The sequence below is a fragment of the Lyngbya sp. CCAP 1446/10 genome, assembly GCF_026130175.1.
Lineage (GTDB): Bacteria > Cyanobacteriota > Cyanobacteriia > Cyanobacteriales > Microcoleaceae > Microcoleus.
On sequence record NZ_JAIGNI010000149.1, the window covers coordinates 1 to 57,671 of the forward strand.

General features: G+C 45.4%; 48 protein-coding genes and 1 pseudogene (1 of these 49 running past the window's edge). 20 read left to right on the top strand and 29 right to left on the bottom strand.

Annotated elements, in window-relative coordinates:
- Positions 1 to 916 (bottom strand): serine/threonine-protein kinase (locus tag K4039_RS27150; protein ID WP_265239609.1); only part of this gene is annotated, 916 nt, incomplete at its 3' end.
- Positions 917 to 945: 29 nt separating this feature from the next.
- Positions 946 to 3,723 carry an ankyrin repeat domain-containing protein gene (locus K4039_RS27155; protein ID WP_265239610.1) on the bottom strand — a complete coding sequence of 926 codons (2,778 nt, stop codon included), beginning with the start codon at positions 3,721 to 3,723 and terminating at the stop codon, positions 946 to 948.
- Positions 3,724 to 4,353: 630 nt separating this feature from the next.
- Between K4039_RS27155 and K4039_RS27160 the strand changes: the two are divergent.
- Positions 4,354 to 4,827, top strand: a pseudogene (locus K4039_RS27160) (class 1 fructose-bisphosphatase); the annotation flags it as partial.
- Between the two features lie 209 nt (positions 4,828 to 5,036).
- Here the strand turns inward: K4039_RS27160 and K4039_RS27165 are convergent.
- Positions 5,037 to 5,513, bottom strand: coding sequence for a TM2 domain-containing protein (locus tag K4039_RS27165; protein WP_265239611.1), 477 nt, complete (start codon positions 5,511 to 5,513; stop codon positions 5,037 to 5,039).
- 504 nt (positions 5,514 to 6,017) lie between these two features.
- On the opposite strand from K4039_RS27165, the gene acsF reads away from it, so the two are divergent.
- Entirely contained in the window at positions 6,018 to 7,091 is a 1,074-nt protein-coding gene (gene acsF / locus K4039_RS27170; RefSeq protein ID WP_265239667.1) for a magnesium-protoporphyrin IX monomethyl ester (oxidative) cyclase, read from the top strand.
- A gap of 330 nt (positions 7,092 to 7,421) precedes the next feature.
- Positions 7,422 to 8,936: a dolichyl-phosphate-mannose--protein mannosyltransferase gene (locus K4039_RS27175; protein ID WP_265239612.1), complete on the top strand. Its 1,515-nt coding sequence runs from the start codon at positions 7,422 to 7,424 to the stop codon at positions 8,934 to 8,936.
- A gap of 94 nt (positions 8,937 to 9,030) precedes the next feature.
- On the opposite strand, the gene trmB is transcribed toward K4039_RS27175, so the two are convergent.
- The 3 genes from trmB to csaB form a co-directional block, all read right to left on the bottom strand.
- Entirely contained in the window at positions 9,031 to 9,663 is a 633-nt protein-coding gene (gene trmB, locus K4039_RS27180; protein WP_265239613.1) for a tRNA (guanosine(46)-N7)-methyltransferase TrmB, read from the bottom strand.
- Between the two features lie 121 nt (positions 9,664 to 9,784).
- Positions 9,785 to 10,579 (bottom strand): Uma2 family endonuclease, encoded by a 795-nt coding sequence (locus K4039_RS27185; protein ID WP_265239614.1) that lies wholly within the window; start codon positions 10,577 to 10,579, stop codon positions 9,785 to 9,787.
- A gap of 16 nt (positions 10,580 to 10,595) precedes the next feature.
- Positions 10,596 to 11,639 carry a polysaccharide pyruvyl transferase CsaB gene (csaB, locus tag K4039_RS27190; protein WP_265239615.1) on the bottom strand — a complete coding sequence of 348 codons (1,044 nt, stop codon included), beginning with the start codon at positions 11,637 to 11,639 and terminating at the stop codon, positions 10,596 to 10,598.
- A 169-nt stretch (positions 11,640 to 11,808) separates the two neighbouring features.
- On the opposite strand from csaB, the gene K4039_RS27195 reads away from it, so the two are divergent.
- The 5 genes from K4039_RS27195 (at position 11,809) to K4039_RS27215 (ending at position 17,888) form a co-directional block, all read left to right on the top strand.
- On the top strand, positions 11,809 to 12,123 hold the full coding sequence (locus tag K4039_RS27195; RefSeq protein ID WP_265239616.1) for a DUF2499 domain-containing protein: 315 nt from the start codon (positions 11,809 to 11,811) through the stop codon (positions 12,121 to 12,123).
- Between the two features lie 16 nt (positions 12,124 to 12,139).
- Complete coding sequence (locus tag K4039_RS27200; protein ID WP_265239617.1) at positions 12,140 to 12,559, top strand: lysozyme inhibitor LprI family protein; 420 nt, start codon at positions 12,140 to 12,142, stop codon at positions 12,557 to 12,559.
- A 233-nt stretch (positions 12,560 to 12,792) separates the two neighbouring features.
- Complete coding sequence (locus K4039_RS27205) at positions 12,793 to 15,456, top strand: DNA polymerase III subunit alpha (RefSeq protein ID WP_265239618.1); 2,664 nt, start codon at positions 12,793 to 12,795, stop codon at positions 15,454 to 15,456.
- A gap of 1 nt (position 15,457) precedes the next feature.
- Positions 15,458 to 16,237 carry an LAGLIDADG family homing endonuclease gene (locus K4039_RS27210; protein WP_265239619.1) on the top strand — a complete coding sequence of 260 codons (780 nt, stop codon included), beginning with the start codon at positions 15,458 to 15,460 and terminating at the stop codon, positions 16,235 to 16,237.
- Positions 16,230 to 17,888, top strand: a complete 1,659-nt coding sequence (locus K4039_RS27215) for an OB-fold nucleic acid binding domain-containing protein (protein ID WP_265239620.1) — start codon at positions 16,230 to 16,232, stop codon at positions 17,886 to 17,888. The genes K4039_RS27210 and K4039_RS27215 overlap by 8 nt, the downstream gene beginning before the upstream one ends.
- Before the next feature lie 109 nt (positions 17,889 to 17,997).
- On the opposite strand, the gene K4039_RS27220 is transcribed toward K4039_RS27215, so the two are convergent.
- Positions 17,998 to 18,336: a DUF3593 domain-containing protein gene (locus K4039_RS27220; protein ID WP_265239621.1), complete on the bottom strand. Its 339-nt coding sequence runs from the start codon at positions 18,334 to 18,336 to the stop codon at positions 17,998 to 18,000.
- A 287-nt stretch (positions 18,337 to 18,623) separates the two neighbouring features.
- The gene (locus K4039_RS27225; RefSeq protein ID WP_265239622.1) at positions 18,624 to 19,280 is read right to left on the bottom strand and encodes an ATP-binding protein; all 657 of its coding nucleotides are present in this window, start codon (positions 19,278 to 19,280) and stop codon (positions 18,624 to 18,626) included.
- Between the two features lie 169 nt (positions 19,281 to 19,449).
- Here K4039_RS27225 and K4039_RS27230 point away from each other — a divergent pair, with 169 nt between their 5' ends.
- Together K4039_RS27230 and K4039_RS27235 are read left to right on the top strand one after the other, a co-directional pair.
- Positions 19,450 to 19,665, top strand: a complete 216-nt coding sequence (locus tag K4039_RS27230) for a hypothetical protein (RefSeq protein ID WP_265239623.1) — start codon at positions 19,450 to 19,452, stop codon at positions 19,663 to 19,665.
- Between the two features lie 273 nt (positions 19,666 to 19,938).
- Positions 19,939 to 20,682 carry a pentapeptide repeat-containing protein gene (locus K4039_RS27235; RefSeq protein ID WP_265239624.1) on the top strand — a complete coding sequence of 248 codons (744 nt, stop codon included), beginning with the start codon at positions 19,939 to 19,941 and terminating at the stop codon, positions 20,680 to 20,682.
- Positions 20,683 to 20,872: 190 nt separating this feature from the next.
- On the opposite strand, the gene K4039_RS27240 is transcribed toward K4039_RS27235, so the two are convergent.
- Positions 20,873 to 21,847: an alpha/beta hydrolase gene (locus tag K4039_RS27240; protein ID WP_265239625.1), complete on the bottom strand. Its 975-nt coding sequence runs from the start codon at positions 21,845 to 21,847 to the stop codon at positions 20,873 to 20,875.
- Positions 21,848 to 21,971: 124 nt separating this feature from the next.
- The gene (gene gatA, locus K4039_RS27245; RefSeq protein ID WP_265239668.1) at positions 21,972 to 23,432 is read right to left on the bottom strand and encodes an Asp-tRNA(Asn)/Glu-tRNA(Gln) amidotransferase subunit GatA; all 1,461 of its coding nucleotides are present in this window, start codon (positions 23,430 to 23,432) and stop codon (positions 21,972 to 21,974) included.
- A gap of 218 nt (positions 23,433 to 23,650) precedes the next feature.
- Here gatA and K4039_RS27250 point away from each other — a divergent pair, with 218 nt between their 5' ends.
- Positions 23,651 to 24,106, top strand: a complete 456-nt coding sequence (locus K4039_RS27250; protein ID WP_265239626.1) for a helix-turn-helix domain-containing protein — start codon at positions 23,651 to 23,653, stop codon at positions 24,104 to 24,106.
- A 391-nt stretch (positions 24,107 to 24,497) separates the two neighbouring features.
- Positions 24,498 to 25,799, top strand: coding sequence for a serine hydrolase (locus K4039_RS27255; protein WP_265239628.1), 1,302 nt, complete (start codon positions 24,498 to 24,500; stop codon positions 25,797 to 25,799).
- Between the two features lie 147 nt (positions 25,800 to 25,946).
- Here K4039_RS27255 and K4039_RS27260 read toward each other — a convergent pair whose 3' ends face one another.
- Entirely contained in the window at positions 25,947 to 26,180 is a 234-nt protein-coding gene (locus K4039_RS27260) for a hypothetical protein (protein ID WP_265239671.1), read from the bottom strand.
- Between K4039_RS27260 and K4039_RS27265 the strand changes: the two genes are divergently transcribed.
- Positions 26,118 to 26,945: an alpha/beta fold hydrolase gene (locus K4039_RS27265; protein ID WP_265239629.1), complete on the top strand. Its 828-nt coding sequence runs from the start codon at positions 26,118 to 26,120 to the stop codon at positions 26,943 to 26,945. The two genes, K4039_RS27260 and K4039_RS27265, sit on opposite strands and share 63 nt — an antisense overlap.
- Before the next feature lie 107 nt (positions 26,946 to 27,052).
- Here K4039_RS27265 and K4039_RS27270 read toward each other — a convergent pair whose 3' ends face one another.
- The 5 genes from K4039_RS27270 to carA all read right to left on the bottom strand — a co-directional run bounded on the left by K4039_RS27270 (position 27,053) and on the right by carA (position 31,724).
- Entirely contained in the window at positions 27,053 to 27,319 is a 267-nt protein-coding gene (locus K4039_RS27270; protein ID WP_265239630.1) for a DUF1816 domain-containing protein, read from the bottom strand.
- A 167-nt stretch (positions 27,320 to 27,486) separates the two neighbouring features.
- On the bottom strand, positions 27,487 to 28,866 hold the full coding sequence (rlmB, locus tag K4039_RS27275) for a 23S rRNA (guanosine(2251)-2'-O)-methyltransferase RlmB (protein ID WP_265239631.1): 1,380 nt from the start codon (positions 28,864 to 28,866) through the stop codon (positions 27,487 to 27,489).
- A 257-nt stretch (positions 28,867 to 29,123) separates the two neighbouring features.
- On the bottom strand, positions 29,124 to 29,579 hold the full coding sequence (locus K4039_RS27280) for a Mini-ribonuclease 3 (RefSeq protein ID WP_265239632.1): 456 nt from the start codon (positions 29,577 to 29,579) through the stop codon (positions 29,124 to 29,126).
- Between the two features lie 378 nt (positions 29,580 to 29,957).
- Positions 29,958 to 30,314, bottom strand: coding sequence for an STAS domain-containing protein (locus K4039_RS27285; protein ID WP_265239633.1), 357 nt, complete (start codon positions 30,312 to 30,314; stop codon positions 29,958 to 29,960).
- A gap of 258 nt (positions 30,315 to 30,572) precedes the next feature.
- Positions 30,573 to 31,724 (bottom strand): glutamine-hydrolyzing carbamoyl-phosphate synthase small subunit, encoded by a 1,152-nt coding sequence (gene carA / locus K4039_RS27290; protein WP_265239634.1) that lies wholly within the window; start codon positions 31,722 to 31,724, stop codon positions 30,573 to 30,575.
- A gap of 191 nt (positions 31,725 to 31,915) precedes the next feature.
- On the opposite strand from carA, the gene K4039_RS27295 reads away from it, so the two are divergent.
- Positions 31,916 to 32,560, top strand: coding sequence for a TIGR02281 family clan AA aspartic protease (locus K4039_RS27295; protein WP_265239635.1), 645 nt, complete (start codon positions 31,916 to 31,918; stop codon positions 32,558 to 32,560).
- Positions 32,561 to 32,657: 97 nt separating this feature from the next.
- On the opposite strand, the gene trpD is transcribed toward K4039_RS27295, so the two are convergent.
- Positions 32,658 to 33,770: an anthranilate phosphoribosyltransferase gene (gene trpD, locus K4039_RS27300; RefSeq protein ID WP_265239636.1), complete on the bottom strand. Its 1,113-nt coding sequence runs from the start codon at positions 33,768 to 33,770 to the stop codon at positions 32,658 to 32,660.
- A 37-nt stretch (positions 33,771 to 33,807) separates the two neighbouring features.
- Between trpD and K4039_RS27305 the strand changes: the two genes are divergently transcribed.
- Positions 33,808 to 33,984 (top strand): hypothetical protein, encoded by a 177-nt coding sequence (locus K4039_RS27305; RefSeq protein ID WP_265239637.1) that lies wholly within the window; start codon positions 33,808 to 33,810, stop codon positions 33,982 to 33,984.
- A 258-nt stretch (positions 33,985 to 34,242) separates the two neighbouring features.
- Positions 34,243 to 37,164: a PAS domain S-box protein gene (locus K4039_RS27310; RefSeq protein WP_265239638.1), complete on the top strand. Its 2,922-nt coding sequence runs from the start codon at positions 34,243 to 34,245 to the stop codon at positions 37,162 to 37,164.
- Between the two features lie 156 nt (positions 37,165 to 37,320).
- Here K4039_RS27310 and K4039_RS27315 read toward each other — a convergent pair whose 3' ends face one another.
- From K4039_RS27315 to K4039_RS27365, 11 genes are all read right to left on the bottom strand, one after another.
- Positions 37,321 to 39,105, bottom strand: coding sequence for an adenylate/guanylate cyclase domain-containing protein (locus tag K4039_RS27315; protein ID WP_265239639.1), 1,785 nt, complete (start codon positions 39,103 to 39,105; stop codon positions 37,321 to 37,323).
- Entirely contained in the window at positions 39,102 to 39,500 is a 399-nt protein-coding gene (locus K4039_RS27320) for a response regulator (protein WP_265239640.1), read from the bottom strand. Before K4039_RS27320 ends, K4039_RS27315 begins: the two co-directional genes overlap by 4 nt.
- A 467-nt stretch (positions 39,501 to 39,967) precedes the next feature.
- A complete protein-coding gene (locus K4039_RS27325; RefSeq protein ID WP_265239641.1) occupies positions 39,968 to 45,967 on the bottom strand; it encodes an AAA family ATPase in 6,000 nt (1,999 codons plus the stop codon).
- Between the two features lie 162 nt (positions 45,968 to 46,129).
- On the bottom strand, positions 46,130 to 46,852 hold the full coding sequence (locus tag K4039_RS27330) for a ribonuclease HII (protein ID WP_265239669.1): 723 nt from the start codon (positions 46,850 to 46,852) through the stop codon (positions 46,130 to 46,132).
- Position 46,853: 1 nt separating this feature from the next.
- A complete protein-coding gene (locus tag K4039_RS27335; RefSeq protein WP_265239642.1) occupies positions 46,854 to 49,190 on the bottom strand; it encodes an Rne/Rng family ribonuclease in 2,337 nt (778 codons plus the stop codon).
- Between the two features lie 904 nt (positions 49,191 to 50,094).
- A complete protein-coding gene (locus tag K4039_RS27340) occupies positions 50,095 to 51,042 on the bottom strand; it encodes a TIGR03936 family radical SAM-associated protein (protein ID WP_321161668.1) in 948 nt (315 codons plus the stop codon).
- 103 nt (positions 51,043 to 51,145) lie between these two features.
- Positions 51,146 to 52,099 (bottom strand): asparaginase, encoded by a 954-nt coding sequence (locus K4039_RS27345; RefSeq protein ID WP_265239643.1) that lies wholly within the window; start codon positions 52,097 to 52,099, stop codon positions 51,146 to 51,148.
- A gap of 158 nt (positions 52,100 to 52,257) precedes the next feature.
- Positions 52,258 to 52,758 carry a CGLD27 family protein gene (locus tag K4039_RS27350; protein WP_265239644.1) on the bottom strand — a complete coding sequence of 167 codons (501 nt, stop codon included), beginning with the start codon at positions 52,756 to 52,758 and terminating at the stop codon, positions 52,258 to 52,260.
- A 1-nt stretch (position 52,759) separates the two neighbouring features.
- Positions 52,760 to 53,188: a ribosome silencing factor gene (gene rsfS, locus K4039_RS27355; protein ID WP_265239645.1), complete on the bottom strand. Its 429-nt coding sequence runs from the start codon at positions 53,186 to 53,188 to the stop codon at positions 52,760 to 52,762.
- A 120-nt stretch (positions 53,189 to 53,308) separates the two neighbouring features.
- The gene (yqeK, locus tag K4039_RS27360) at positions 53,309 to 53,944 is read right to left on the bottom strand and encodes a bis(5'-nucleosyl)-tetraphosphatase (symmetrical) YqeK (protein ID WP_265239646.1); all 636 of its coding nucleotides are present in this window, start codon (positions 53,942 to 53,944) and stop codon (positions 53,309 to 53,311) included.
- A gap of 45 nt (positions 53,945 to 53,989) precedes the next feature.
- The gene (locus K4039_RS27365; RefSeq protein ID WP_265239647.1) at positions 53,990 to 54,160 is read right to left on the bottom strand and encodes a hypothetical protein; all 171 of its coding nucleotides are present in this window, start codon (positions 54,158 to 54,160) and stop codon (positions 53,990 to 53,992) included.
- Positions 54,161 to 54,163: 3 nt separating this feature from the next.
- Here K4039_RS27365 and K4039_RS27370 point away from each other — a divergent pair, with 3 nt between their 5' ends.
- The 4 genes from K4039_RS27370 to K4039_RS27385 all read left to right on the top strand — a co-directional run bounded on the left by K4039_RS27370 (position 54,164) and on the right by K4039_RS27385 (position 56,898).
- On the top strand, positions 54,164 to 54,439 hold the full coding sequence (locus K4039_RS27370) for a BrnT family toxin (RefSeq protein WP_265239648.1): 276 nt from the start codon (positions 54,164 to 54,166) through the stop codon (positions 54,437 to 54,439).
- Positions 54,402 to 54,677, top strand: a complete 276-nt coding sequence (locus tag K4039_RS27375; RefSeq protein ID WP_194009377.1) for a BrnA antitoxin family protein — start codon at positions 54,402 to 54,404, stop codon at positions 54,675 to 54,677. Before K4039_RS27370 ends, K4039_RS27375 begins: the two co-directional genes overlap by 38 nt.
- Before the next feature lie 92 nt (positions 54,678 to 54,769).
- On the top strand, positions 54,770 to 56,011 hold the full coding sequence (locus K4039_RS27380) for a Na+/H+ antiporter NhaC family protein (RefSeq protein ID WP_375339843.1): 1,242 nt from the start codon (positions 54,770 to 54,772) through the stop codon (positions 56,009 to 56,011).
- Positions 56,008 to 56,898 carry a DMT family transporter gene (locus K4039_RS27385; RefSeq protein ID WP_265239650.1) on the top strand — a complete coding sequence of 297 codons (891 nt, stop codon included), beginning with the start codon at positions 56,008 to 56,010 and terminating at the stop codon, positions 56,896 to 56,898. The genes K4039_RS27380 and K4039_RS27385 overlap by 4 nt, the downstream gene beginning before the upstream one ends.
- 53 nt (positions 56,899 to 56,951) lie before the next feature.
- Here K4039_RS27385 and K4039_RS27390 read toward each other — a convergent pair whose 3' ends face one another.
- On the bottom strand, positions 56,952 to 57,671 hold the 3' portion of the coding sequence (locus K4039_RS27390) for a Uma2 family endonuclease (RefSeq protein ID WP_265239651.1). It continues 30 nt past the right edge of the window; 720 of the gene's 750 nt are visible here — the last part of the coding sequence; the start codon falls outside the window, past its right edge — the gene reads right to left on this strand; its stop codon occupies positions 56,952 to 56,954.

Below are 57,671 nucleotides of genomic sequence, written 5' to 3' on the forward strand. Positions count from 1 at the left end.
AACGAGCGGGGTATATATTGATGAATAACCACCGTTTAGCGTCAATTAAAGTAATTCGGGATTGGGGTGATCGCTTAAACATTTTGTCGGGATTAATCCCGCTTGGCTGTTCACCCCGCAGCGCGGATAAAGCATCTTTTGCTGAATGAAATCTATCTTCAATTGCGGGTTCAATTATCTTCTCTAACCAGTCGGCAAACTCTGTAGAAATAGAAACGCTATTGCGGAATTTTACCTTCAGCTTGTGTCTGGGTAAATCCGATGGAAATTTCTGGGTTAACAAGAAAAGCAGCGTTGTTCCTAATCCATACAAATCTGTTGATAATACAGCTTTTCCTCTGAATTGTTCTGGTGCCATGTAACCGTAGGTTCCGACAACGGTACTGCCTCCAGTAATAGTATGATGGTAAGTGTTTTGAACTGCACCAAAATCAACTAGAAAGACTCGCCCATTTTTTTGGATAATAATATTTTGAGGTTTAATATCTCGGTGGATCGCAGCAGGTAACAGCGATTGCAGATAAGCTAGAATTTCTAGCAATTGATAGGCGATATGACGAACTTGCGATTCATTTGGTTTCCAGCCATTTTCTATCAACTGTGCGAGAGATTTTCCCGGTGCGAGTTGTTGGGCGATATAAAAACAACGATCTTGGGAAGTATCAACTTGAAAGTAGTCAATGTAGCGAGGAATTCCCGGATGATTCAATCCAGATAAAGTTTTTGCTTCTCGTTCAAATAACTCGATTTTCTTCCATTCAGTTGTCAGGCGCAGGGATAAAGCTTTGAGTGCAACTTTTTGATTGCTGTTTAAATCTACAGCAGCATAGGTGATTCCAACTCCACCCTGTCCTAATTTGCCGATAATGCGATATCTTTCAGCAATGATTTTTTCCGATTGTTCTAGTGTTTCCATATTTTTATGCGTGGGGTTATTTTGGATAATTAGTAGGTTGCGCCGCGAGATTTGAGTATTTTGGCTGCTACTTCTCGGTCGGGGTTAGAGTTTGTTTCTGCTATCTTTAGCGGCGTCTCGCCATGGCAGTTGGTAGTGTTAATTTTTGCACCTTTAGCAAGTAGCAATTTTAAGATTTCTACCGTGCCATAATGTGCGGCTTTATGCAGTGGAGTTGTGTCACATATATCTCTGTTATTGACATCTGCACCGTTTTTAATGAGCAGTGCAGCAATATCATTGTGTCCGATCGCGATCGCTCGATCCAATGGAGTTTGACCAGCGTCATTTCTAGCGTTAACCCTTGCACCTTTAGCAATTAGCAGTTCAGCGATATCTTGAGATCCTCGATCGACAGCAAGATGCAGGGGGGTTGTTCTGTGATTATCCTGGATATTAATTTCTGCACCTTTAGCAATCAGCAATTTTAAGATTTCTACCGTGCCATAATGTGCGGCTTTGTGCAGTGGAGTTGTGTCAGATCCATCTATGTTATTGACATCTGCACCGTTGTTAATTAGCAGTGCAGCAATATCATTGTGTCCGATCGCGATCGCTCGATACAATGGAGTTTGACCATTCTTATTTCTAGCGTTAACCCTTGCGCCATTAGCAATTAGCAGTTCAGCGATATCTTGAGTTCCTTGAGCAACAGCAAGATGCAGTGGAGTTTCAATCAAGATATCTTTGGCATTAACGAATGCACCTTTCGCAATGAGTTGTTTGGCTACATCCTTAAGTTTGAAACTCACAGCGATATGTAGTAAAGTGCTGCCATATTTGTCTTCACTATTAACATCTGGGTTTTTACTAATCAGCAGCGCCACTGTATCGCGGAGGCTCATTTCTACCGCGATATTCCGTGGAGTTTTTCTGTGATTATCCTGGATATTAATTTCTGCACCAGGCTCTAACGTCGGCAGTTGATTGATATTCTGCATATTCTTGAAGACAGCAATATCTAGAGGAGTCCATCCAGAATTATTTTTAATATTGACTTGCGCCCCATTAGCAATTAAAAAAGATACCATTTTTGGGCGATTATCTTGAACAGCTAGGTATAACGGAGTATTTCCAGATTGGTCCCTAGCATCGATATTCAGCATTAGCAAAGCAGCAACTTCTTTTGTGGTTGCATAGTGCAGTGGAGTTCTTTTTTGACTATCCCGAATCGCAACATTTGCACCGTCTTTAATTAGCTGTTGTACCAACTCCTTAAAACCTATTTTTGCTGCGTTATGTAATAAGGCTATACTCTTGCCATTTCGGGCATTTTCTTCTTTGATGTTAATTTTTGTGCCCGCAGCGAGTAGTATCTTTGCGATTGCCTTTGATTGCGTCGTATGCAGAGGAGTCATACCTTTATTGTTTTTAGCATTGACGTTTGCGCCTTTAGCAATCAGGAACTTAGCCATTTCAGGCGATTCCGCAAAGAACAGAGGAGTTGCAGCCCTACTATTGCCACGTAAAAACATTTTGATATATAGACCCCAACCCCATGTAGGAGTCCACCTATCTAAATGATGTTCTCTCTGGGCGTTAATATCTGCACCTTGAGCAATTAGCATTTGTGCCACTTCTATGCGATCGAATGCAGCAGCAAAGTGTAACGGTGTAAAGCCATATCTATCCTTAGCGTTGACATCTGCACCCTTGGCAATTAACAATTCTGCCACCTCTTTTGAGGCAGCCAAGTGTAGTAAATTCTGGTTATTTACCCTGGTATTAGCACTAATACCAAGATCCAGATAATGCCTAACAGTGTTACTATCTCCCTGTTGAACAGCCTGGAAAACTGCATCGGGGGTAAATCCAATCCGGCTGAGGATGGGATATTTAAAGTGATTGAAAACAGCAACAGTAACAACAGCAGCAATTCCTATTGTGAGGCGTTTTTTCCATTGCGTCGATCGATTAGACTTAACGCTAACTATTCGAGGATTGCGAAGCAATTCAAGCGCTTTTTTTGCCGATTCAAAGCGGTTTTCTAAATCTGGCGCTATCATTTTTTTTAACCAATCGGCAAATGCTGAAGAAATATTAATTTGAGAGCAAACATCTATATCTAGTATATTTGTTGGTAATTCGGTGGGGGAACGGTGGGTTAGTAAATACAACAACGTCGCTCCTAAACCATATAAATCTGTTGCAGGTACGGCTTGTCCGAGAAATTGTTCTGGAGCCATATAACCATAGGTTCCAACTACGGTACTTCCTCGCATTAAAGTATTGTAATAAGTGTTTTGCACTGCTCCAAAATCTACTAAACAGACTGTCAAATGTTTTTGTTTCTGGGAATTAATGGGCGATTTTAAAACAATATTTGCTGGTTTAATATCCCGGTGGATCACAGGTGGTGTCTGTGAATGGAGATAAACTAAAATCTCCAAAATTTGTGTTGCAATGCGTCGAATTTCCGCTTCACGAGCGTGCCAGCCATTTTCGACTAAACTTGCTATAGATTGCCCTTGTGCCAGTTCTTGTACTATATAAAAACAACGGTTATCGGGAGTATCGACATAAAAATAATCCAAATAACGCGGAATTCCCGGATGATTCAATTTTGATAAAACATTGGCTTCTCGTTCAAATAGTTCCAGGACTTTCCAGTCATTCATCTTTTGTAAAGACAAAGCTTTGAGTGCGACTCGCTGGTTTGTTTTGAGGTCAATGGCTTCATAAGTTGTGCTACTACCGCCTTCTCCGAGGAGATTTTTAATCTGATAGTGTTTGACTAAGTTATGGGGAATTTGTTGAACAATATCCATAGCATTATCCTGAGTTGATGAGTACCAACAAACATTTTTTATTTGGGTTTTTACAACCCAAGTTTTGAGAAAATATTCAATAAAAATTGAGCGTTTGAGTAAAATTCAAACAATTCAATAGAAAAGTCAATGAATGACTATGTATATGTGCTTAAATTTCAATGACCGTATTCCTACGGATAGCTTACCCAGAATTTTAGAGTGTCATATCACCTTTAGCAAAAATTTGCGGTTGACAGATTTTGCCGTAGTCAATTCCAATAAGCACTTGTAACAGAGCGGGTTAGATCGTAATTTCAGGCTTTGAGTTGTCAATTATTAATCTTATTTGACTATCTCGAATCGCAAACAGGACGATCGCTTTTGTGCAAGCGCCCTCTCGGCCCTCTGCGCCCTCTGCGTTAAATAAAAAATTAGGCATCGGGAATACACGCAGCAGACCAAACAATCGATCGCACTCCTCAATTTTCGATGGGATCTAAAATTCACATAAAGTTCCATCCCCTTTAGCAAAACCCTTCCTAAGATAGAAGATAGGGACGATCGACCTAAAAGCCGATCGAGGGGCAAACGCCAAGCACCTGAAAATCCCCAACTAGCGAGCCGCAAGACAGGGAGAACATCAAAATCATGGTAAACGCGCCAACAGGGGAAACCCGTCTGGGCCCGACCGAGCAGGTGCAAGCCTTAGACCGCGATTGCACAACCCTATCCCGTCACGTACTCCAGCAACTCCACAGCTTTTCAGCAGATGCTCAGGATCTCAGCACTCTGATGAATCGCATCGGGTTGGCTGCTAAGCTGATCGCGCGCCGACTTAGAGCCGGGTTAATGGCAGATGCTTTAGGGTTTACAGGGGCTGTGAACGTGCAGGGAGAATCCGTCAAAAAGATTGATATCTATGCTAATGAAGTGTTTATCTCGGTATTCCAGCAAAGCGGACTTGTCTGCCGCTTGGCTTCCGAGGAAATGGAAAAACCCTACTACATTCCCGAAAATTGTCCGATCGGACGCTACAGTCTGCTCTACGACCCCATAGATGGTTCTTCCAATCTTGACATCAATCTCGATGTCGGCTCAATATTCAGCATCCGCAAGCAAGAGCTACGGTGTGCACACAAGTCTAGTTGGAAATCAAATGACGGAAAAAAACGGAAGTTTATTTTTTTAATCCTTGATTTTCCGTTAATTATTATCAATAAGGTAAAACTATTGATAAATAAATCGATCGTCTAAAAACTTTGCCTACTCAGGATTGTGTCAGACAGAGCCAAGTTTTTAGGACTTGTGTGTACACCGTAGATCTCTACTGGTTAAAGTTCGTGAAAGTAATACATCACAACGCCAGTTACTGGATCGTTCTCGATACTGAGATAACCCGTTTTGAGCATTGCTGTGAAAGCCTCTTCCACTTCGGCAAAAGTAGCGCCCGTTGCCATCACCCCTTGGGTTACAGATAATCTGGCATTTTTTGTATAAGCTGCCTTCAGGAGTTTAATCCCTAACTGTTCGGGGGTTTGCTTGGGGTATGTCGAGGCGATCGCCCCGCCGATCGGAGATAGCGGTATACCTTGGGGAGATACGCCGAGTTTGCCCCTGAGACTAGCATTGTGTTCGTCCACCATGTTCGGTAGCAGCAGCAAGTCAAACAATTGCCCGAACCCAAACAAGCCAAAGGTACACAGCCACAGCAAACCCGTGCCAATCTTGCCGTTGTAGAGACGGTGGAGTCCGAAGGGGCCGAAAAAACAAGCAGCCCATAACAGGTAACTAACACCTAAATTGCTCATTTTATGACCGTCCTGTCTGGTTATTCTAAGAATTGGAGTCCCTTTATACATTTTGTACTTTCTATCTGGTGTTTGAACAGTTTGACACCAGCAGATCTTTGTGCATTGTCCGAAGTTATTGGTTATTTAAGCTGTTGTGCATTTAAATTGTATATTTCGACGATCGATCAAAAATCTTCTCCCCTCTCCCCCTCTCCCTCTCTCCCCCTCAATCACCATACACAATTGGGATGCAAAACAGCTTACTACCAATGCCCCATGCCCCATGCCCCATGCCCCATGCCCGTAAGTAATTGTGCGTAGCAATTCTTAACGCCAGCAAAATATTTTCAGGGTCGAAAACTTGGTACACTGGAGGGCGTGGAATATTTCAGCAGCTTTTACCTGAATGCCACACAAAGCGCAAAAGTGCGCCGCACAGCGCTGGTAGGAGATAAAAGGGCGATCGCCCCTTCCGATACCTCAAACGAGCGAGCAATTATAAGCAAAAAATCCAATAAAAATATGGTAGATTCCCTCAAAAAACCAGCTTTTGCAGAACAGCAAGAAGCGAAAACCCCAGCCAAAGAAACTATTCTCACGCCGAGATTTTACACAACAGACTTTGACGAGATGGCCAAAATGGACATCTCCATCAACGAAGCCGAACTCGAAGCAATCATCAAAGAGTTCCGCGTTGACTACAACAAAACCCACTTCGTGCGCGATGCCGAGTTCGATCAATCTTGGGAACACATCGACGGCGAAAAGCGCAAGTTATTCATTGAATTCCTCGAACGCTCTTGCACCGCTGAGTTTTCTGGCTTCTTGCTCTACAAAGAATTAGCACGCAAGCTCAAAGACAAAAATCCGGTACTCGCCGAAGGTTTCTTGCTGATGTCCCGCGATGAAGCGCGACACGCCGGATTCCTCAACAAAGCGCTGTCGGACTTTGGTTTGTCCCTGGATTTGGGTTTCTTGACAAAGAGCCGCAGTTACACATTCTTTAAGCCGAAGTTTATTTTCTACGCCACTTACTTATCCGAAAAAATCGGTTATTGGCGCTACATCACGATTTATCAGCACTTGAAAGCGCATCCTGAAGACCAGATTTATCCGATTTTCCGATTCTTTGAAAATTGGTGCCAGGATGAAAACCGCCACGGAGATTTCTTTGATGCGGTGATGAGAGCTCAGCCTCAAATGCTGAACGATTGGCGCGCTAAGCTTTGGTGCCGTTTCTTCTTGCTGTCGGTATTCGCGACAATGTATCTCAATGATATCCAGCGCGGTGGTTTTTATCGATCGCTCGGACTCGATGCTCGCGAATACGACATTGAAGTGATCAAAAAAACCAACGAAACCGCAGGTCGCGTCTTCCCCGTGATGCTAGACGTGAACAATCCAGAATTTTATGAACGGCTGGATATTTGCCTCAAAAACAATCAGCAATTGACCGCAATTGTCGCTTCTGAAACTCCGAAATTCTTGCAATTGTTCCAAAAATTGCCTCTGTATTTGTCCAACGGCTGGCAGTTGGTGAAACTGTACTTCATGAAGACGATCGAATCGCCTTCTGTTGAAGGTGCAGTCCGTTAAGTTTTGATTTTTCATCCTCTGTTACGGCGGTTCTGCGGAAGTAGAGCCGCTTTTTTTTGGTATGATGTTAGGTTGGTTTTCGTGAAAGGGCGATCGGGTTTCAAATTCAATTGAGGAACTTTATGAAGAAGTTAACTGTGAGATGAAAAGTGAGTAATACGAGTACCGGAAGACGCAACTCTTTTGAACTAGAAGATATTCAAAGGCAATGGAGAGAATGGCAGTAGAAAAGTAAAAAAATATTTTTAGCAAGTTGGTAATTTTTACGCTATTCTCAACTCAGTATTTTAAAATTCAGGCTCTCAAATCTACGATATTCCGGTGCACTTTATGCAAGCGAACAAAAAACAATCCCACAAATCAATTGTGATTTTTTATCTAGGAATGCTCGGCATTTTCCTTGTGTCCTTAACTCTGCGCTTTTGGGAACTGGAGCGATTTAACACTTTCGTATTTGACGAGGTTTATTACGCCAAATTTGCCAACGATTATCTCACCAGAACTCCTTTTTTCAACGCTCACCCGCCGCTTAGTCAATACATAATTGCGATCGGGATTGCGATCGGCACTCATCTGCCTTTCGGGAAAACCGCCGTCAACAGCCTAGCAGGCTCAATTCTTTCACCTTGGGACTACCGCTGGATTAATGCTCTCACAGGTTCCTTTATCCCGCTAGTTGTCGGAGCCTTCGCCTATCAGCTCCTTCGCCGCCGCACCTTTGCTTTTCTTGCTGCTTTATTTATCGCCTGCGACGGTTTATTTTTAGTTGAATCTCGCTACGCACTCAATAACATTTATCTAGTTTTATTCGGAATACTTGGTCAATTATTTATTCTTAAAACCGTAGAAGCTGAAGGCAAAAAGCGCTTGCTTTGGCTAGTATTAGCTGGGATAGGATTCGGTGCATCTGCTGCTATCAAATGGAACGGATTGTGGTTTTTGTTGGGGGCTTATCTCATTTTAATCTGCGCTTGGGCCGTGCGTTTAATTCAGGCAAAGAGAGGAAATGAAGAACCAATCCGCGAGGTGAATTCTGCTCTCCTTCCGCCCGAAAGTCCAGTACAAAAATTGACTGAGCTAACTTTTGTTGAAGTATGCTGGAGTCTAGCTGTAATTCCTCTTTTAGTTTACAGCATCTGCTGGATTCCTCACCTGCATCTCAATCCAACTCCCAATTTCTGGCAGATGCAAACGGAAATTTTGACTTATCACGAACGCATTAAAAGTGGCCCTAGTGTGCATCCTTACTGTTCCGCGTGGTACAGTTGGCCTTTGATGCTCCGCCCCATAGTTTACTTCTACAAAACTGCTAGCAACAATGCACAACCAGATCCGGTTTTGCCACCTTTACCCAGCGGTGCAACTGAGACAATTTTTGACGTTCACGCGATGGGAAATCCTTTCCTTTGGTGGTTTTCCACTTTAGCTTTAATCTTAGTAGCAGGAGTTTTAATTCACCGAATTGTCGTGTGGTTCCAAACGCGCAAAGTGGCCTCTGTTGACAGCCTCGAACAGCAGCAGCCGATTTTGTTTCCACCAACGGCCCAAATGTGGATGTTGTTATATTTGATAGTTAATTGGGCTGCTAATTTGCTGCCTTGGGTGAAGGTGAGTCGCTGCGTATTTTTGTATCATTATATGGGCTGTTCTGTGTTTGGAGCCTTAGCACTTGCTTGGTGGGTTGATAGGTGGCTGCACAGCCCTCAAACTCGCCTTCGAGGTATGGGAGTAACAATAATCTTTCTGGTTTTGGGTGCTTTTATTTTCTGGATGCCTATCTATTTGGGACTGCCTTTGTCGCAAATGGAATGGAAAATTAGAATGTGGCTGCCGTCTTGGGTTTAATAGGATTTACCCACAGATTCTACTTTGTAGGGTGCGCAGTGCGCACCTTACGATTTTCATAGAGTAGATTACTTAGCGATGAGATAAGATAGCATTATTTGTGATACAGTGCTCGATAAACTGGTTCGCCTCGTTTGAGAGTAGCAATTTCTCTTTCAGTAGCAACAGTCAGGGGATTTTCTGCTAGCCATTCCCCGCTATTTTGACGCTGAAAACTGGGATGAGATGAAAAGCGATCGCACATTTCGACTTCTACTTCCTCAATATCCGATTGAATAAACACTTCACCGCCAACAGCCAGATAAGTAGCCAACTCGCTGACTAATTCCTGCTGTACTACCCGCCGCTTGTGGTGCTTTTTCTTGAACCACGGATCGGGAAATTGAATGCTGACTCGCTGCAAAATACCAGCGGGCAAAGTTTCTAAAATTGGTTTCAGGGAACTATTAGCATTGCAAAACAAATAGTGGAGATTTGTCAACCCTTTTTCGTCCCGCCAAACATTCGCCTCATCTACCAGAGGTTCTCGAATTTCTAATCCGAGAAAATTCCAATCTGTTTGGATTTGCGCCATGTGCCACAAAAACCTTCCTCTGCCGCAGCCGATATCTAAATGTAGTGGTAAATTTAAATTAGCATAGATTTTAGTCCAATCCGGCGCAGTGGCGGATGTTCTATATCTCATGGATAGGGGATTTACGTGTTCCCGAACTCTAACTCTTCCCAATTTTGATGTCTCCTGAATATAATTTTTAATCGCTGATGTCGGCGGATTAACGCGGATTAACGCAGATGAATTGAGAAATAAAAAATCGCAGTGTTATGATTTTTTATTTCTAATTATTGTATCAAGCTTCTGGTTCAATCCCTGCTGCTCTTAATTGTGCGGCTAATCTTTGCGATCGTCCTCTTTCTTGTTCAGCTTCTTGTTGAACAAGGGCTATTTCTTGTTGAACAAGGGCCATTTCTTGTTGAACAAGGGCTATTTCTTGCCTTTCCCTTTCCACCATCTCTGCTCCCCACAATAACATCTGTCCGCTCTCATCCCACCAGCGCAACCAATATCCGGTTCTTTCGGCTTTTGTTCCCAGCCAAACACCCAGAAATAACCCAACTTCAGCGATCCAATAACGGCCATTTGCATCGGGTTGTTGTGCCTGATACCTTTCTCCTGAATCCAACTGATATATTTCTAAAAATCCTGTCCCAGGTTCAAAAATTGCATAGATTGGGACTCGCAATACTTGTTCGTAAAAAAACCATTTTCCCGGTGGATAAGTTCTTTTATTAGAATATTCATCATTGGCAGTAGCCGACACAAATTCCATCACTATATCTGGAATTTCTCCTTCTAAATTAGGAGTATAACTACGGCGAATTTCTTGATTAGGAAATGGCTGTACGTTGCGGGCATAAAACCAGTCTGGAGCTTTGACAACTAGCTGGTTGTTTAATGTCGCGCAGATCGCCATATTGGGGGCAATTAGTATTCCTGCTACTATGAAGCCTGCAATTTCTAATATTTCTCGCAAGGCCACAGCTAGGAGAGGTTGGTCAATATTTTCCACAGGTTCCTCGTCTAAAATGAAGTCGGCGGGCAATTTTTGCCAGGTAATTTTTAAGTCGGTTGTACTGACTGTCATGGTATTTTACCTCTTACTAGGATTGTTGGAGTGCGGTTTGCAATACTTCCCGATGGAAGAGCGATCGCCCTACTATAAATTTTATCCTTTCCTGCGATAATGCGTCGCCGTTGGCGTAGTGTTCGATCCAGGTTTTGCTGATTAAATAAGGATCTTCGGGCAATTCTGATAATAAGTACCCCGGCATTTCTAACTCGTCCATCAATTGACTAACTTTGGGATCGTAGCTGAGAGCAAAGCAGCGGCATTCTTCCGAAGCTGCCATAATTAAACTATGGTAGCGCATCCCGATCGCCATTTCGACTCCCCGGAATAGTCCTTTCAATTTTCTCGGATCGTCTAAACTAAGTATCTCACTTCGTTTCGGCAGGGCTTCGTACAAATGCTTCGCAATTTCTAAGTCGCGAGATGCTTGAAAAGGTATCAGTAAAATTAAGGCTCTGGTTGCTTTTTGAAAGTCAACTAAAGCTTGAGTTAAAATTGACAATCTGGCCGGAGTTAACGTAGGATGGGAACGCAAACAAACTGCAACTCTGGGCGCTGGTAAATCCCATAAACCGGATACAGGGGAATTTTCTAAAGCCCACACGGGATCTGGTGCTAAAGTGAACGGAATTTGCCAATCTGTAAGTAAGGTAGCTGAGCCTTTATCCCGCACGCTGACGGCGGTGCATCCAGCAAAACACCGCTGAGATAATTTGCGGGTAATCTCTCGATTTAAAGGCCCAATTCCCTGGGCCCAAGCAACTGTTTTTAAGCCCATTTGTTGCGCTAGTCCCATTAAACCCCCATAATAGAAAGGGCTGATCATGCTGGTAGCGTCTTGGATTAAACTGCCGCCTCCCCAGATTAGCGCGTCGGAGGTGCGGAGTGCTTCGAGGACTTGAAACGCATTCATACGATCGCGCGCAGCTACCCCATACCGCTGATTTGTCTCGACAGGATTGCCAGACAGGACGATCGGCGTCACCCCATCTGGTAACATTTGCAGTAGCGATGCCAACAGCGCCTCGTCGCCACCGTTGCCTTTACCGTAATAGCCGCACAAAATTGCTCGCATTTCTACTCTTGGTTTATAATGGGGAATCTAAGTATTACAATATCTAATTGTTGCGGTCGATTCGTAAAATATTTTAACAGTTAACAGTCAACAGTTAACAGTCAACAGCCTTAAACAAATAAATACATATTTTATCTTCCCCGTTCTCTGTTATTTTAGAATACAAAAAATGCACGCTTTGTCAATTCCCACCTGGATTATTCACATCTCTAGCGTCGTCGAGTGGATTGCCGCCATCTGGTTGATTTGGACTTACGGCGAAGTCACTCAAAACCGAGCTTGGTGGGCCCTTTCCGCCGGAATGCTGCCCGCCCTAGTCAGCGCCATGTGTGCTTGTACTTGGCACTATTTTGACAACTCCCCAGCCCTTGAATGGATCGTTACCCTGCAAGCGGCGATGACTCTCATCGGCAATTTTACTCTGTGGGCGGCGGCTTGGTTGATTTGGCGATCGGCTCAACCACCAGAAAAAATTCAAGATTAAAAGAGGTGTCAAATCAATGAAAAATAGCACTTTTTGGGCAACATTTACAACAAGTTCACTTTTGCTAGCAGCCGGATTTTTGCTTCCCAGCCAAGCCAGCAACAACCGACTGCAAATCGCCCAACAGCCAAACTGTAAAAGCCCTCAAACCACGGTTGATATGACTTTATGTTCGACTCAGGAGTTTAAAGCAGCAGACACCAAACTCAATCAATTATATCAGCAAATTCTGCCAATAATCAACAGCAAACAAAAGCAGAGATTGACTACGGCACAGCGTACTTGGGTAAAATTTAGAGATCAAACTTGTAATTATTCAGCAGGACACTTTGAAGGCGGTACTTTAGCTCCTTCTGTCTACATTTCTTGCAAAGCAAAAGTGACACAACAGCGCGTTAAAGATTTGGAAGGTTATTTGGAGCAAGCAAATTTGTAAGCAAATTAACCGAATTAGCTATTAGATTACCGACTTCTTCTGTGAGATGTTGTACCTGCGGTAAAACTCTGGTTTTTGATCTAAAATATAGCATCAAAACCTATATTTCTCGTTCAAAAAACCTTTTTTTGTACGTTGAGGGTGCTGTAAAATAAAAAATCAATTTATCTTTTTCAACGGCAATCGTGTACAATCTAAAGTCTAAAAACTAAAAGCTAAAATCTCAAATCGCCATGTCCTTCGTTGGTTTGCACATTCACAGCGATTACAGCCTCCTAGATGGCGCTTCTCAGCTACAGCCGCTCGCCGATCGGGCGGTGGAATTGGGGATGCCCGCGATCGCCCTTACAGACCACGGAGTGATGTATGGTGCGATCGAACTCATCAAAGTTTGCCGAAATAAAAATATCAAGCCCATAATTGGCAATGAAATGTATGTCGTCAACGGCGACATCGAAGTCAAAGTTCGAGGTAGAAGAAAATACCATCAAGTTGTCTTAGCAAAAAATACCCAAGGCTATAAAAACCTCGTCAAACTCACCACAATTTCCCACTTAAAGGGAATGCCAGAACGAGGTATTTTTGCCCGCCCCTGTATCAACAAAGACCTACTAAAACAATACTCCGAAGGTTTAATTGTCACCAGCGCTTGTTTGGGTGGCGAAGTTCCCCAAATGATTCTGCAAAACAAGCTAGATGAAGCCCGCGAAGTTGCCAAATGGTATAAAGAAGTATTTGGGGATGACTACTATATAGAAATTCAAGACCACGGTTCCCAAGAAGACCGGATGGTGAATGTGGAAATAGTCAAAATTGCCCGCGAATTCAATATAAAAATAATCGCCACTAACGATTCTCACTATATTTCTTGCAACGACGTAGAAGCCCACGATGCTTTGCTTTGTATCAACACCAACAAACTGATTGAAGAAGATAAGCGGATGCGCTACAGCGGTACTGAATATCTTAAGTCCGCTGACGAGATGGCGCAACTGTTTCGAGACCATTTGGACGACGAAACCATCAAAGAGGCGATCGAAACTACCCTAGAAGTAGCAAACAAAGTATCAAGATACGAGCTAACAGGTGAAGCTCGGATTCCCACAATTCCAATTCCCCCAGAACATACCGCCGATACCTATGTAGAAGAAATATCTTGGTTAGGACTATTAGAACGCCTAAAAAGCCGTACCAGAAACGAAATCCCCCCAGTCTACAAACAAAGACTAGAATATGAGCTAAAAATGATTCAGCAGATGGGTTTCTCTGAATATTTTTTAGTGGTTTGGGACTACATGAAATATGCTAGAGACAACAATATTCCTGTCGGGCCAGGACGTGGTTCTGCGGCAGGTTCTTTAGTTGCTTACGTCCTCAACATTACCAACATAGACCCCGTACACCACGGATTGCTATTCGAGAGATTTCTAAATCCCGAACGTAAATCTATGCCAGATATCGATAGTGATTTTTGCATAGAAAGACGCGACGATATGATTAAATATGTTACGGAAAAATATGGTACAGACCGCGTAGCACAAATTATTACTTTCAACAGAATGACATCAAAAGCTGTCTTGAAAGATGTTGCCAGAGTTTTAGGTATTCCCTACAAAAAAGCCGACGAAATGGCAAAAATGATTCCCGTGTCGCGGGGGAAACCGGAAAAACTCAAAGTGATGATTTCCAATGGAACACCGGCACAGGAATTTAAAGATAACTACGAAAATACAATTTGTATCAATGCAGAAACTGGCACCGAAGTTCCAGTGCGTCAGTGGATTGACATGGCAATTCGCATTGAAGGAACTAACAAAACCTATGGCGTTCATGCCGCCGGTGTGGTGATTTCTTCCCAACCCCTTGATGAAATTGTACCATTACAAAAGAATGACAATGGTGCAGTGATTACCCAATATTTCATGGAAGATTTGGAATTTTTGGGGTTGCTGAAGATGGATTTTCTGGGACTTAAAAATTTAACAACTCTCCAAAAAACAGTCGAGTATGTTAAGCACACGCAAAATAAAACTATCGATGCCGAAGCTTTACCTTCTGACATAGAACGCAGAGCTCAAGAGACATTTACTCGAATCAAAAAGTTGCCTGAAGATGTAGAAAAGACTTATCAACTATTAGAAAAAGGAGATTTAGAAGGTATTTTTCAGCTAGAATCTTCTGGGATGCTGGATGTAGTAAAAAAAATTAAACCTTCCTGTCTGGATGATATTTCTTCTATTCTGGCGCTTTATCGTCCCGGCCCGCTGGATGCTGGTTTGATTCCACAATTCATCGATCGCAAACACGGTAGAGAAGTGGTTAAATATGACCATCCGCTGTTAGAACCAATTTTAAAAGAGACCTATGGAACGCTTTGTTTCCAAGAGCAAATTATGCGGATGGCTCAAGATTTGGCGGGCTATTCTTTAGGTCAAGCTGACTTGCTGCGTCGTGCAATGGGCAAGAAGAAGGCTGATGAAATGCAGAAGCAAAAGGAAACATTTATTGATGGGGCAACTAAGAATGGTGTCACTCAAAGAATTGCCGAAGAGTTGTTCGGGCAAATGCTACAATTCGCAGAATATTGCTTGAGCTATGACACGAAGATATTGACTGTGGAATATGGGCCGATGGCTATTGGCAAAATCGTTGAGGAAGAAATTGAATGTACTGTTTATAGTGTTGATAGTAATGGTCATATTTATACACAGTCAATTGCACAGTGGCATCGCCGGGGGCAGCAGGAGGTCTTTGAGTATTGTCTGGAAGATGGCTCGACAATTCGCGCCACAAAAGATCACAAATTTATGACTGCTGACGGCCAAATGCTGCCCATTGACGAAATCTTTGAAAAAGGATTAGAATTAAAACAAATCAACTCTAGCTCAGATATATAAAATGTATCTCGACTATAGAAAACTAAAATCCGAACACAAGCAACAAATCATTTCTGCTTTTAATCATGGTATGGAGTATCGAGAAATTCCTAACTACCTTGGTGTGAGCGAAAGAGCGGTTTCAAGAGTTTTAAAAGAAGCTGACATTAATACTAAGCGGCGAAACCGCTATACTTTAAATGAAAGCTATTTTGATGTAATTGACTCTCAAGCTAAAGCCTATTTATTAGGATTGATAGCTGCTGATGGCTGCGCTACTCACACTAATTATGTAGCTTTTGAATCTATTGACAAAGAACTCACAGAAATGCTCAGCGTAGAGCTACAATATTCTGGTGAGATTAGAGTTGTTCAGCCTCAAAATTATGCTCCTCACTACCGAATAAATTTTTCTTCTGAAAAACTGGCAAGCTCTTTACACGCCTACGGCATAATACCAGGAAGGACTTTTTCAGGAGTTACTTATTTCCCTAACTCACAATATTTAGCATCTTATGTGTTAGGCTACTTTGACGGTGACGGTTGTGCTTATGCAAACAAAGGTAGAAGTGGCGGTTTAGTCTGCATCGTCGGTTCCTTTGAATTTGCCTGCGAACTAGCAAGGCACTTAGGAATGGGTTCTGTACAAGAACATCAATTCAAAAAAGTTTATTACTGGAGAATATTTAGTCGAAAAAATATACAAGCGTTCTATGATTTTGTTTATCAGTATCCCAGATTGGGGCTGCAACGAAAAAAAACTAAAATTGAAGATATTCTCAGGAGTTACAAACATGGTTAAAATTATTAGTCGAAAATCACTAGGAACTCAAGAAGTATATGATATTGGGGTTGAACGAAATCATAATTTTACACTAGAAAATAGTCTGGTGGCATCTAACTGTTTTAATAAATCCCATTCAATGGCCTATGCCTATATCACTTATCAAACTGCTTATTTAAAGGCCAATTTTCCGGTAGAATACATGGCTGCACTTCTGACTGCTAACAGAGGCGACCAGGAGAAGGTACAGAGATATATTGCTAATTGTCTCAAGCTGAAAATTGACGTTGAGCCACCTGATATTAATGGCTCTGAACTTACTTTTACGCCGCTTCCTATAGAGATGACAAAGGCCGAAAAACATAAAATTTTGTTTGGGATTTCGGCGGTTAAAAATGTGGGTGAGGGGGCTATTGAAAATATTTTGGAGGCGCGCAAAGAAGGGGGTAATTTTAAGTCACTGCCGGATTTGTGCGATCGCGTAAATCTACATTCTGTCAACCGCCGCGCCCTAGAAGCCTTGATTCAGTGTGGTGCTTTTGACAAAATCGATCCCAACCGCCAGCAATTGGTAAACGACCTCGAAGGGGTGATGAAATGGGCCCAAGACCGCAAGAAAGATCGAGAAAGTGGTCAAGGTAATCTGTTTGACTTGTTAGGTGGGAATAGCTTTGACAAGTCGGTGAATAAATTTGAGTCTGCACCAAAATCAAAGACTGTCAAAAATTTTGATACACAGGAAAAATTGCGTTTAGAAAAAGAATTGCTTGGTTTTTATGTATCAGAACATCCCCTGAAGTTTTTGCTGCAATCTAATCAAGATCCAGATGTTGTGACTCTGGCACAGTTAGCCGATAAAAAGGGTAAAGTATCGGTTATTGTCATGCTCAATGCTATCAAACTGGTAGTGACGAAAAAAGGCGACGCGATGGCAATTTTGCAATTAGAAGATTTGACACATCAAATCAAAGCTGTTGTGTTTCCCAAGGCTTACGAACAACTCAAACCTTACATTGTAGAAAATGCGATTTTGCTAATTGGTGGGAAAATAGAGAAAGATGGCGAGGAAATTCAGATAATTGTAGATACTGCAAAGCCTGTAGAAAAACCAGAGGTTACAGAGGAAATTGAGGTAGCCCAACCGGAAATACAAAATTCTTGGGCGGCGCCATCCCAAACACAAAATTCTTGGGTGGCGCAACCGGAAAGACAAAATTATTTGGCGGCGGAACCGGTCAACTTTGCCCGATCGACAAAACCAGTGCAAGTTCTAGAAATGGTCATTGTCAAGCTTACACCGCCGCAGGTGCAAGATACGAAAAATCTCAATTCCCTCAAAGCTATTTTGCAAGAACTTTCCAATCGTGGAGAGGATGCTAGCGTTTCTGTCGGGGGAATCGTTGTCGGTGAATATTCCTGTCAACCGCTTCGCATCAACCGTCAGTTGTGGATACAAGATGGCGAGGGCGCTGTTAGCCGTCTCAAGTCGGCGGGATTTGATGCTTGGGTTTTCCCTCTCGACAGTCGCGGGGATGCTGCAATATTTCGAGAAGTGCGATCGCAACTTAACATACATTCTTGGGCCAGTCGTTTACTTGACGCGGATGTCGATCGCATTTCCCAGTATCTCAACTATCTCGCCCAACTAAACAAACGCCCGCCAAACTAAGCCGACGTGCATCTAATTTTCAAAATCATCTTTCTTTTAATCTCTTGTGGGGTGGGCTTCGACGCCGCCCCAAAAATTAAATTCCAATACCACAACAGCTTAACTACCGCTATTCTCCCGCGTCTACAACACAATCTTGATCCTCACCACTATTTTGTGAAGATTCTTTAGCCTTAATCACCGCTTCCCGAAAACCTAAAACTACTAAAATATTGGCAAGTGTCAAAAATAGTTCCGCAGAACCGTGCAGCCAATCGACATTTGCTAGAGACTCATTGTAGACAACTTTTGCGTAAATTGCGGCAGGAATAGTCACAGCCACAAAAACCAAAGTGCCGTAAAATCCCATCAGAGCTAAACGGGGTGTTTTTCCAGATTTAGTCAAAAACCAGAGAAATCCCAAGTAGGGAAATAGGGATAGCACAAATAAACTTTCTTTGGAAATCATTAGTAATTGGTGAGCGACCAGATATCATGATAAATTAAAAAAACAAAAATTAATGTGAATAATTTTTAAGCTTTTACTTTGAATTTTTTATGTCTAATTTGACAAATTAACCCATTTTTATCGAACCGCTAGAGACTCACCCAAGTCCATAGCTTTTAACTTCCTCCGCAGCAGGTCGCTAGTCTTAAAAAAACCTAACCCACGCGGAGACACAACCCGTAACTTTTCCTCTAACACCGTTGTTAGCATAACACATTTTCAACTGCTCCAGTCTGTCAATTATTCCTCTACCCAGCTATCAGAAACTGAGACATTTCCAAAGTTATCTGTCTGCTGGGAGGCATCAAGCAAGGCTCGCTCAAAACCTCTAAATCTAAGCCGGGTTTTCTATCTGCTGCGATAATTTCCTTGAGCTTAGCATCAAAATCAAAACGCGGGCCACAATCCCAAACTTTGAGTTCCAAGCGTCCGTTCAATACCGTAATTTTCAGTTGAATAGGAGTTTCTACTGGCAGATTTGTGTGAGCGTGGCGAACAGCATTAGTGAAACCTTCCGCTAAAGCTAACTGAAACTGGAACCAAACCTCATTGGAAATCGATAAATCTTGCAACTGCTCAAACCAGTCCAAAACTTTAGTTAAAGAATTCATATCCGTGTTAACTTGCAAGCTGATCTGTTTAACAGAACTTTCATTCAGTTCTTCTTCCTGCTCAATGTCATCTTGCCAATCCCACTTATTTTTTAACAAATTCATTAACCCATCTAAAGGGGTAGCCTTTTTTGTTTGTTTGGAGCAATTGCGACCTTCTACTTTGTAAATTTTGCTCACAGACAAACAATTTCGACCATCGGGAGTCCGGGTGTAACTCAGCGCGTCTGCAATCTGCCACATGAGTTTGATCCCTCTGCCGCCTTCTGCTAGTTCGTCTATGCTGTTCAACATTTGTTTTCCCTGTCTAAAAGTATTAGTTGTTACCACATTTAACACCCGCCGAGCAAAGCTGTAGTCTTTTATACGTGCTTACTCAGTATTATTTTGGCGATCGCACCACAATCTTATCTTTTTTATAGAAGGCATCGCATCAGCAATATGTCTTAAGAGTCTAAGCCAATTGGCTTATTTATCGATCGCCTGTACGGAGAACGATCGCCCTCCGCAGCAAAATCCAACTACATCGGGTACAAATTACCGAGCCACTGCCGGAGCCAGCCATTTACCCCAGCAGTCAAAAGCTCGAAAATACAAGGCATTCAGCGCCTGCAAACGGCGACTCGCCCATCACCTGCAAAACTGCTTTGAGGTGTTTGCTCTCATCCTAAAGGTGTAAGTAATATCCGCAAATGCGATCGCCGACAAATCTTACACCGTCGAGGCGTATCAATGCACTAGACTAGGACTTGCGCCAACAACCCGGTTTCTGCTAAAAATATTGGGTTTGACAGCGAAGAATTAACAAGAAAACCAGGTTTTTAGCCCCTGCGTAAGTCCAGTCTGTTATGTTCGAGGGAGAGAAGGGGAGAAGGGGAGAAGGAGAGAGGGGGAGGATGTCAAAAGTACGGAATAAGTAATTGAAATATACAATTTAAATGCGCAACACCTTATGACCAAAATTAAACTGACAATTCTGGCCGCAGCGATACTGCTACTCCCATTTTGCGCAGCAGTTCCCTTACCAGCCCAAAATATGTCTCTACTCAGGCGGCTGATAGCAACAAGAGAATGTCCCGGATGCGACTTATTTGGGGCTTCCTTGAGCGGTGCAGATTTGTTTGGGGCTTCGTTGAGCCGCGCCACTCTCAGCAGGGCCGACTTAGTTGATGCCGACTTGACGGCGGCGGATTTAATGGAAGCTAATTTAAACAACGCCAACATGAAAAATGCCTTTTTGGCCTACGCCGACCTCAGCAAAGCCGACATGAGCAGGGCCGACATCAGGGGAGCCAACTTAGAAAATGCCAACCTCAGCGAGAGTTCTCTGATCGACGCATCCCTTCAGTTGGCTAACTTAAAATGTAGTAATTTGAGAGCAGCGAAACTAAGTCGAACAGACCTGAGAAATGCCGATTTTACTGGTGCAAATCTCATCGGTGCAGATATCAAAGAAGCTGATTTAAGCGGTGCAAATTTCAGCGGTGCAGACCTCAGAGGGGCAGATTTGAGCGATGCGAGATTGAACAAAGCTAATCTTACAGATGCTAATTTATGCGGCGCCCGGATGCCGAACCGCAAAATATCTCGGCGAGGTTGTGAAGTTAACAAACAACAACCGATTAGCTCGAACAATTACTGCAATTATTGCCGTCCCATCAAGGACTGGTGGCTGAATGTTTTAAGGTTCAATTAAGCGGTACGATCGCGATAACTTCCTTTTTGCTTCTGGGCGATCACTAGCGAACCCAGAAACCGGGTTTCTTCGCAGATTTCTCGTTACCCAAACCAAAACTCGTGGAAACCCGGTTTCTCGCCCCCATGCGTCATTAACTACTACAAACTCAACTCAGAAGCCCGGTTTCTTGCTATACAACTGCTTTTCTCTACTTGGAAGTACCTAGAAATTTGCTCACTACCCGCAGATATTCTACACCGCCGATTTGTGCCGAATTATTGTGTCCTCCATCAGGAACCATGTAAAGCTGTTTGGGCTCTGGTGCTGCATCAAACAGTTTTTTGCTCATTTGGGCTGGAACTACACTGTCAGCAGTCCCGTGAATAAATAGCACGGGCATTTGTAGCCGATCGACCTTTGATAGAGAATCAAACCGCTGCGTCAGCAAATAATTTATCGGAAACACCCTAAATAGCGGTTTTTGGAAATCCACCATTGCCAGTACCGAAGTAAAAGAACCCTCCACAATTAACCCCGCGGCCTCCGGGTGGCGCACTGCCAGATCGATCGCAATTGCCCCTCCCAAAGAATGACCATAGATATAAATTTGATTTGGGTGAATCCCGCGCTGTTTCACCAAATAATCCCAAGCCTGTTCAACATCCTCATAAACCCTAGATTCACTGGGAAAATCGCCCTGGCTTTTTCCGTAACCGCGATAATCGATCAGAAACACCGACAAACCTAAGCGATGAAATCTATTAGCGTGTTCGACATTTGCTCCCACATTTGAACCATTACCGTGCAGGTACAAAACTACCCGCCCTAACTTCTCCTTGTTAAGTGGAGAAACCGGAATTGCCTCTTTTGATTCTCCCAAACTCAAAGGAACCGAAACTGCTTCTCTGACTTCGCCCCGAAATTTGCCGGGTTTTTCCGAGGCAGGAATCCACCACCCGTGCACACTTTCCACCGCCCCTGTTTTAGCTGGAATTGGCAGCCAAACATCTTGATATTTCAACTGAAAATCATCTGGCGTAGTTGCGATCGCCCGCGCCGGAAAAAAGATAAACTTACCTTGCGCTGCCAATAGAAATAGACAAGCACCAGAATAAGCGATCGCCAAAACCATCCCAAAAGTTATTAGCGGTTTAGACAAAAGAAATACCAAAAACTTGTTCATAGAAAATAGGCACGGGGGGAAATTAGATATCGCTTAAAAGCTAACGGTCGTAAATGATTAATTTAGACCATTAGCCAAGATCTATTACTAACTTCCGTCGCCCCGTTCCGCCGACTTTCAAAAATTAATCCAATTTCGGGCGATGCAAGTGCCAATTGGTAGACTGTTCGTAAGCATGAGCCACTTGAAACAACCGAGATTCTTGCAAAACATTACCAATCAGTTGTATGCCCACTGGCAGTCCTTGATCATCAAATCCGCAGGGCAAACTCAAAGCTGGCAAACCAGCAAGATTCACCGGAATAGTCATCAAATCTGACAAATACATACTCAGGGGGTCGTTAAATTTTTCGCCTGCCTTAAAAGCCGTAGTCGGAGCAGTGGGACAGACCAAAACATCAACTTGAGAAAAAGCCTTTTCAAAGTCTTCTTTAATCAAAGTCCGAACTTTTTGAGCTTTGAGATAATAGGCGTCGTAATATCCAGCCGACAACACATAAGTGCCGATCGCAATCCGGCGTTTAACTTCCGCGCCGAACCCTTGAGAGCGAGTTTTGGCATACATATCCAACAGATTATCGGGATCGGGCGATCGGAAACCATACTTGACTCCATCATATCTCGCCAAATTCGCCGAAGCTTCCGAGGGAGCAATAATGTAGTAAGTGGGCAAACCGTAGCGGAATCGGGGACAAGAAATGACTTGAATTTCTGCTCCCAATTGTTGAAATTTTTCGATCGCCTTAGTCACAGCATCTTTAACACCAGAGTCCAACCCGACGCCAAAAGTTTCTTTAATTACACCAATTCTAATCTGACCCTTCGGTCGCAAACTGGGTCTCAAAGCTTGGGCGTAGTCAGGAATTGGGACATTCAGACTCGTGGAATCTCTCGGATCATAACCCGCGACGGCCCCCAACAAAATCGCCGCATCCTCAACAGTCCGGCCAAAGGGCCCGATTTGATCGAGAGAAGAAGCATAGGCCACCAGACCGTAGCGAGAAACCAAACCATAGGTCGGTTTCATCCCCACCAAGCCACAAAAAGCAGCAGGTTGACGGATCGAACCCCCAGTATCCGAACCCAAGCTCACGACGCATTCTCCGCCAGCTACCGCCGCGGCAGAACCGCCAGAAGATCCTCCGGGCACGCGCTCCAAGTCCCAAGGATTGGCGGTAACTTGGTACGCAGAAGTTTCCGTCGAGCTCCCCATTGCAAACTCGTCCATATTCGCCTTACCCACAATCACAGCACCGGCTGCGTGGAGTTTGGAGACAACAGTTGCATCGTAGGGAGGCACAAAATTTTCCAAAATCCGAGATCCACAGGTTGTGGGAATGCCCTCGGTGCACATATTGTCCTTAACGGCGATCGGGATACCGGCCAACAGCCCAATTTCCTCGCCTGCTGCAATTTGGGCATCCACTTTGTGGGCCTGCGCCAATGCGCTATCTGCTGTCACGCACAGAAAGCTTTTCAATTTCGGCTCTAGCTGGGTAATTCGGTCTAATCTTTCTTGAGTAATTTCCACAGCAGAGCGTTCTTTATTGACCAGTTGTCGGTGCAACTCGCGGATGGATGCCATGCTCGTACCTTTATCAATTCTACTTTCAGCCACTTAGCCAATATAGCTGGCAATTGCTCCCACTTACAGCCCTTCTTGATCTGCGTCTATCTGCGTGCATCTGCGGTAAAAAAAAGCTAAGTATTTGCCCCAACGATCCCCAAGAACACAATTTCATCCGGAATTATCCCCAAAACCAAAGATATATGGTAAGAAGTTCCCGATGCCCCGTTGGAAGAATGCCACCTAAAGCTCACCTAGAATCTCACCTGACGGCAGAGGAACTCAAACTTCGCTACCGGCAGGCACACAACACCACAGAGTCGCGCCGCTGGCACTTGCTACTCTTAGTTTCTCGAAATTGGACTATCAAACAATCAGCCCAAGTCGTAGGTATCAACTACGACTACGCCAAAGAAATTGTCCAGCGCTACAACCGAGAAGGGCCTAACTCTGTGAGAAACCGCAGCGGAGACCGCCAGCCCCCTCCTGCAAAATCCTTGCTGAGTCCAGAACAGCAAGAAGAACTGCGACAAGCGCTGCAAGGCTCTGCCCCCGATGGCGGAGACTGGACAGGCCCCAAAGTAGCTCTCTGGATTGCCGAAAAGACTGGTAGCGCTCATGTCTGGCCCCAACGTGGCTGGGATTACCTCAAGCGGTTGGGTGTTGACTGGCGGCGGCGACGCAGAAAGTAGATAGTTCGCAATATTTTAGAGGGAGTCGATCGCACTCCTCGCGATCGACTCCCTTTATTTTGGCAGAAGTCATTGGGCATTAGTCATTGGGCATTGGCCAAACAGGGCATTGGGCGAAGCGAAGCGAAGGGATTGGCCAAACAGGGCATTGGCCAAACAGGGCATTGGCCAAACAGGGCATTGGGCATTCGTCAAAATAACAGGTGCGTCACTCGATCGATTGTCGCTCTTTGTTGAGAATTTTCGATGTATCCGCACCCTACGGCTCAAATCCCAAATCCCAAATCCCAAATCCCAAATCTTAAATCGAGAATCTCAAATCTTAAATGGTTTGACTCTTGTAACAATAGCTGCTTAGATTGAATTTGGTTGTGTTGAGGATGTCGAATATATGCGAGGAATCGGGCGTTTTTTGTCGATCGCAAACAAGATGGCGGCAGTAGCAGCCAGCATCGGACTGGTTCAAGTGTTAACCATCGCCAGTTCATTCTCCCAATCTAACCCGCGTTCCCTAGACGAACTCTACAAAACTCGCGATCGACTTGTCACCCAATTAGAACAACCCGCCTCACCCTCCCCAGAACCAACGCTTCTCTCCCGGCTAGTTCCCATCACCGCCAATCCTCAAGCACAACTGATACAGCAGTTGCAAGCGGTGGAAGTCCAAATATTAGTAGAACAGAGAGCTAACGACAACTTACAGCAAGCAGTCCGTTTAGCCAACCAAGCCGTAGAAACGGGACGAAAGGAAAATCAGTCGATCGCATCTTCGCAACAAACTCAATTTTTGTGGTACCAGGCCCTCAACAACTTACACGAAGTTCCGCAAAATTCATTTTTAGCTCCCCTCACAGCCTCAAAAACTCAAGAATACCGGGAAAATTTCACCGCAGCCACCTCTCAAGTGCAGCAAGCAAAATCAGATTTTTTGGCCGAGTTGGCTCGCGAAAGCGGTTTATCTAGGCAAGCGTCGATCGGCATTTGCCACCTTTCTAGAGAATGCGTCAACCTGCGGGGCGATGTGCCACCTGCCAGCCCGGCCAGCTTAATAAAAGTGCCGATTGCTGTCGCCCTGATGCAAAAACTCGAACAAGAAAAAATTAGTCTGAACCATGAAGTATTCGTCGAGCGAGGCAATTTCACCGAAGACTCATCGACAAAGATTGTGTCCAATCGCAATTACCCGGTACAGCTACTGTTAGAAGAAATGATCGATCGCAGCAGCAACATCGCCACCAATCAACTGATCGATTATTTGGGTTCCGATTACATCAATCAATTCTTAGAAAATCGCGGCTATCAAGTCACCCGCGTCAACTTCAAATTAATGGGGGAAAAAATTATGCCCTCCAACCCCGGTTCCGGGCCCAACCGCTTGACTGCTAACGAACTCACCGAAATGATGGTGCAAATTTACAACGGCGAAACACCGGGTGCTAAACTGTTAGTAGAAACTCTTAACCAGCAGTACGATCGCGCTCTGGGATTTGCCGCCTTGAAAGGAACTAGGGCTCAGTGGTTGGGCGAAAAAACTGGCGAAAATTCCCTGGTGCTCGGCACAACATTAGCAATGAACATTGACGGCGAATCCTACGTGATGACTGTGATAGACAGCCGCACAAGTGGCGATCTACAAATCCGCCAGTCTATTGCTAAAATTGCCGATTATATCAGTAAGAATCCCAGCTTTTAAGAACTCCGGGGCTAGGTTCACCAAAATACGAATCTGGTTTAAGCATCAATCCTGGACAGGTTAGAAGCCCATCCCACAAATCCTGCTTTTGATTGCTATAGCAACCGCCAAGATGATTAGGAAGTTCTACATTTTAATTGTTATATCTCAAAAAACAATCAAAGTATTGTGGAATGGGCTTCGAGCCGCGTTCCGAATCGGCAATTTAAAAGAGCAACAGCCGATCGAGAAGTTCCTTCTTCCCTCTTCCCTCTTCCCTCTTGCTTCTTCCCTCTTGCTTCTTCCTTCTTCCTTCTTCCTTCTTCCTTCTCTTAAACAATGCCGCATCAAAAACTTAGCGTTTCCGTCAAAGGCGAAGGATTTCCGATTCTCTGCTTGCATGGCCATCCCGGTTCCGGCGATTGTATGTCTGTCTTTACAGAACACTTATCACAACGGTTTCGGACGATCGCCCCAGACTTGCGTGGCTATGGCAACAGCCGCACCTCAAATCCCTTTGAAATGACCGACCACTTGCTTGATTTAGAAGCACTTTTAGACCGATTGGGAGTCGATCGCACTTTAGTCATCGGCTGGTCTTTGGGAGGGATTTTAGCCCTGGAATTAGCCATGAAATATCCCCAGCGAGTCACCGGTTTGATTATCTTGGCATCCGCCGCCAAACCGCGCGGAAGTCACCCGCCCATCTCTTGGCAAGATAATCTTTACACCGGTTTAGCCGGAATTATCAACTGGGCGATACCCGGTTGGCAGTGGAATATTGATACTTTTGGCAGGCGATCGCTCTTTCGCTACTTGATACAGCAGCATACAGCGACCCCTTACCGCTACTTAGCACGGGCAGCTACTCCCGCCTACATCCAGACTTCCAGCAGCGCTACAAAGGCCTTAAATACCGCTCTCAGGGCCGGATACGATCGGTTGCTGCACCTCGGCGATATTCAATGTCCCTGCTTGGTGATGGCCGGAGAGGGCGATCGACATATCACCTCAGCATCCAGTTTAGAGACAGCCCGCCACCTTAAAAACAGTCAATGGCAGTGCTATCCAAATACAGCCCACTTGTTTCCTTGGGAAATTCCCGATCGGGTAATCGCAGATATCGATCGTTGGATTGAGAATTTCCCTCAAGCCGCTAGCAATTGATAGAGCCACATTGTGAGGAACCAAACATTTTAGATCCAAGTTCAATCTCCAGATTTACGATCTGTCAAGTAAATCTAAAATCTAAAATCTAAAATCCACTATCCGCTCTAAACAAGCAAAAGCCCTCCCTCACCAAACTTTCCCAAATCATCTGCAACAGTCAAACTAATAGGTTTGCAGCGATGAAGCGAAACACTAATACCTTCTGCACCTTCATTTTCTATGTCTTCTACATATCCTGCTTTTTCACCTTCCGCCTCTTGAGCAGTCAAGAAGGGGCCAAAATAGTAAATGCACTGCGGCGCTGAAGTTTTAACTTCAACCCACCAAGCCAATCCGAAAAAGTTGAGTAAGCTAATCAAAAGTTCTTTCATGTGATTTTGCAATGTATTTTACGGTTTTTTCCAGAGTGCTGCGGGCAAGGCCTAGGCCTTCGTTATTTACACTTTGTTATACTGTGTTGCATTCTTTTTTTCAATCACCAAAGATGCAAGTTTGGGGGCCAGAAGCCCCCGGCTTTAGGATGTGGGGCTAATCACCGTTACGATCCGTGGACGTGAAACTTTTTGGGCCCGCGCTGGCGGTAAATTTCGTATAAAGCCATTCCCGTTGCTACCGAGACATTCAGGCTAGGAGTCTTTCCCCTTAAAGGAATTGAAACTAATCCATCACATCCGCGCTGTATCAAAAGGCTCAAACCGTCAGCTTCACCGCCCACAACTAAAACAGTGGGCCCGGAGAAGTTGATTGTCTCTACTGAATCACCTACGCCTGCGGCAGTGCCATAAATCCAGAATCCAGCCTCTTTCAATTCTTCCAGTGCCCGGTTAAGATTGACAACTCTTGCTACTGGGAGGTTTTCCAACGCGCCGGCTGCCACTTTTCTGACTGCCGAGGTAATCCCAACGGCCCGCCGCTGCGGAATCACCATGCCCTGAGCTCCCAATGCTTCTGCGGTGCGAACAATCGCCCCTAGATTGTGGGGGTCGTTGAGTCCTTCTGCTACCACAATTACGGGATCTGCGCAAGCAGCCTTAGCCTGTGCGATCAGTTCGCTCAAATCCAGGTATTCGTAAGCTGATACTTGGGCGGCTACGCCTTGGTGGTTTGCCTTGCGCGTGATGTAGTCGAGGCGCAAATCGTCAACTTCATCGATGATGCTGCCGTTGGCTTTGGCTTCGGTGAGTAAGCTGTGAAAGCGGGGATCGTAGCGAAGGTGGGGGACAACCCAAATTCGGTTCAGCACTTGGTCGCTTTCTAAAGCTGCTTGCACCGCATGGCGGCCATAAATCATGTCGTCTGTGTCTGCGTCTGGTTGCACGACGGTATTTGAGGCAGTGTCAACCGGGCGAGTGTCTCTGTCTTTGTCTCTGTCTCGGAAATGATTGCCCCGGAATTCTGGCGGGCTACTGTCTCTGTTTTTGTCTCTGTCTTTGTAAAAATTGCCCCGGGATTCCTGCGGGCTGCCGTCTCTGTCTCGGAAATTGTTGCGGGCTGGCTGTGGGCTGCCGTCTCTGTCTCGGAAATTGTTGCGGGCTGGCTGTGGGCTGCCGTCTCTGTCTCGGAAATTGTTGCGGGCTGGCTGTGGGCTGCCGTCTCTGTCTCTGTCTCGGAAATTGTTGCGGGCTGGCTGTGGGCTGCTGTATCCGTCTCCGTCTCTGTCTTTGAAGTTATTTCTGCGGATGGACGGTTGGCTGTCGGAATCGACTCTCCGTTTGAAAATTGCTCGCACGGGCATTTCTCGGGATTGGGGGGAAAAGCTCGATCGCTTTTGAGGCGCGTCTACTTCGCGAGTGTCGGGACGGGGCTTGCGTTCAAAGCGGGGAAAGGATGGTTTTGAGTCCTGACGGCGGCCTTCGCTGCGGAATGGTTTGCTGTCGGAATTCGATCGCGAGGAGTTTGGTTTGGTAAATTTTCTCATTGGTTTCTTTTGGTCAAAACGTTTTGGCTGAAGGCTAATCGATTCTTGATTCTTGATTCTTGATTCTTGGTTGAGGGAGCAATCTTGGGGCTTAGAAATTTGAGCTTTTCGATTGAGGGAGCAAGGATTTTGCTGTGCTAAACTTGCTAATGCTTGACTAATAAATCCTGTTTTCCTTCGCGATCTTTTTGCTGTTTTAGGTTAGCCACCGTGCAATAATTATTGATTAATCCGTGGGTTTTTCCAACTCTTAACTACTAAATACTTTCAGTCTCAAGTTGTAAAAGCGCCAGAACTTCGGTTAATCTTTCGGGATCGGTGAGGTACAAATATCCGATCAAAGTTTCTAAGCTGCTGGCTTGTTGGTAGATATCTGGATCTGCTCGCTTAGAACGGCCGGATACGGCATTGCGGCCGCGCTTGACAATTGCTAATTCTGTACTGTTCAAGTAAGGAGAGATCGATCGCAAGTGACGCGCTTGAGTTTCGGCTCGTACTTGCCCCACCACCAATTCGTGATAAGCTTGCAATCTTCTGGGTGGCATTAAATACGAACTCCGAATGTAGAGTTCGTAAACTGCATCCCCCAAATATGCCCAGGCTGCGGGCGAAATCCTTTCTATTTCTGCTGGTGTAACCCTCGCAGGATGCACTCGATTTAAACTGATATCACTTAGACTCAGTTTTGGTTCGTCATCTGCGATCGGCAACATACTTTTTTAAATAAAACTTCGGCACAGCTTGGCTTTTCTAGACTTACTTATTTCGTCTTCTGCCACTTCATAAATTATAGCTTTCACACGAGTGTTCGCTGTGAGAGCTCGAAGCGGGATCTATCCACAAGCGAGCGGGACGCTCGCACTCCGAAAAAACGCTTTTTACACTCATCTGGATGCTGACCTTCTTATAACATTTTTCCGTGTGTTTACAACATATATTTTACTGCCACTCCACATCCCTCAAAGCATCGGGGGAAATCGCAGCAAAACCTGTCGCAGATTCTGGGAAAATGGTTATTTTTTTTAGCGGCAAAACAAAAATTTGCTATCCAGCGTTGATAACCGGATAGCGAATTAAATCCACTTTGCTACTCAAGCATCCTTGACGTTGATTACCGCCTCATCAACCGAAGGCTGCAAAGACAAAAATTTCTCTAAGCGAACCAGTTTAACAGTCTGAGTTACGCGGGCATTTGAGACAATTTGCAATGTCCCTTCCAAGGTTTGGGCTTTCTTGACAAGTTGCACAAGTGCGCCCAAACCGGAACTATCCACAAAGTCTATCTTAGACAAGTCCAAAATTATGTGTTTTGGGCCCTCGTCAATACATTTACTTAGTACCTTCCGAAAAGTGGCCTCAGAAAAAGCGTCCAGCAGGCCAGTCAGGCGAAATAACTGATAGTTATTCCTGACTTCGCGAGTGCCTCTGAGGCTAACGGTCAGGGTCAATGACTCAGAAATGACACCCTCCTAGCTAGATATGGCTTAAAGTCGAGGCTTCATTATAGGAGTTTTTTGGTTTTTTGTCTACTGTTTTTTGGTCAGCAGTCAGTTGTCAGTTGTCAGTTGTCGGTAGCCAGTTGTCGGTAGCCAGTTGTCGGTAGCCATCTGCACCAATAGCCTCTGTTAACTACGGCTAAATTTTCGACACTTCGGCAAGCGGGCCAACTACCAACTACCAACTACCAACTGCCCACGGCCCACTGGCTAAGCTGGTACTTTCTGATTTTCTCGCATTGACTGGACGAATCGATCGAACAAATAGTCAGCGTCGTGGGGGCCGGGACTGGCTTCCGGGTGGTACTGGACTGAGAACATGGGCAGGGTTTTGTGCTTTAATCCGGCTACGGTGCGATCGTTCAAATTGAGGTGAGTAATTTCTACTTCCGGGACTAGGGAATCTGGGTCGATCGCAAAACCGTGATTTTGGCTAGTAATTTCTATTTGCTCAGTCAAACCCGCCGGATGATTCAATCCCCGGTGCCCGAACTTCAGTTTAAAAGTTTCCGCACCCAAGGAAAGGCCCAGAATCTGGTGTCCCATACAGATACCGAACACAGGCTTGTCAGACTTCAACAAAGCTTTTGCAGTCGCGATCCCTTCCGTTACCGCCGAAGGATCTCCAGGCCCGTTGGACAGAAAAATGCCATCCGGGTTGTATTTGAGAATTGCCTCGGCTGACGTGTCGGCGGGTACAACAATTACCCGACAGCCGTAACTGGCCAAACGCCGCAGAATATTGCGCTTAATCCCAAAATCTAGCGCTACCACCGTCCACATTTCGCCGTTAGCAGGCTTGACTGTCGGACTGAACTCCCACACCGCATCTGTGGCTTCCGACCACTCGTAAACCTCGCGGGTGGTCACTTCTCGCACCAGATTCAGCCCGTCCATGTTGGGGGCATTTTGCACTTGCTCCAAAAGCTCCGCCTGGTCGAGAATTACGGTCGAAATGCCGCCGTTAATCGCTCCCACGGTGCGAATTTTGCGCGTCAGGGCGCGGGTGTCGATGCCGTAAATGCCGGGGATGTCGTACTGTTTTAGGTAGTCTTGCAGGGATTGTGAACAGCGCCAGTTACTGGGGCGACTACAGACGTTACGGGCGATCGCACCTCGAATTTGGGGCCGCGAAGATTCTTCATCTTCAAGATTTACCCCGGTATTGCCCAATTCTGGATAAGTAAAAGTAACAATTTGACCGCAATAGCTCGGATCGGTCAAAACTTCTTGGTAGCCCGTCATTCCGGTGTTGAATACGACCTCGCCGACGACGGTGGCGTCAGCGCCAAAAGACCAGCCGCGGTAAGCAGTACCGTCAGCCAGGACTAGGAGAGCGGGTTGTGCAGTTGAAAGTGACATGGCATCCTTAATTACAGTCGTTTGGTTTAATTCTTACCACTGCCTGGGATTTGATGCTAGCCGGTAATATACAGATATTATTTTGATTTGTGCCAGCCGAGGGTAAAAAGTGCTGGTGACGGATTTCTGGACTATCTATACCAAAAGGCAGTTGTCGTTGTTACGATCGACCTAAACCCTTTTATCAAATTATGGCCTGCAAATCTCCCTTACCTTTACCCTCCAACTCAATCAAGCCTCTGCTGAACGCTCAAAACCTGCGGAAACCTATACTGGCTTTAACCGCGGTTATTTCTCTGAGCAGTTCAATTTTAGTTTACACCGCAGTCAACTCGTCGCGAGCGGCAGCTCAAGAAAGTGAGGGATGCTTCATGCGGAACTCCAGCGGCCAAACTGTCAGCTTGAGCAGATCAGTCTGCGGTTTTCTCCCTCAAGAATTAACTCCCGCTGCTTCGCCTGATGCCAAGTCGGGAGTGTTTCTGGTCAAAATTAAACGCCGAGAAGCTAATATCCCAGTCATAGAAGTCACGTTTAACGGCAAACAAAAGTTCGATATGATGGTAGATTCTGGAGCCAGCGGTACAGTAATTACACCAGCAATGGCTAAAGCCTTGGGCGTTGTTCCCCAGGGATCAGTGCAAGCAAAAACTCCTAACGGAGAGGCTACTTTTCCCCTCGGTCGCCTGACTTCTGTTGAAGCTGGAGGTCTGGCGATTAAAAATGTAGTTGTTGCTATCTCGCCAGCCCTAGATATCGGACTTTTGGGTCACGACTTTTTTGGCAATAAAGATGTGACTATTAAGCAAGATGTCATTGAATTTCGATCGCGATCATAAAGAGAAGTTCGGCAGCGGATGCAATTCAGTTGACAGTTGACAGTTGACAGTTGACAGTTGACAGTTGACTGTCAACTGAATGAACGAACCTTTTTACTCACCGCAAAAACTCAACCAACTGCTGCAATTTCAACCAAGATTCGCCACTCGATAAAATGTCCTTAGCGAGAGAAACTCCTGCCGCGTGGGAACCAATAGGAATTGCACCTCCCACTTGAAAAGCCAAAGACGCATTCAAAGCTACAACATCCATTTGTGCTGCTGTACCTTTGCCTTGCAAAACATTCCGCAAAATCTCGGCGTTTTCCTCAACATTTCCACCTTTCAATGAGCCGATCGCACTTGGCGTCAATCCTACCTGTTCCGGGTGCAAAGTAGTCAGTTCAACTTCGCCGCCTGACAAAACCGCCAAATCAGTCACATCACCCAAGCCCGCCTCATCCAACTTTTCTCGGCCGTGAACGACTATCGCCAAGTCAGTCCCCAACTCGCCCAAAGCTTGGGCAATAGTTGATACCAGACTAGGATCGAACACTCCGATTATCTGCCCTGTAGGGCGCAGAGGATTGACGAGCGGCCCTAAAAGGTTAAAAACAGTCCGTACCTTCAAAGTGCGCCGGAGCGACGCTACAGCCTTAAGTGCGGGATGCCAACCGGGAGCAAATAAAAAGGTGATGCCTACTTCGTCTACAGCGGCTTTTACCTTCGCAGGATCGGCGTTGAGGTTGACTCCGAGTGCTTCGAGCACGTCAGCAGAACCGACTTTGCTGGATGCCGATCGATTTCCGTGTTTTCCGACTCTAACTTTGCCTGCCGCGGCAACAAAAGCTACAGCGGTGGAAATGTTAAACGTGGACGCACCATCGCCGCCGGTGCCACAAGTATCAATTAATTTGAGATGGGAAATGGGAGATTGGCGATCGAAAACGCTCTGGGACTCACCTGTCAGCGACTGAGAGTGCAATACCTGAGCCATTCCTGCTAATTCTTGGGCAGAGATGCCTTTGGCTTGGAGGCCTGCTAAAATCGCGCCGGAAAGCACCGGGGGTATGGCTTCTGCTAGCCATCCCTGCATTAAGTCGGCGGCTTGGGGGCGTGAGAGAGATTGTCTGTCTAATAGTTGTTGCAGCAGGGCTGGCCACAGAGGATTCTCCTCTGTCAGGGTTGAAGCTGCGGATGTATCTGGTGCAAGTACGGGAGAATAAGTCATTTATTAGTTTTAGTCGAATTTAGCCCGATCGAGCTTGGTGGCCAAACCGAGAATCGATCGGGATTTTACCAGAGTTGCTGGCGACATTTTACGCCCCGCACCCAGATTTCTGCACAAATGCCACCACCGCTACAGAAATTTTCCGCCCGAAGCTACCGAATATGAATTTTTTGATACAACAATTGCCCTCTTATTGTGGCAACTTTACAAATAGAAACCCCAGATGATACAACTGCTAGCAGTCCGCTGTATTATCTGTCCGCAAAAATAATTAATAGTAACTGCTTTTGATAAAAGCGTGACTTGCCGGTAATTCACAGCATCCTTCTGCTTAATTAACGGCTCAAATTTGACAGGTGGTAGACCAAAAATATTAAACTCAAACACAAGACCAGGGTATTGAAACGTGGGAAATCAAAAATTAGAAAATAAAGCGATAGAATGCCTGAATGTCGCGGAGGCACTACACCAAATGGAAGCAAAATATTACAGTATGTTTGAAAATGCTGTATCAGGCATTTTCCAAACAACCCAAGAGGGTCGCTACATCAGCGCTAACCCAGCTTTGGCTCGCATCTACGGATATAATTCCGCCGCAGAATTGATGGGCAGTCTGACTGATATCAGCGATCAGCTTTACGTCAATCCCGATCGGCGCGATCAGTTTATTTCTGCTTTGCAATCACAAGGCATCGTATCAGATTTTGAGTCGCAGATTTATCGCCGAGACGGCACAATAATTTGGATCGCTGAAAATGCGCGGGCTGTCTGCGATGCAGGGGGGAAATTGCTCTACTATGAAGGCTTTGTGGAAGATATCACCCAGCGCAAGAACGCAGAAGCTGGACTGCGCTCAAGTGAAGAACGCCTGCGCATGGTAATTGAAGGTGTTAAAGATTATGCTATATTCATGTTAGATACTAAGGGATATGTAGCGAGCTGGAATTCTGGAGCCAAAAGAATTTTGGGGTATGAAGCCAGCGCAATAGTCGGCAAAAAATCTGAGTGCTTTTATACGCCTGAAGATATTGCAATTGGCCAACCCCAAGAAAAATTAATCACAGCTAGGGAAACAGGTAGATATCAAAGTGAAGGGTGGCGCTTGGGCCAAGACGGCTCCCGATTTTGGGCGAAGATTATTGTTACTCCTTTGCGCAATGAAAGCGGAGAGTTGCAGGGCTTTTCTCAAGTAATGCAGGACATTACTCAGCAAAAGCGGGCTGGAGAAGAAAAAATGCAGTTGATTGCTTCTTTGCAAGCATCAGAAAGAAAGTTTCGCACTCTGTACGAATCGACTACAGATGCGGTAATGCTGCTCGATGAACAGGGTTTTTTGGATTGCAATCCGGCAACTTTAGAGTTATTTGGATGCAGCAATGAAGCGGAGTTTTGCGGTAAGCATCCTTCGGAATTTAGCCCGCTGTTGCAACCGGAGGGACAAGACTCTACGAGTCTGTCTCAAGAGCGAATTAATACGGCTATGGCAACAGGAAATTGCCGTTTTGATTGGCTGCACCGCCGTTTGGACGGTTCCCAGTTTCCGGCGGAAGTGCTGCTAACTTCTATGGATATCGGCGGCAAAATGGGCCTGCAAGCTGTGGTGCGCGATATCACTTATCGGGTGCAGGCCCAGGAGACTTTGAAGCAGGCTAACGAGGTGTTGGAATACCGGGTTAAAGAGCGGACAAGTCAGTTGGAAGCAGCTATTAAAAAGTTGCGTTTGTCGGAGGAAAAGTTTTCTAAGGCTTTTCGATCGAGTCCCGATCCGATGACTATTACTACTTTTGCTGAGGGTCGTTTTATTGAAGCTAATGATAGCTTTTTGTCGATAACTGGTTACAGTTTAGAAGAAATTACCGGCGATACAGTACCGGGATTAAATATTTGGGTAAGGTCTCAAGATCGACTTGATTTTAGGCAATTGCTAGAAGCACAGGGTGTTGTTCGCAACCAGGAATGCGAATTTCGGGTGAAGTCGGGATCGGTGGTGGTGTGTTTGGTGTCAGCCGAATTGATTAATTTGGAGGGGGAACTCTGTGTGCTGGTGGTGATGACGGATATTACCGATCGCAAACACGCAGAAGAAGCCCTACGGGAAAGCCAGCGGGCCTTATCCACGCTGATGAGCAATTTGCCGGGGATGGCCTATCGTTTTCGCAATGATGCCGATCGCAGTATGGAGTTTGTCAGCGAAGGTTGCTATCAAATATCCGGCTATTCTCCCGAAGAATTTATCGGTACCAGGCAAGTTTCTCTCTCGGAATTGACACACCCAGACGATCGCGAAATCTTCTGTAATGCCGTGGAAGTTGCCCTGAAAGAAAATCGACCCTATCAGTTAAATTACCGAATTACTGCTAAAAACGGCGAATTAAAATGGGTTTGGGAGCAAGGTTTGGGAGTGTTTTCCGACTCAGGACAATTGATCGCTTTGGAAGGGTTAATTACTGATATTTCCGACCAAAAACGCAGCGAAGAAGCTTTGCTGCGATCGCAAACAGAGTTAACCCAACAAAAACTTCAGCTTGAACATACTTTGCACGAATTGCAACAAACTCAAGCAATATTAATTCACACCGAGAAAATGTCTACCCTCGGTCAAATGGTAGCCGGTGTTGCTCACGAAATTAACAATCCCGTTAGCAGCGTCTGCGGCAATCTCGTCCACGTCGGCCACTATACGGAAGATTTGCTGAATTTACTCGATATGTACCAGCAACACTGCCCGCAGCCACCAGCATCAATTCAAGATAAAATTGAGGATATCGAGCTAGAGTTTCTGTTAGAAGATTTGCCGAAAGCGATGTCTTCGATGCAGATTGGAGCCGATCGCATTCGGGAAATTGTGCGATCGCTCAGAAATTTCTCTCGCAAAGACGATTCTCAAATGAGCAAGGTTAATCTACACGAAGGCATTGAAGGGACGCTACTAATCCTGCAAAGCCGGTTGAGGGCGCACGGCAACTATCCCGAAATTGCGGTGATTAAGGACTATGGAAATTTGCCTTTGGTTGAATGCTATTCGGGTAAAATCAATCAGGTGTTTATGAATTTGATCGGAAATGCGATCGATGCGATCGAGGAATACAACGCAGGACGATCCATTGCCGAAGCCAAAGCTAACCGCAGCAAAATTAAAATTAGGACAGAATACCAAAACTCCAAGGCTATAATTCGGATTTCTGATAACGGCCCCGGTATGCCAGAAGAAGTTTGCCAGCAGTTATTCGAGGCTTTTTTTACCACCAAACCCGCCGACAAAGGTACTGGTTTAGGCCTGTCAATTTCCTACAAAGTGCTCCAAGAACACGGCGGAATGCTGAGTTGCGTCTCTGCACCGGGCCACGGAGCCGAGTTTATCATGGAAATGCCGATCGAACAAATTAGTCATTAGTCATTAGTCATTAGTCATTAGTCATTAGTCATTGGTTATTAGTCATTAGTCATTAGTCATTGGTTATTAGTCATTACTTATTAGTCATTGGTTCTTACTAAAAATCACCAACTACCAACTACCAACTATCAACTGTCAACTACCAACTGTCAACTGTCAACTCTCAACTGTCAACTGACACCTATCCCAATAAATTCGAGCCACCTTATCCCCCGGATTTTCGCGCAAACAATCCGCAAAAAGTCCCCCAGCTTCCCCAAAGCTCTTCAAATTGTACAAAGACAAAGCCTCAGCAAACACTTCCAAAGTAGCCAACTTTTTCGCTTTAACCTCCGGCAAATCCGCATCAAAAACCTCATAAACAGTCACCCATTCAGACTTCCCCTTAACCTGAACCTTATCAATTACCCGAATTGCATAATCAGCAGGATTTGTCAAGCGATCGAAAGTCTGTTGAGTAATTAACAGCGACACCCCGTAATTCTTCGTCAAATTTTCAATCCGAGCAGCCAAATTAACCGCATCGCCAATCACAGTACCGTCCATCCGGCTGTTTCCGCCAACAGTACCCAGCATCAAAGAACCAGTATTAATTCCCACCCCAATCTGAACCGGCACATCGCCCGCAGAAGTGCGCTGTCGATTGTATTCAGCAAGAGTATGCAGCATCGCAATTCCCGCTTTCACCGCATCATCCGCACCCTCGCTAAACAAAGCCATAATTGCATCGCCAATATATTTATCAATAAACCCCTGATTTTCCACAATCAGCGGTTCCATATAACTTAAATATGAATTTATAAATTTAAAATTTTCTTGCGGTGTCATCTGTTCCGAAAGAGTAGTAAAATCGCGGATATCCGAAAATAAAATCGACATTTCCAACTCCACTGCGTCTCCCAATTTAACATCAACAATACTGTCACATCCCAAAAAAGCTAAAAACTGATTGGGTACAAAGCGACTTGTCGCTGCAACGATTTCTAATTCTGCATCCAGTGAAAGTTCCAAACTGCAATTAACCTCAAAGAGTTCCTCAATGAACTTTTTGCGCTCTTTTTCCGCTTTTTTGCGATCCGTAATATCTAAGAGAGTATTAATAGCATAGGTAACTTTGGCGTTGGTATCATAAATGGGAGTTGCAGAAATTTCTACGGGAATAATTTGATCGCCGTTATGCACTTCTATATCGTCAGCGGTGGCATTTTCCCCCCTCAATGCCCGCACAATCGGCAAATCATCGGGAGGATATTCTTGATTAGTACCTGCTAAATAGGTTTGATAAACCTCTGAGAATTGCTCGGAACTCGTATCCGGCACAACTCCTTTACCAAATATCTCTTTTGCTTTCTGATTCACATAGTAAACTTTGCCATCAGCGTCCAAAACTCCCACCCCAATCGGCATTGCTTCCAAAAACTGCGTCAAGCGATTTTCATTTTCATGAAGTAGAGTAATCAGCAAGGCTTGCTCACCATTGAGATGCGCCAATTCCTCATTCATTTGCTGAAGTTGTGCATTTTGTGCTACCAGCAGTTGATTTTGCCGATAACTGTTTACTGCTTCTTTTACCGTCAAACTCAAGTCTTCTCGTTGCCAGGGTTTGGATATATAACGATATAAATTTGCATTTTTGATAGCATTTCCCACCGCTTCAATATCTGCTTGCCCTGTCAGCATGATTTTGATAGTTTGGGGCGAGATTAGATGGACTTGTTTTAATAGCTCATCTCCCTTCATCTCCGGCATGATATGATCGGAAATAATTAAGGGTACTTCATACCCATCTGACAGTAATTCTTCCAGCAACTCTAATGCTTCCTCCCCACCCTCGGCAATTTCGATCAGATAAGCATTGCCGACAGCTTCTTGGAGTTCTGTTTTGAGACTTTTGAGTACAGTATTGTCATCATCTACACAGATAATTACCTGTTGTTTCATATCTTCGACAAACCAGATTTAATGGTTTCCAGCAAATCTGCCTCTGACCAAGGTTTAGATAAGCAGCTATGGAGGTTAGCCTGTTTTTTGGCTCTGTCAATTGCTAATTCATCAGCTTGACCTGTGAGCATAATTTTAATAGCATTGGGATATTTTTGATGAATGCGAATCAGCAACTCATCTCCCTTAATACCGGGCATTAACCAATCAGAAATAATTACAATAACTCTGGCTTCTTCTTCGTCATAGAGTTCGCCGATTACATCTAAGGCTTCTTCAGCATCTTCGGCTCCTTCATAGGTGTAGGCATTCCCAAATTCTGCTGCTAGCTGCGTCCTGAGACTGTCTAACACCATTCTCTCATCGTCAACGCACAAAATAACTGGTTTAGACATCTATTTGTTGTCCTTTTTAATTTTCCTTGGTAACAAAATTAGCAAAAGTAGTAAAAGTGTATTAGTATACCCGATCGCATTTTAAGATGCTAGTTCGCGATCGCGCGGGCGACTATCACCTTGGTTGTTAACCAAAATATTTGCTTGCAATCGTCGTGGGAGAGTTCAAAAACCCGATTTCTTTGGTCGGGTGCGATCGCGAACTAAATCCCACAAGCTGACCGATCGCCAAATCTTTTCCCCTTCCCAGTCGCCGAAACCAAGCAATCTAGATACGTAGCAGCTTAGCTGAGCATAACGCATCGTACTGCGGTTTTACATCAATTTCCGGTAGAATCCGAGTTATTGACTTTAAAACGTTTTAATTTTTGCCATCCTCCCAATGGGGTAGATTGCAGCTTAGGCCCAAGCCAGTAATACCCGACCTAGGTTACTGCGTTATATTGTGCCGGAGATCCTTGACTTGCTCATACAGCGCTCATTGGCAAGAAAACATTAAATGTAGTTTGGCCCGGAATTGATTCTACCTCTATTTTCCCCTGATGTTTGTCAACAATCTTCTTGACAATATCTAGTCCCAAACCGCTGCCTTCTCCGGCAGGTTTAGTCGTAAAAAACGGATCAAATATTTTTACTTTAATCTCTTCTGGTATCCCCTTACCGCTGTCGCTAATGCTAATCTTAGCCTGCCCGGATTGCTCCGCTAACTCGATTTTTAGCGTACCTCGATAATCCATTGCTTGCAAAGCATTGTGAATTAAATTCGTCCAAACTTGATTCAATTCGTCGGGATAGCATATTATTGGTGGGATGTCGGTATAGTTTCTCACTACCTGAACGCCTTGTTTGAATTGATTTTGATAAAGGGTTAAGATTGTTTCAAGGCCTTCTGTAATAATCGCTGCTGTCTTTTCTCCCGACTGTTCGTAGTGAGCATAAGTTTTCAAGGCAAACACGACTTTCGAGGCTCTGTCTGTGGCCGTGTTGATAGTAGCGATGCCTCTTTTTAACTCAGAAAGTTTGTAGGCGATTTCTAGTACGTGCAAGCTATCGGGTTTTTGCAGCAGCGGCACAAAGCTGTCAATTTCACTATACACTCCCATCATTACTAGGCGATCGGCTACGATATCTGCATCGGCTATTTCTAATTCTTGCAGTTGGCTTCTCAAAGCTCTCTTTAATTTGCGTTCTTCTTTCGTTGATAAGTTTGTTTCTTGTTGCAGGGAACGCTGGAGTAAATTCAAAAAATTATGTGTTTCGTCTGGAGAGAGAGATTGAAACAGTGCGGGAAACTGTTCTAGAGTTTGATTTAAGAACTTAGAAACATTGCCGGCAGAGGAACGAATTGCACCGAGGGGAGTGTTAACTTCGTGGGCAACTCCGGCAACAAGTTGTCCTAAAGCAGCCATTTTTTCTGATTGAATCAATCCTTCCTGGGTGGTTTTGAGTTGTTGCAGAGTATCGCTGAGTTCCTGATTTTTCTGGTGCAACGCTGATTCAGCTTGTTTGCGATCGCCAATTTCTCGCCAAACTGTGTGTAGAATTTTTTTACCATCTACAGGAATTAATGTCAGCAATACTTCTACCCAAAAATCTTCTCCGTCGGTGCGGCGGTGCATCCATTCAAAGCGGTGACTTCCTCGCAAGAAAGCTGTGGCTGTCATTTCCTTAGATTTCTCAAAAGACTCTCTACCGTCAGGTTGAATCTCTGGGGAAAGTTGAGCTGGATGTAGGGAAAGAAGCTGTTGTTTGTCTGTGCAACGCATCATTTTAACCGTTGCGGGGTTGCAGTCGATAAAAGCGTTCCCATCTAACAGCAAAATCGCATCGCCCGATTGCTCATAAAGTTGTCGAAAACGAGCTTCTGACTGCTGGAGTTCTTGGGTTCTTTCTGCGACTTTGGTTTCTAAGTTGGCATAGAGTTGGGCGTTTTCTATGGAGATGGCGGCTTGGGAGGATAAAACTTTTAAGACTGCTAATCTGTCGGGAGTAAATGCACCTGTTGTCAGATTATTTTCGAGGTAAATAATGCCGATCGCCTTTCCTTGATGTTGGATTGGCAAACACAAAACTGACTTTGGTTGCTGTTGAATAATGTAACAATCAGCAGCCCAGGTAGTCTGGGCCGTGGCATCATTAATTACCAAAGTTTCTTGGGTTCGCCAAACATAGTTGATGATGGTGGTGGGAATTTGCTGCGAAACGGCTACCGAAGTAGAGGGGGTGTTGCAGGCTTTACCGCTAACGCATTGAGTTGCGATCGCCCATGAATCTCCCTCTGCCAAAATCATCGATCCTGTTTGGGCTCCCGCATTCTCGATCGCCACTTGCACTAAACTTGAGAGCAACCGATCCAGGTGAATTTCTTCTGACAGGGATTGAGATGCTTTGATTACTGTTGCCAAGTCCAGAATTTGAGAAACTCCTGAAGTAGTGCTTACGACAGTTCCTGTCATCATTTGGGCAATTGTATCGCCTGTGTTTAAGCTCGTTTTCTGATTGAGAATCGGGGCGATTAATTGGGGATAGCATTTTTCTAAATCTTCAACTTTTGCCCGGGCACCCCACCGCGCGTAGGCGTAGTAGGCATCAGTTAAGTAGACTTGGGCAATTTTTTCTTTGCCCCATTCAAGATAAAATTTGGCTGCGAGTTCGTGGGCTACTGCTTCTTCGTTGATGTACTCGTTTTCTTGGGCGAGGGCGATCGCGCGATCGTACATTTCCACCGCCTCCAGCCTTTCGCCTAGCACCTGATGCCGCCCGGCCTCTACCAGATAGAACTTATGTAAATGATTCATCGGAGCATGATGCGCCCACTTTTGCATTTTTTCTTGGTTATTTTTCACCCGATTGAGTATCACATCTTGTTCGGAACTTGAAGCCTCAGCAAATACAGCTAAATGTGCCAAAGAATCATAAAAATGGAACAGAGGGACGCAGATCAGTGCTGTCACGCTGCCTAGATATTGTTCGGCTAAAACAGCATTTTTTATAGCTTCCTGATGTTGACCAAATACATAGTTTAAAATTAGTTTATATAGGTAGATTTGATGAATTTGACAGCCATCATTTGCTCTAATAGCAGTTTTGAGTCCTTCCTCTTCATTGTAGGACTCACCAATTAAACAAGTGGGATTTGGATTATTACCTAAGAAATTCAGGACTACTTGCCGAACTAATGCGATCCAACTCAATAAAACTTCTTGCCGAATTTTACTAATAGCCTTGCTGTATGTTGATATCTTTTGTTCGACCTCCGTAAGCTCTTGACCCAAAAAACATGATACATCGCATATATGAAATCCACAATGACCGGCCATTTCAAAGTCTCCACTCTCCACGGCGCTTTGATATCCCTCAATCAAAACAGGTAGTGCTTCTCTAAGATGTTTTTTCCAGTGCAGGATCAGAGAACCCCAGACATTCAATACCTTAGCCTTGACTTTCTCAACATTGAGCAGCTCAGCCAAATTTGCAGCTAAGTAACCAAATCGATAACCTGTTTCTATATCTTGGACTACTCCACACAGAATTAATCCGTAAGTAGAATAACCAAATGACGACCAGGTGGCATTGCCATATTTGAGTGATAAATTAACCATTTTGCACACAATCAGTAACAGCACTGTTGGTGCAGCAACATAAGCAGCAGGAGCAATACTTGATAGGATATACATGGCTGCTAACGGTTCGGATTCAGTCATTTCGGGTAGATTAATTAACGCTTCGATGTCTTGTTCGGCACAGAGTAAAGCAGTTTCTTCTAGCCCTTTTTGAATATCGGACTGGCTGGGCGATTCTGGTAAAATTACTCCCAAATGTTTGAGCACTTGCAGCCCAATGCTAACATCTTCTGTGAGGTTCCCCTGGGAGGCAGCAGCTTGAATTTTTGCATCATAAACTTTTACTTTGTCCAGCATCGAAGTCGCTTGTTGGAGAACAATATTAGCGAATTTCTCCATCTGCTCAAACTCACCATTGAGATAAGCCACTTCTGCTGATTCCGAGTACAAAGCCAATGATAGCCTATACTGACGCTGCCAACTATCTACAGCTAAAAATTCTAGTCCGGTAGTTAAATATCTTTTTGCAGCACCATAGGCTATGGAACTTTTAGCTCTACATCCCGCAATTAAATTCAATTGAGCTAATTCATCTCGTTCAGTCGGAGCAATAATGAACTCCTTACCCATATTCAAATGGTTGACAATATCGAAAATTTTCTCTTCTATTTCTTCTGCCGTAGGGGCGCTGCCTCCGTTTCCACCCTTCCTTAATAACAGTTGCCCAATTTTGAGGTGAGTTGACTGTTTCTGAGATTCGGGAATTAAAGAATATGCTGCTTGCTGTACGCGATCGTGTAAAAATTTGTAGGGAACCGATAAATCAGATGTTTGTGCCACCTCTGATGATTCCGCATCCTGAAAGAACTTGTAAACTTCGCTGATAGGAATCACTAACCCTTCTTGCAGCGATTGCCATAAATCATCCGCTGTTTCTGTTTGAGATCGTTCGTGAACAATTGCCAGAGTTGATAAGTCAAATTGGTTGCCAATACAAGCAGCTAGTTTCAAAACTTCCTGAGTATTTACAGGCAACTTTTGCAACTGAATCGCCATAAACTCGACCACATCATCTGTCAAAGCTAGCGCCCTGACTTGGGCAATATCACACTGCCAATAACCACAACTAAAATCAAAAGCAATTAACCCATCGTCGTGAAGGAATTTGAGAAATTGAGTGGCAAAGAAAGGATTGCCTTGAGTTTTGGTGAACACCAGTTCGCTCAAAGGAACTGCTTGTTCTGGTGGACAACTTAGCGTATCAGCAATCAGGCAATTTAGGGAAGATTTATCTAAGGGTGATAAAGTAATTTGATTGACTATTGCCGCATTTTTACGAAGCTCGTCCAATGTCAAAATTAGGGGATGGGTACCGAAAACTTCGTTATCCCGATAGGCTCCGATTAACAGCAGATAGCGGGTATCTGTCTCACTTACCAGCAACTGCATTAGCTTCAGCGAAGCAGAATCTGCCCACTGCAAATCATCCAAGAAAATGACTAAAGGATGCTCTTTTGTGGCGAAGACTCCGATAAATTTACCGAAGAGCAAATTAAAGCGATTTTGAGCGGCAATTCCTTCTAGTTCTTGGAATTTTGGCTGCGGGCCGATTAGGTGTTCTAATTCTGGGATGACATCGATAATTACCTGGGCATTTTCACCTAAAACTTTTAAGATTTTGGCTTGCCATTTCTCTACATTAGTGCTGGTTTCTGTCAGTAATTGCCGGATCAAATTCTGGAAGGATTGCACCCAAGCAGAAAAGGGAATATCGCGCTTGAATTGGTCAAATTTCCCTTTGATGAAGTAACCGCGCGCTCCGACAATGGGTTTGTGTACTTCGTTGACGGCGGCGGTTTTGCCGATGCCGGAAAAGCCGGCGACTAGCATGATTTCGACCCCCCTATGTCCCCCCTTAGTAAGGGGGGATTCAGGGGGGTTGGCAACGCGATCGAATGCTGCTAATAATGTGTTAACTTCGGTTTCTCTGCCGTAGAGTTTTTCGGGTATGGCGAAGCGATCGCAAATATCTCTAGTCCCCAAGGTAAACTGGCTAATCTCGCCTGTTTCTTGCCACTGCTGCCAACAGTTTTCTAAGTCGAGTCGCAGTCCAAAAGCACTTTGATAGCGTGATTCTGGGTTTTTGGCCATCAATTTCATTATGATGTCATTCACCATTGCCGGGATGGTTGAGACGAGCTCTATGGGGGGAGTTGGAATCCTGGCCAGATGGGAGTGTACTAACTCCATCGGATCGGTAGATGTAAAGGGTAATTCTCCGGTTAGGATTTCGTAAAATGTGATTCCGAGCGAGTAGAAATCGGTGCGGTAATCGATACCTCGATTCATTCTCCCGGTTTGTTCGGGAGACATATACATTAGCGTTCCTTCGAGAACGTTAGGGCTGGTAATTTCTTGATTTTCTCTGGGCAAGAGGGAAGAAATACTGAAGTCGATGATTTTAATTTCTTTGGTATGGGGATTAATTAGAATATTCTGGGGTTTGATGTCTTTATGAATAATTCGATGGCGATAGAGTCCTTCTAATATTTGGACTGTCTGAATTGCTATTGGTAAAAAATCGCAGGTACTTAGTTGGTGAAGGGCGATATATTCGGCAAGAGAGATGCCTCCACAATCTTCCATGACTAAAGCAAAACCGTTGCGGTAGTTGGAGAGTGCTAGGGGTTGGACTATTCCTGTTAGGTCAAGATTTTTGGTAATTGTGTATTGATTGCGAAATTGTACGAGTTCGTTGAAACTGGGATATTCGCTTAATAAAATTTTGATAACGACAGGTTTTTGGTCTGATTGGGAAACGGCTCGGTAAACTTGGGTTCTGGCGCCGTTGTAAATGCGATCGAGGATGCGATACCCAGGAATTGTTAGTGATGTGTCTGTCATGGGATTTTGGATTTTAGATGTTAGATTTTAGTAACGGTAGGGTGCGTCAGAAGGTGTTTTTTGAGTCGGTAGTCAAAACCTTATAACCTGACGCACCCTACTACAATTGTCGATATTTTTTTGGAAATTTTTGATGGCGACGCACCCTACGACTGGTGAATTTTAAGATTCTCGGCAAGGACTAAATGACACCCGATGAAAGACAGACACACCGCAACGTTCTAAAGCTAATTTATGTTTTTTTGTACCATAGCCTTTGTTATTTGTCAAGTCATATTCGGGATAATTAACAGCCATCCGCAAGATTAATTCATCGCGCCAAACTTTGGCGACAATGCTAGCGGCGGCAATCTGAATCGATCGCGAATCACCTTTAATCATCGTCTCTTGGTCGATCGCCAAATTAGGTATTCTTTGATTCCCGTCAACCAAACACAAATCCGGCGTGACATTCAACTTCAAAATCGCGCGCTTCATTGCCAACAAAGAAGCCTGCAAAATATTCAGGCGATCGATCTCCCGCACCGAAGCCGCACCAATTTGACAGTCAACCGCCACAGCCCGGATTTTGATAGCTAACCGACTCCGGGCTGTGGCACTCAACTGCTTGCTGTCGCGCACCCCGCAACTTACTAATTCATCGAGAACCTCGTCGGGCAAAATGCAGGCCGCAGCCACCACTGGCCCGAACAAAGCTCCTCTTCCGACTTCATCTACACCTGCAATTATTCGAGGGAGAGGGGAGGAGTGGGAGAGGGGGAGAGTGGGAGAGGGGGAGAGATGGAAAGATGGGAAGAGAGTAAAAATTTCTGCTTCTTCCCTCTTCCCTCTGCCTTCTGCCTTCTGCCTTCTGCCTTCTGCCTTCTGCCTTCCCTCTTCCTTCATATCACTCATCCAAAACGGCTGATGAGCGACGACGGCGGCGGCGGTTGATGGCAGGTTCCTCGGGCTCATTGAACTCGATCGGCTCATTGAACTCGATCGGCTCATTGGACTCGATCGGCTCATCAAACTCGATCGGCTCATCGAACTCGATCGGCTCATCAAACTCGATCGGCTCATCGAACTCGATCGGCTCCTTTGAGAAAGCCATCACCTCGTCGGTTTCCTCCATCTCCTCAAAATCATCGGTTTCGTCGATCGAACTCTCGTCGTAAATATCCGCCTCATCATCCTCAAAAAATTCAGGCTCAACATTCTCAGTTACAGACATCTCTGCATAATAATCCTCTTCCTCAACATCCTCTGCTCCCGCCGACGGTTCAAATTCAAATTCGAGTTGCTCAAAAGGAGGCTGATTCGGGGGATTTCCGGGGAGTGTCACCGAAACGATCACATTCTTAGGATTTTTCGCGCTGCGATCCGTCAGCACCAAAGGAGAAACCCCCATCAGAGCATAAACATCCTGTTCCTCTGGCGTCATTTCCACCGAAATCACCTCAGGAGGCTCCACCATCGGCTTCAGCAGCTCAGACTTAGTTGGGCGCACGCGATCGAAATCCTCGCGCCTGCCAACAGTCGTCATATTCACCACCAACCCGAAGCCCTCCGAAGCTGCACGGATGCCGGGGGGAGCCTGATACTCAGAGCGCGTATCCACGACGGGCGCACTCGAAGTATTCGGCAGCCGCAACTTGCTGCGCACCGGTTCCTCTTCCACCACCGGCACGGCAAAAGGCTCTTCGCCAATGCGGCGCCGCCGTCGCCGTCTGGTTCCGTTGCCCAAATCCTGATAGCTGGGATGGTTGAGCAAGTCTAAAGCCGAGGCGTTACCGCCAGTTTCAATAAAATCCAAACTTTCGCTCTGAGGTTCCCAAGCAGCCCGCTGTGGCTCTGGAGAACGTTCTTCTCTGACTGGTGCAGCAGTGGCAGCAGCCACAGGCGTTAAGCTGCGACGTTCCACTCCTTCTGGCAAGTTCAACATCACCCGGTTGGAGGTAGCCACAGTGCGATCGGCCGATTCTCGCACCGCTGGAGCCATGTCATCTTCGCCGGGGAGTTGCACCAGATGACCCAACCCGCTGCAAGTAGGGCAAGTGTGGCCGAATAACTCGTAAATATTTTGACCTTGGCGTTTGCGGGTGAGTTCTACCAGTCCCAATTCCGACAGTTGAGCGATTTGCGGTCGAGATTTGTCAGCTTTCAGGGCTTTATTGAAATGTTCCAGCACCTGCAACTGATCGCGGCGGGATTCCATGTCGATAAAGTCAACAATAATCACCCCGGCAATATTGCGGAGTCGCAGTTGTCTAGCAATTTCCGTTGCTGCTTCGCAATTTGTCCAGAGTACCGTTTCGCGAGCTGTGGCCGATCGAGTAAACGAACCAGAGTTGACATCAATCACCGTCAAAGCTTCTGTGGGTTCGATAATCACATAACCGCCCGAAGGCAAGTCTACCCTTGGTCTGAGGGCTTCTCGAATCGCAGCGTTGACGCGGAAAAATTCTAAAATCGAGGCGCGCTCTCGGTGGTGGTCGATCAAAACTCCCGCAGGAAGTTTACCGCCATTCCAGCTCATCAACTGCTGCTTGACTCGCTTAATCCCATTTTGCGAGTCCACCACAATCCGATTCACGTCACCGCTGAACATATCCCGCAGCACCCGCTGGATAAAATCGTCATCGCGGTTGAGTAGTGCCGGCGCCCGCGTGGAACCACCTTCGAGTTGAACGGTTTCCCACTGCTTTTGCAGGACTTCCAAATCTTCCATGATGGCTTCTTCGGTCTGGCCTTCGGCTTCGGTGCGTACCAGCAGCCCCATCCCGGCTGGTTTCACCAAAATTGCTAGGGCTCGGAGGCGGTTGCGCTCGACTTCCGACTTGATTCTGCGGGACAGATTGACTCCTCTGCCGTAGGGCATCAGTACCAAATAGCGGCCCGGCAGGGTAATGTTGCCTGTCAGCCGCGGGCCTTTGCTGCCCGTGGGTTCTTTCATCACCTGTACCAGCACTTTTTGCTGCGGGGTGAGGAGTTCTGTAATTGCTCCTGCCGATCGCTTGAGCCGCAGTGGGCCAAGGTCTGTGACGTGCATAAACCCGTTGCGTTCTGGGTCGCCAATATTGACGAAGGCTGCATCTATCCCAGGGAGTACATTTTCAACAATTCCCAAGTAAATATCACTGACTTGGTGGCTGCCTGTGGCTACCACGAGTTCTTGGATTTGATCTTCTGAAAAGACGGCAGCAATGCGATGCTGCTCTGCTATAACTATCTGCTTTGTCATTCATTTTCCTCAAAAAACTGGCAGCAAGTTAGAGACACTAACGCTGAAAAGTGCCTCTGACTTTAACTGTAATTAGTAGTAGTTTGAAGAGTTATTAGCTGTGAGTTGGTGCAGGGTGGAAGGAAATTTAACTGTTAACTGTTCACTGTTAACTTAACTATTAACTGTTACAAATTAAGTGCCTAAACCCGCCCTTACAGAGTTATGAGTTATGCTCAGCAGATAAATCTGAGAGATAGAAATAAGGAGGCTTTTATCGAGTTAGCAATATTGAGTTTTAAGTTGAGAATTGCTTTCCTCAATACTCAGAATTCAACACTTGCAACTCTTCCTTTGAACTCAGCGAATAAATTCAGTGACACTCCCACCAATTTCTTAACACACAACTCAACCCAAAAAACTGATAACTCCGCTTGTCTGGTGGTTGAGGGCTGGTTTTGAGCGAAAGTAAGTAGGAGTGAAAGCGCCTAGATTTTTGTTGAATTCTTGCGCGATCGCACTCAACAGACTCTACTCTTGGCATTCGACTGCAACCTCCGCCCCTGCCAACCCTAAAACCTTGTCAAAAACATCTATTGTTGAATACCCGCTCTGCGGCTTGAACCATAAGATTTTTGAATAAGCCGACGATCTACAACCAGTCGATCGATCGAAATTAATCAATCAATTTGGTTCATGCTCCGCTCCTGCGGGTTTAGCGCTAGATTTAGCCCGTGAATGTACAAAAAGGCTTGAAGTCTTGAACAGAAGCAGTTTGCACCCAGCCCGCGTTGCTGGTTGACTCTTAGCGACGAGCGACTAAAGCGCTCAAGCCGCTGCGGCTTCCATAACAAGCAATTATAGCTTGACACGACACATCCCGACGAAAGCCGAAGGTGAAATATTCCACCACGGCTTCCCTATTTTAACCATAACTCAGGATTAGCTGACTGCGCTGAACTTGCACAAGTTGAATTTCTTGCTGGCTGACTTGTTCCAACATGAACACAAGATGTTCTGGCTTCAGCAAATTACCATCGCTGCGACAACTGCCGGTATAGCGCAAGACGGCTATACTTTCAGATTTACCGCCATTCGCGCTAGTTTCTGGTTGCTGCTCTACAAGCTCTAGTTTATGCAGCCGATCGCGCAAATTCACATCCTGAGTCTTACCCGACTTAGTAGTGTGCACCCGCCAAAAAGCCTCTGTTTGGACGATCGTCCGAACCCAAGCTTCCCAATTCGCATCAGCAGCGACGCAGACAGGAGCAGAATTCTCACCTTCTAATTCAGGATTTTCTGCCAACGAGCCTGTTGCTGCGACAGTAATCATGTACTCAGCGGCTTCTAACAACTGACTAGCAGAAGGAGCTTTGAGATCGATCGACTCAACCCTGTAAATCGGGATATTTTCCGGCAGAGTCGCCGCCAATTTTTCCCGAAACACATCAAGATCGATCGACTCAGTGAGTTCAAAATCAGCAATTTCCCCAGTGCTCGTAACACCCAGAGGCAGGGCATTTGCCACAGAAATTCGAGGATTCGGGTGAAAGCCACCGGTAAACGAAATCGGCAAATCGGCCCTGCGGACAACTCGATCGAACAATCGGAGCAAATCCAAATGACCAACCAAAGCCATATCGCCTACCTTTCCAAACCAAACCCGAAAACGCTGTTTCCGTTCCGTATTCGGCACAAACTCCCCAGCAAATGCAGGAATTGGCAGCGCATCCACAACCACATTGTGTCCGAAATCCGTGCCACAAACCCCGCAGCGCGAACACCCTTCAAAGGAACAGTCAGGAACCGTCGCGGCTTCTAAAGCCTTTTGCAAGTCAAGCTTTAGCCAGTTTTTATCAATTCCCGTGTCCAAGTGATCCCAAGGCAGAGGCTGATCGAGAGAGAGGGGGAGAGAGGGGGAGGGGGAGAGGATTGTTGGTCGGTTATCTAGATATACAATTTGAATGCAGAACAACTTAAAGCATCGAAACTTCCCCCACTACCTCCAAGCGCTTAAATTCGCTGAGAGTCAGGTAAGTGTCAGAAAGAGTTTCGGCGATCGTCGGAGTAATCCAGCCCAACTGCTTGAGCAAATGAATCGCCACAGCAAATTGAGCGCGCTTGCCACCATCCGTTATCTTAATCGCCAAACCCATGCCTTCGCCAACCCGGCCAATGCACTGCACCCCTTCGGCGCCGGACTTGCTCACCAATTCGCCTTGAGTCAAGCGCATCAGTTCCGTGTCAAATTTGCCCTCACCGGCAACCATCATCGGGTGGTGAGTCATAGCCCGCACAATCCGCTCCATATCCACATTGTCGCCGGAGGCCAACTTAGCGTACAAAGACGCCATTTGTCCCAACTGCAATAGATAGGTAGGAGCGCCGCAGTCGTCGCGAGCGCTGATAAACTCTTCGGCAGGCATTGACAGCAAGTCAGCCACCTTGCCCAAAATAAGCTGCTGGACGGGATGTTTACGGCGCAAATAAGTTTCCATCGGCCAGTGCATTTGCTGACAGACAGCCAGCATTCCGGCGTGTTTGCCGGAACAGTTGTATTGCAGGGGGCTTTTTTTGCCTTCAGGAATGGGGCATTGAAGTTTAGATGGGTCTATGTCGCAGCGCCACAGGACGTTAAACACCTGCCGCGATTGCTCGATCGTACCTTGATGAGAACTGCAAATAATCGCTAAATCTCGATCGGTCAATTCGTAGCGTTCCAAAGTGCCGCTCGCCGTCACAGCCAAAGCTTGAAAAGGCTTGAGAGAAGAACGGATAAATGTCGCCGTTTCCGAGTTACCGGCAACGGACAGAACGCGCCCGCGCTTGTCGCAGACAGCGGCTTGGGCGCGGTGCCTAGATTCCACAATACCTTCGCGCAGCAGTGTGACTTCCAGTTCGGGAGCTTGGGTTCGTTTTCCCCTTGTCATATCAATTTTAGATTTTAGATTTTAGATTTTAGACTGGGGATCGTGAAAGTTTTGAGTTGCCAGTTGTAATTTGTGAGTTGCGGGTTGCTTCGTTAATGTTTTGGCGATCGTTTTTCACTCAAAACTCAAAACTCAAAACTCCCCTGTTCCGTTCCCGATTACAAACAATTCCAAATTAGTCCCCCGGCAACCAGCAATACAGTCAAACCATAAAATGTCTGCCGCAAACGCCTAAGAATTGGTTCTAGTTCGTAGTTGACTATCAATTGGTCTTGAGCTAAAACTTCGGGAGTTTTCGGCCAAGCTTGACAATCGTACCAGCCAGACTCTTCGTAGACGACTGTGGGATTGTCCAGGCGCGATCGCACGTAGAACCAACCCAAGTAAAGTCGCAGCAAAGCTAATCCTAGAATAAAACCGGCACCAGCAGCACCGCACAGCAAAAACTGAACTGGATACTTGCCTGGAGCAAAGCTGGCTGCTGCGAGTGGCCCGGATATCAAGCAACTCCAACCGCATACCCAAGCCAGTTTTGCCAGATATGCGGGCCAATCGAGAGTTACCCAGCTAAAAAACCAGGATTCTGTAAGTTCTTGGTATTCATTAACTGGGCGCTGTTCTTGGGGAACAGGACAAATAGAAACAGAAGCGTTTTTCACATTAGCGTTCCTCTGCGACTGAAAAATCAAGGCGATCGGCGTGTCCCCAGAACGCTTCTAAATTGTAGAATTCGCGCTCTTGAGGTTTAAAGATGTGGATAATCGCGTCGCCGTAGTCCATGACGACCCAACTGGCGTCTGATAGCCCTTGTGTACGCAGCGGCAACCGTCCCCATTCTTCTTCTATTTGGTCGGCGATGGCTTGGGAGATGGCTCGTACTTGGACGTTGGAAAATCCGGTGACGATCGCAAAGTAGTCTGCCAGATAGCATACTTCTGACACTTGGAGCAATACAATATCAACTGCTTTGCGGTCATCGGCAGCTTGGGCAGCCGTGAGGATCAAACCGCGCGCTTCGTCGGTTGGGGACATGGCGTCGGTTACTGTAGACTGAGTTCTGGAATATTCGAGTTGGGTTAGATCTGACATTAAGTGTTTAAGTTCCTAATTGAGACAGTAAAGGGGAATCGGTTGTTGGCGGTTTGAGACTGGAAATAGGAGTTAGGTGGAAGCCAGAAGTAAGTACAGGATTGCTGGTAAATTTTACTTTTAACTGGTGATTTGTTCGATCGACTTCCCTGTCGAATTTCCTGTTTCCGGCGATCGGCGAGCCATTTGCAGCGCCCAATTGCGCGTAAGTACGGTGCGCGGGTGAATGTAGCAGCGAGTTTCTAGCAAATATCTCAGAGAATAATCGCTAGTTTGCCACACGGCTGCATAAAGATTTTGCATACTTGCTTCGCGCAGTGCTTCTAGTTGGGCTGTGTTGCCGCGGCTCGGCTCTATGGTATCTGCTACAAATACGGTACAACTGAGCTGGCTCATGTTTGGTCTGCCGAGGGTGTGATTGGCGATTGCTGCCAAAATTTCTCGATCGACCACCCCGAATTCGTCTCTAGCGACGATCGCGCTGGCGTCTGCGTGCAGCAGGTGCGGGTGTGCTTCCAACACTGAGTCTAACTCTAAACCTTCCTTCTGAGCCATTTGCAGGAGTAGTTGGGGTTTAAAGTATTTTGCCAAATCGTGCAGCAAACCGGCCGATCGAGCTTTTGCTTCGTCGAGGCCGTAATGGCGAGCCAAGTCACCTGCTGTTTGTTCGACTCCGAGGATATGTGTGATGCGGGCGGCAGGAACGCGGTGTGAGAGCCAAGCTAGGACGTTTTCGCGCGTAGGTGCAAGTGTCAAATATTAACTCCCAAATTGTAGGATCTACTATTTTAGCGTTTTGTTTTAATAGAGTGCGGTGTCGGGTAGTAGCGGTGTTGGGATATCTGGGATGATTGGGGTGAAGTGGGCGAAGGGGGCGAAGGGGGCGATCGGCTTTACCTGAACAATCCAAATATCTGTTAAAGTAAGTGGCTGTAACGACAAATTGTAGTTACAATATCTAGTGACAATCAAGGTATGGAATTTGAGTGGGATGAGACGAAACGTCTTACCAACCTTAGCAAACATGGAATTGACTTTATCGACGTTCCATTAGTTTTTGATGGAGAAATCGTAACAGTTGAGGATGAACGATTCAGTTATGGAGAGCAAAGGTTTGTGACTTTTGGTTTGTTGCAAGGGCGAGTAGTCGCTATCGTCCATACAGAACGAGAGGAATGTACTCGCATTATTTCTGCTAGAAAAGCAACTAAATATGAACAACGAATTTACTTCGAGCAAATCTCAAACTGACTGGCAACGCCTAGATGCCATGACTGATGAAGATATTGATTTCTCTGATTGCCCTGAAATTACGCCTGAAATGTTTGCTAAAGCCGTAGTTGGGCGAGGCTTGCCCAACCCTAAGACTAAAGCTCAAGTTACCTTACGCATTGACAGTGATGTTTTGGAGTGGTTTAAATCTCAAGGTCGTGGTTATCAAACCCAGATCAACACCTTACTGAGAGAATACATGAAAGCCCATCAATAATGGACTTGATATTATTTCTAATTATTTCATTTGTTTTACTTTTAGTTAGTGCCATAAAAGGTTATTTTGTACTTTATCCGTTGCTAGCTTCTATGGCAATTTTTATTGCCATTTTGTTGAGAAGGGGATTTCATATAAACAGCTTAATCAAAATGGCTGTGGCTGGCAGTCAAAAATCTTTTTCAGTAATCAGTATTTTACTGTTAATCGGGGCAGTCATGGCCGTCTGGATGGCTGCGGGGACGGTTCCGGTTCTCGTATATTGGGGAATTAAATTGATTAGCCCTCAGTATTTTATATTTTGGGCGTTTATCTTAACTAGCATGGTTTCTGTGCTGCTGGGAACTTCCTTTGGCACTGTGAGTACGATCGGCATTGCTTTAACGATCGCAGCCAAGGGCAGCGGTGTCAATCCCAATACGATCGCGGGGGCAATTATTGCCGGAGCTTATTTTGGCGATCGGTGTTCTCCGATGTCTTCTAGCGCTAATTTGATTGCCGCCATTACCCGCACAGACATTTATACGAACCTCAAAAATATGGCGGTAACAGCTTTTTATCCGCTGATTGCTTCCAGCATCTTGTATTTAATCTTATCCTTAGCAAATCCCGTAGAAGTTGCTGGGAACAACCTGGCTTTTGAACTTGGCAAAGCTTTCAATCTCAACTCGATCGCTTTGCTGCCAGCCTTGACAATTTTAATTCTTTGTGTTTTGCGAGTTGAAGTCAAAATTGCCATGACTGTTAGTCTAATTGCCGGAAGTGCGATCGCCATTTTCCTCCAAGGTTATTCGCCGCTGGACATTCTGCAATTCGCGATCGCCGGATTCAAGTTAGAATCAACTTCTAGTTTAAAAGATATTGTGGCGGGAGGAGGGATTTTGTCGATGGTCAAAGTTTCAATAATTGTGATTGTATCGACAGCATTTGCCGGCCTTTTTGCGGGAACTAAAACGCTAGAATTTATTGAATTGTATCTAAACAAAGCTCGAACGAGAGGCGATTTATTTTGTGGAACGACAATCATAGGAATGTTAGCGGCTGCATTTGGCTGCACCCAAACAATCGCCATCCTTCTGACTCATCAGTTAGTTGAGGAAAAATATCGAAAAGAGGGATTAGATAATTATCAACTTGCTGTAGACTTAGAAAACACCGCTGTTGTGATTTCTCCATTAATTCCTTGGAATATCGCCGGATTAGTGCCTGCAACCATCTTGAGTGTCAATTCAGATTTTATTCCTTATGCCTTTTATTTATATCTAATTCCCATCTTTAACTTAATTCAAATGAAACTGACAAAATTACCTCAAAAAATCAACCCAAATAAATGAACAATAAAATGTCAATGGGTTATTCTTTGGCAGTAGTGGCGACGGTTATTTGGGCTGGTAACTTCATCGTTGCTAGAGCTTTGAATGAGGATATTTTCCCAGTGGGTTTAGCTTTTTGGCGATGGACGATTGCTGTGGCAACTTTGGCTCCATTTACTGTGCGGGCGGCAGTTGCTGACTGGAAATTGATTAAAAAATATCTCCTTTACTTGACTGTATCGGCGCTTTCCGGCGTGACTACTTTTAATACTCTAATCTACGTTGCCGGCCACACAACTTTAGCCGTGAATATGGCGTTAATTGCGACTTCTTCCCCAGTTTTTATTGTACTTATGTCTCGTATCTTTTACGGAGAAACTATCTCGTTAACGCGCGCAGTCGGTATTGCGATCGCAGTCAGCGGTGTTGTACTGTTAATCGCGGGAGGTTCGTTAGAGAGGCTGCTGAGTATTTCGTTTGCGATCGGCGATTTGTATATGTTGTTAGCATCTATCATCTTTGCTGGCTACACGATGCTGGTAAAGCGCAAGCCACCCAACCTGCGGATGACAACTTTCACTTTATCGACTTTTAGCTTGGGGCTGTTGTTTTTATCGCCCTTCTATGCGCTGGAATGTTGGATTTATCACCCTGTAGTGTTCAATCCTTCGATCGCCCTGGCGTTACTTTATGTCGGGGTTCTGTCATCGGTGGTGGCGTTTATGGCATGGAATCAGGCGATCGCCCTCATTGGCCCGAACCGCACAGCCTTAATCTATTACCTGATTCCAGTGTTTAGCGGTATTGCTGCGTGGCTGTTTCTCGGTGAAGCGATTTCGTTGGTGCATATTTTTAGTACATTGGCGATCGTCTGTGGCATTATTATTACTAACCGCACTGACTCATAAAATATTGGCGATCGGAAATGGGCGGAATTTAAAAATTTCCGTCAAGATTCCCCTCACAACTCCGGTTCAATTCCAGCCGATCGCAATTGAGCCCGCAACTGCTCTAATTCTTGTTCAGCGCGATCGGCCCTTTCAGAGCCCGCCAACAGCAAATTGCCTTCACTATCCCACCAGCGCAACCAAGGTAACTCCATATTTTGATACCTTCCCTGCCAAATTCCCAATTCAACACCCAACGGTTCAATCGGATAATGGCCGCGTTCATTTGCCGCAACCAATCGGTAGCTATTTTCCATCAGAGCATAAACTTCAACACTCGCCTTACTTACCTCATAAATAGCATAAAATCCCGCATGAATCACATTTTCATAAATCCAGAATTTACCAGGCTTAGTTTCCTGTTGACCAGTTCGCAATAAAGGCGTTCTGTCCCGTTCTTCGGCACCATTTCCCGATACAAACTCTAACACAATCAACGGTGAAATCAATTCTTGCCACATCACATAAGAACGGCGCGATTCACCATCAAGCGTTGGCGGCACATTGGGCACATAAAACCAGTCCGGTGCTTCCGCGCCCCGTTCTAACGGCTCAGTTAATCGCCAATAAATGCCGCTATCTTGACCGATACAGTAGTTACCATCGGGATGAATTCTTTCGAGAATGGGAGTAATGGAATCCGTTAACAGAATGCTTTGGGGATGTTCTTGAAAATTTTTCACAAAAGTACCGTCCGATTCTGGTAGCTGAGTGTGATCTGGCCAGCCTGTAGG

What these genes read in the sequence shown, in the direction of transcription:
- K4039_RS27280 (WP_265239632.1), bottom strand. Translation starts at nt 29,579, where the DNA reads ATGTTGCCGATCGCAGATGACGAACCAAAACTGAGTCTAAGTGATATC.
- K4039_RS27330 (WP_265239669.1), bottom strand. Translation starts at nt 46,852, where the DNA reads ATGAAGGAAGAGGGAAGGCAGAAGGCAGAAGGCAGAAGGCAGAAGGCA.
- K4039_RS27335 (WP_265239642.1), bottom strand. Translation starts at nt 49,190, where the DNA reads ATGACAAAGCAGATAGTTATAGCAGAGCAGCATCGCATTGCTGCCGTC.
- K4039_RS27220 (WP_265239621.1), bottom strand. Translation starts at nt 18,336, where the DNA reads ATGATTTCCAAAGAAAGTTTATTTGTGCTATCCCTATTTCCCTACTTG.
- K4039_RS27265 (WP_265239629.1), top strand. Translation starts at nt 26,118, where the DNA reads ATGCCGCATCAAAAACTTAGCGTTTCCGTCAAAGGCGAAGGATTTCCG.
- K4039_RS27155 (WP_265239610.1), bottom strand. Translation starts at nt 3,723, where the DNA reads ATGGATATTGTTCAACAAATTCCCCATAACTTAGTCAAACACTATCAG.
- K4039_RS27370 (WP_265239648.1), top strand. Translation starts at nt 54,164, where the DNA reads ATGGAATTTGAGTGGGATGAGACGAAACGTCTTACCAACCTTAGCAAA.
- K4039_RS27320 (WP_265239640.1), bottom strand. Translation starts at nt 39,500, where the DNA reads ATGTCTAAACCAGTTATTTTGTGCGTTGACGATGAGAGAATGGTGTTA.
- csaB (WP_265239615.1), bottom strand. Translation starts at nt 11,639, where the DNA reads ATGCGAGCAATTTTGTGCGGCTATTACGGTAAAGGCAACGGTGGCGAC.
- K4039_RS27385 (WP_265239650.1), top strand. Translation starts at nt 56,008, where the DNA reads ATGAACAATAAAATGTCAATGGGTTATTCTTTGGCAGTAGTGGCGACG.
- K4039_RS27185 (WP_265239614.1), bottom strand. Translation starts at nt 10,579, where the DNA reads ATGACAGTCAGTACAACCGACTTAAAAATTACCTGGCAAAAATTGCCC.
- K4039_RS27195 (WP_265239616.1), top strand. Translation starts at nt 11,809, where the DNA reads ATGCACGCTTTGTCAATTCCCACCTGGATTATTCACATCTCTAGCGTC.
- K4039_RS27325 (WP_265239641.1), bottom strand. Translation starts at nt 45,967, where the DNA reads ATGACAGACACATCACTAACAATTCCTGGGTATCGCATCCTCGATCGC.
- K4039_RS27255 (WP_265239628.1), top strand. Translation starts at nt 24,498, where the DNA reads ATGCGAGGAATCGGGCGTTTTTTGTCGATCGCAAACAAGATGGCGGCA.
- K4039_RS27375 (WP_194009377.1), top strand. Translation starts at nt 54,402, where the DNA reads ATGAACAACGAATTTACTTCGAGCAAATCTCAAACTGACTGGCAACGC.
- acsF (WP_265239667.1), top strand. Translation starts at nt 6,018, where the DNA reads ATGGTAGATTCCCTCAAAAAACCAGCTTTTGCAGAACAGCAAGAAGCG.
- K4039_RS27200 (WP_265239617.1), top strand. Translation starts at nt 12,140, where the DNA reads ATGAAAAATAGCACTTTTTGGGCAACATTTACAACAAGTTCACTTTTG.
- K4039_RS27215 (WP_265239620.1), top strand. Translation starts at nt 16,230, where the DNA reads ATGGTTAAAATTATTAGTCGAAAATCACTAGGAACTCAAGAAGTATAT.
- gatA (WP_265239668.1), bottom strand. Translation starts at nt 23,432, where the DNA reads ATGGCATCCATCCGCGAGTTGCACCGACAACTGGTCAATAAAGAACGC.
- rlmB (WP_265239631.1), bottom strand. Translation starts at nt 28,866, where the DNA reads ATGAGAAAATTTACCAAACCAAACTCCTCGCGATCGAATTCCGACAGC.
- K4039_RS27295 (WP_265239635.1), top strand. Translation starts at nt 31,916, where the DNA reads ATGGCCTGCAAATCTCCCTTACCTTTACCCTCCAACTCAATCAAGCCT.
- K4039_RS27205 (WP_265239618.1), top strand. Translation starts at nt 12,793, where the DNA reads ATGTCCTTCGTTGGTTTGCACATTCACAGCGATTACAGCCTCCTAGAT.
- trpD (WP_265239636.1), bottom strand. Translation starts at nt 33,770, where the DNA reads ATGACTTATTCTCCCGTACTTGCACCAGATACATCCGCAGCTTCAACC.
- rsfS (WP_265239645.1), bottom strand. Translation starts at nt 53,188, where the DNA reads ATGTCAGATCTAACCCAACTCGAATATTCCAGAACTCAGTCTACAGTA.
- K4039_RS27225 (WP_265239622.1), bottom strand. Translation starts at nt 19,280, where the DNA reads ATGTTGAACAGCATAGACGAACTAGCAGAAGGCGGCAGAGGGATCAAA.
- K4039_RS27345 (WP_265239643.1), bottom strand. Translation starts at nt 52,099, where the DNA reads ATGACAAGGGGAAAACGAACCCAAGCTCCCGAACTGGAAGTCACACTG.
- K4039_RS27175 (WP_265239612.1), top strand. Translation starts at nt 7,422, where the DNA reads ATGCAAGCGAACAAAAAACAATCCCACAAATCAATTGTGATTTTTTAT.
- K4039_RS27210 (WP_265239619.1), top strand. Translation starts at nt 15,458, where the DNA reads ATGTATCTCGACTATAGAAAACTAAAATCCGAACACAAGCAACAAATC.
- K4039_RS27250 (WP_265239626.1), top strand. Translation starts at nt 23,651, where the DNA reads ATGCCACCTAAAGCTCACCTAGAATCTCACCTGACGGCAGAGGAACTC.
- K4039_RS27235 (WP_265239624.1), top strand. Translation starts at nt 19,939, where the DNA reads ATGACCAAAATTAAACTGACAATTCTGGCCGCAGCGATACTGCTACTC.
- carA (WP_265239634.1), bottom strand. Translation starts at nt 31,724, where the DNA reads ATGTCACTTTCAACTGCACAACCCGCTCTCCTAGTCCTGGCTGACGGT.
- K4039_RS27380 (WP_375339843.1), top strand. Translation starts at nt 54,770, where the DNA reads ATGGCAATTTTTATTGCCATTTTGTTGAGAAGGGGATTTCATATAAAC.
- K4039_RS27315 (WP_265239639.1), bottom strand. Translation starts at nt 39,105, where the DNA reads ATGAAACAACAGGTAATTATCTGTGTAGATGATGACAATACTGTACTC.
- K4039_RS27260 (WP_265239671.1), bottom strand. Translation starts at nt 26,180, where the DNA reads ATGCAAGCAGAGAATCGGAAATCCTTCGCCTTTGACGGAAACGCTAAG.
- K4039_RS27270 (WP_265239630.1), bottom strand. Translation starts at nt 27,319, where the DNA reads ATGAAAGAACTTTTGATTAGCTTACTCAACTTTTTCGGATTGGCTTGG.
- K4039_RS27165 (WP_265239611.1), bottom strand. Translation starts at nt 5,513, where the DNA reads ATGAGCAATTTAGGTGTTAGTTACCTGTTATGGGCTGCTTGTTTTTTC.
- K4039_RS27240 (WP_265239625.1), bottom strand. Translation starts at nt 21,847, where the DNA reads ATGAACAAGTTTTTGGTATTTCTTTTGTCTAAACCGCTAATAACTTTT.
- K4039_RS27310 (WP_265239638.1), top strand. Translation starts at nt 34,243, where the DNA reads ATGGAAGCAAAATATTACAGTATGTTTGAAAATGCTGTATCAGGCATT.